A 57671-nucleotide genomic window follows, 5' to 3' on the forward strand; every position below is an offset into this window, starting at 1 on the left:
TCCTTCGGCTGGTGGTGGCAACCGGTCAAGGGACAGACCGGCGTCATCGACTGGTCCTCGGCACCGCGTTCGACAAGGGCCCCGTGCCGTTTGCGCTCGCCGTGGTCGGCGGCATCGTCATCGGCATGCTCCTGAGCCCCACCTTGATGGCCATGGTGGTCACCTTCGGCTTCGCCAGCCAAGTCCTTCGCCGTGCACGCACTACGAATACCACTCGCATCGCGCCTGCCAGAAAGCACCGTCTCGTCGCTGCGGGCTAGGTGTGTTCCCTGCGCCACATCCCGGAAACGAGAAACCCTTGTTCGCTCCCACCGCAGCACAACGCCCTGGTATTCGCGCCGTCGCCCGGCCTGCACTGCCTGCCTCCGCTCCCGCTTCTGCGAAGTGCCTCCCCCGGTCGTTCATCCCCAAGCAGCGTGATTACGCCTCCTTGACGCCTCCGCGGCGGAAGCGGCGCCCGGCCTCGGCAGGACCGCCGGCGCAAGAGCCGCCCGGAGCACCGAATTCGGCCCCGACACCGGCAAGGCACACCGCCCTGCTCGAGCAGGTCTACAAAGACCACTCCCATTACCTCAGGTGTTTGGTGCGCTCACGGGCCGGCGGCGACTGGGAACTGGCGGAAGACATCGTCCAAGAGACGATGCTGCGCGCCTGGCGCTACGCCGAGAAGCTTGACGGCGCTCCTGAATTTACCCGGGCCTGGCTGACGACCGTCGCCAAAAACCTGCTCATCGACTCCCATCGACGCCGCCAGACCCGACCACAGGAGGTTGCCTACAAGCCATTTTTGGAACATGGCACGCGCCTCACTCACGACAAGTACGCCGACATCCTGGCCTCCATGACCGTGGAGAGAGTTCTGCCGAGGCTCAGACCCGAGCACCGCGAAGCGGTTCGCTTGATCTACTTGTCGGAGCGTTCCGTCGAGGAGGCAGCCAACCAACTCGGCATCCCTTCGGGCACGGTCAGGTCACGTCTGTTTTACGCGCTGCGGTTGATGCGGCAGATCCTGGAGCGGGCAGACGCCCGTGCCGACAGAGTGCGCTGACCATCCTGGACTCGCTGGCGGCGGCCGTGTCCGACGCAGGAGAGCGGGCCCAGGCGGAGCGCCTCGGTCGTCGAGCCGTGAATTCCTAGGCGTCGAATCGCCTGGAAGCCATCGAAGCCACGCCGTAACTGCGTTCACGAGCTCCTTCGACAGAGCCGAAACCATCAGTCACCAGGAATGATCAGGAGATTCCATGTCCATGCGACGTCAGCGCAGAGAACGGAGGGTGGGCGAGAGCCTGGGGGTAGGGGCGGCACCCGCGGCGCACCAGCATGACGGGCATCTGCCTGTGCTCCCTGCCCGACCGGGCATCTTCATCAGCGACCGCGTGTCTCTGGGGGAGAATCTGCAAGCGCTCGATCGGTTCCGGGCCGGTTGCGGCCGCACGATCGTGGTGCAGCCATGAGTCGCGGAGACATCCTCGTGGTCGGCGAGGCGCTTGTCGACCTCGTGCCGGTGCTGGGGCAGGCGGTCGGCGAGCCCGCCTTGTTGCACGTGCAGCCCGGCGGCGGGCCGGCCAACGTGGCCGTCGGATTGGGCCGCCTGGGGATGTCGCCGACGCTCGCCGGAGGGCTTGGTGAAGACGCCTTTGCCCGGATGCTCGAGGAACGACTCGACTCGGCTGGTGTCGACCTTTCGTTCTGCGTCCGTTCGGGCCTTCCCACGGCGCTGGCGGTCGTCGACTCGGATGGGGCCGGTGCCAGCTACAACTTCCACTTCAAGGAAACCGCTAGCTTCCAGCTGCCAGACCTGAGGCCGAAGCTAAGCCGTTTCGAAGCGGTATATGTGGGCGGTCTCGCCTCCGTCGTCGACCCAGCCGCGCGTGTCGTCGCGGCTACGGCTCGTGCAGCGGCCCGGACATCGCTGCTCGTGGTGGACCCGAACGTGCGTGAGTTCCGCATGCTGGAACCGGTGGTGTGCCGAGGACTCCTGCGGGGGCTGGTATCCCTGGCCCACGTCGTCAAGGCCAGTGACGAGGACTTGGTCCGCCTTTGGCCCGGAAGGGAGCCGGAGGCCATCGCCCGGACACTTGCCCGGGCCGGGCGCCTGATCGTCATGACTCGCGGGGCTCAGGGCAGTACGGCTTTCACAGCAGGCGCCGAGCCGTTCTCCGTCGGTGCGGCTCCGATGGATGCCGTCAACACCATCGGGGCTGGGAACGCCTTCACGGCAGGGATGCTGTCGTGGCTTGGCTCCACGGGCATCAGGCTAGGCCGGTCGGCGGCGGTACTCACTGCTCGCGAGGCTGAGGCCATGCTGAGCTTCGCCTCCGAGGCGGCCGCCTCCATGTGCGGACAGGTCGGCGCGGAACCTTCAGGGTCGGCCCGCACCTGACGCCGCTCTCACATGCAGAAGGAACGCTCTCGCCAGTTGTCAACGGCGGAAGAACGCCGCGAGACAGTGCTGCGTACCGGCTATTAGGGCATTCGGGTTGGAAGTGGCTCAGTGGGGCCAAGTCACTGGTTAGAGACGGTATCTCGGGTGGTCTGGGGCGACGGTTCGAAAACGTAAGGATGCCAGGTTTCAGACCCAGAAAGGTCCACTGCTGTACGCGCGGCCACCGTGCAGAGTGAATGCGGCAACGTGCGCGGGGCGGTGTGAGCGGACGCTATTCTGCGCAGGAATCATCAACGCAACCCCAAAGGACGGCATGGACTACCCGGAATTCCTGCGCACGGCGATGGTCGCGGGTCGCCGCGAGGCGGGAAAGGGGCATGTCGCCGATTACATCCCAGCATTGGCAGGGGCGGTCCCGGATGCCTTCGGGATGGCGCTGGCCACGGTCGACGGTGAGCTCCACGGCGTGGGGAACTGGAAGGAGCCCTTTTCCATCCAGAGCATCTCAAAGCTGTTCTCCCTGGCACTGGTCCTGGCCGAGGGCGGGGACGCGCTTTGGACCCGTGTCGGGCGAGAACCCTCCGGGACGCCTTTCAACTCACTTGTGCAGCTGGAGGCCGAGCGCGGCATCCCGCGCAATCCGTTCATCAACGCTGGCGCCGTCGTCGTCACCGACCGGCTGCAGACGCTGACCGGGGCCGCGTCCCGGAGCGTCGTCGGCTTCCTCCGAGCGGAGTCCGGAAATCCCGGGATCAGCATCGATCCGACGGTCGCCGCGTCCGAGGCTGCCCATGGCCACCGGAACGCAGCCCTGGCCCACTTCATCGCCAGCCACGGCAATCTGGACAACACTGTCGCCGTCGTGCTCGAGGAGTACTTCGCTCACTGTTCCATCAGCGCCAGCTGTCGCGACCTGGCCCTCGCGGGCCGCTTCCTCGCGAGTCACGGGGTGCGGGCCGACGGAACGCGGATGCTCAGCAGCACCGAGGCCAAGCGTGTCAACGCGGTCCTGCTGACCTGCGGGACCTACGACGCCGCTGGGGAGTTCGCCTACCGGGTCGGTCTGCCTGCCAAGAGCGGCGTCGGGGGTGGGGTGCTCGCGATACTGCCGGGCCGGGCGGCGCTGTGCGCCTGGAGTCCTGCCCTGGACCGGGCTGGTAACTCCGTAGGCGCAGTGGCGGCGATCGAGGCATTCACGACCGCCACCGGGCTCTCTGTATTCTGAGACGCTGGCGGAGCGGCATCCCAAGGCTACGTGCTAACCGCCGAACAGGACCAGCCGGAACCGCTCGCGGCGACCGGGTCGGTGGTCGGCATCGGCCTGGGCATCGCGCATTTCCTCGCCGACTCGGGCGGCGGGTTTGTGCCTGACCTCCAGTACGGGCGCAGGGCCGCCGCAAGGCTTCAGGCTGCGCAGCAGGCGCCTCCCGGTTTCCGCGCTGCAACGCGAAGAGCCGCACGGCCAACCCCACCAATGGGCGGTGGAGGTCGCGGCCTTGTACGGCAGGGTGCGGGGGCAGCGGCTCGATTGCGGCTGGTGCGTCGCAACGCCAACCAGGCGTAGCGAGAAGCCACCTCCATCAGGGCGGGGAGGAGTCACGCGCTGGGAGCGACGACTCGAACTTCACAACGCCTTCCCGGCTCGTTGGCCTGCAGCTTCATCTGCTGGAGGAGGTGCTCAAGAAGGCCCATTCGTGATTGTGTTGCGAGCTATTTTCTTGATGCAGTGGCTTCGTTCACCACTCGCAGCAGCAGTTGTCCACGGCTGCGGGAGGCACTCGCAGAGCGGCGAGGTCGATGTTCACCAGTCCGGGCAGCAGCCCGGAGAGAGGGCTGGGAAGTCGGCGACGGCGTGGCCACCACCGACCTCCCGTTGCCGTAGCCAGCGCATTTGTGCCTGAGTCACTGGGAGCTGCAGACGCTCAGCTGGCGGTCGCATTTTGCCGGGCGCCGGCGCTGCTGTCCGTCGTCGTGAACATCCGCAGCGTGTCGGCAGTGGTAGTGCCTCCCGAACTGCTGTCTAAACGCTGCTCCCTGTCGCGTACAAAGCCAATGCAGGTTGGCTGAACCGAAGTGAGTCCTTTCGCGTGGACATGGAGGAGAGCATTCGTGTCGGGTGGGCTGCGGCTACCCGACACGCGCTTTCCGCATGGGATAGAAGCCTGACGTTCCCTCCGGCGCCACCCCTGACGACGCCGATCCGAAGGCTGCCTCCCCCTCCACGGAGGAGGGGGCGTCCCCGGCCGGGGACGTGAACCAGACCGCCGGTCTGACGGCACAGCTGGACCAGGCACGCAGTGCGCTCACCGAGCGCACCGGCGACCTCCAGCGGCTCCAGGCCGAGTACCAGAACTACCGCCGCCGCGTGGAGCGGGACCGGGTCACGGTCAAGGAGATCGCTGTTGCGGGTCTCCTGAGCGAGCTCCTGCCCGTGCTCGACGACGTCGGCCGCGCCAGGGAACACGGCGAGCTCGTGGGCGGGTTCAAGTCGGTGGCCGAATCGCTGGAGACGGTCGTCGCCAAGCTGGGCCTGCAGCAGTTCGGCAAGGAGGGCGAGCCCTTCGACCCGACGATCCACGAAGCCCTGATGCACTCGTACGCGCCGGACGTCACCGAGACGACCTGCGTGGCGATCCTGCAGCCGGGGTATCGCATCGGCGAGCGCACCATCCGCCCCGCGCGGGTGGCAGTGGCCGAGCCGCAGCCGGGCGCGAGCCCCGCGGCGGCCAAAGAGGAGAAGACAGACGACGAGGAGAGCGGTGGCACCGAGGAGGTCTGACATTTCGTCCGACCACCGCGGGGCCCACCGCCCGGTTCGGCGACCGGCCTGCGGGCCGGTCGCCCGGCCGATCGTCCGGAAGGAGGGACGTCGATGAGCACGAAGGACTTCGTCGAGAAGGACTACTACAAGGTCCTCGGCGTCCCCAAGGACGCCACCGAAGCCGAGATCAAGAAGTCGTACCGGAAGCTCGCCCGCGAGTTCCACCCGGACGCGAACAAGGGCGACAACAAGGCGGAGGAGCGCTTCAAGGAGATCTCCGAGGCCAATGACATCCTCGGTGACGCCAAGAAGCGCAAGGAGTACGACGAGGCACGCGCCCTCTTCGGCAACGGCGGCTTCCGGGCCGGTCCCGGAGGCGCGGGAGGCAACTTCAACTTCGACCTGGGCGACCTCTTCGGAGGCACCCAGGGCGGGGGAGCCGGCTTCGATGACGTCCTGGGGGACCGGTTCAACCGCGGCGCTGCCGCGGGAACCCGTACCCACCCGTGGCGCGGCCAGGACATCGAGTCCGAGGTGACGCTCAGCTTCACCGAGGCGGTCGACGGGGCCACGGTCCCGCTGCGGATGTCCAGCCAGGCGCCCAGCAAGGCGTGTTCGGGCACCGGCGACAAGAACGGCACCCCGAGGGTCTGCCCGACCTGCGTCGGCACCGGTCAAGTGGCTCAGGGGTCGGGTGGCGACTTCTCACTCACCGACCTGTGCCCCGACTGCGAGGGCCGCGGCCTGCTCTCCGAGCATCCTTGCATGGAGTGCAAAGCCAGCAGCCGAGCCATATCGTCCCGCACGATGCGGGTCCGCATCCCAGCAGGTGTTACCGACGGGCAGCGCATCCGGCTACGCGGCAAGGGCGCCCCCGGCGGGCGGGGCGGCCCTACAGGCGACCTGTATGTCGTCGTGCACGTTGGCGAGCACCGGGTGTTCGGCCGCAAGGACGACAACCTCATGGTGACCGTCCCGGTGACGTTCACCGAGGCAGCCCTCGGCAGTGAGATCCGGGTCCCGGCCCTCGGCGGCCCCGCCGTCACCCTGAAGCTGCCGCCCGGCACACCAAACGGCTGCATCATGCGGGCGCGGGGCAAGGGCGCGGTCGGCAAGAACGGCATCCGTGGCGATCTCCTGATCACCGTTGAGGTGAGTGTCCCCAGGGACCTGTCGGGTAAGGCTCGTGACGCACTGGAGGCGTATCGGGAGGCGACCGCCAGCGAGGATCCGCGGGCGGAACTGTTCCAGAGTTTGAAGTGAGCATGAGTCACATGGACGGCCGACGACGCAACCCGTATGAACTGACCGAGGATACCCCGGTCTACGTCATCTCGATGGCGGCCCAGCTCTCGGGCCTTCATCCGCAGACACTGCGCCAGTACGACCGCCTCGGTCTGGTCTCCCCGGACCGCACGGCCGGCCGCGGCCGCCGCTACTCGGCACGCGACATCGAACTGCTCCGCCAGGTGCAGCAACTGTCGCAGGAAGAGGGTAACCTCGCCGGCATCAAGCGCATCATCGAGCTGGAGAACCAGGTCGCCGCTCGCCAGTCCCAGGGCGCCGAACTCCAGGCGGCCCTCGACTGCGCGGCGGCGACGATGCAGCAGCGCGAGGCGCAGGTGCATGCGTCGTACCGACGTGATCTGGTGCCGTATCAGGATGTGCAGCAGACCAGCGCGCTCGTGCTGTGGCGGCCGATGCGGAACGCCTGACCCGCCCGGTATCTAACAGAACCGCGTCAGCCCAAGACCGGCACCCACTGGCGCCGCCTCAACGACCATGACGTTCCCACAACCGTCGGCCGTGACAAAAGGGCGCCGTTAGTTCCCGTAAGCCACCCACCACATCTCTGACCTTACGGCCGGACACCTGCCACCAACGCCGCCCATTCGACCTCAGAACCCTCGTTCCCACCCCGCCAACCCACCGCCAGAACTTACTCCCACACACCACACCTTCAGCTCAGTAAGAAGCTGTGTCTCAACCGATCTTGGAACGTGCAGGTTTAACAAGTTTCCCGCGTGGGTGATTTACGGCCGGTCGGCGCATGAAGACAGGGCCTCTCGGTAGCTCGGGGGTGCGATCCCATCCGAGTGCCGGGAGGCCCTGCCGTTGTACGTGCCCACGCCTGCCCAGTTCAAGTCGCCCGTCGTGTCGTGCGATTGTCTCGCGCACGTGTACGGGAACGCGGCTGATTATCCGGATCGGGTACACCGCTATCCCTCGGATATGACAGACGCGGAGTGGGCGGTGGTGCGCCCCGATGTTGCCGGTGCGCGCCTGGCTGGAGGGGAAGGGCGGGCAGCCCGAGGCCTACTGCCACCGTCAGATGCTTGACGCGATCCGTTACCTGGTCGCGGGCGGGATCTTCTGGCGTGCGATGCGCTCGGACTTCCCCGCCTGGGACCGGGTTATGCCTTTTTCCGTCGGGGGCGTGAGACCGGGCTGGTTGCCGAATTCCACGACCGGTTGCGTGGACGGGTCAGGGAGCGCGAGGGCCGGGAGGCGGAACCTTCGGCGGGGATCACCGACGCGCTGTCGGTGCGGGCCTCCGCGTCCGTGCCGGCTGCCTCAAGCGGGTACGACGGCGAAAGACTGTTGCCGGGCCGCAAGCGGCACATCGTGACCGACATGCTCGGCCTGCTGCTGGTCGTCGCGGTGACGGCCGCGAACGTGGGAGTCCGGGATGCGGCCGGGCCCCTGCTTCAGCGGCTGCGCATGCTTCACCGGGAGATCGCCCTCGTCTGGGCCGGCGGCTTACACCGGCGACCCTGTCCACTGGTGCCTCAGAATCTCTCACCCACCCTGGAGGTCGTCAAACGCACCGACACCATGGAAGGGTTCGTGCTGCCCCGCCGTTGGGTGGTGGAGCGCACGTTGTGCGCCATGAGGAGCTGTTTTTATCCCCGGTTCAGCCGGGATGGCTTACCTGGATCCGAAAGGTGAAGGGGACATCAGCATGTCAGGAAACCAGCGATCGAGCTCAGTTGTCGGAGACGGCGCGCTGGGAGGCTCGCGCCATGGCGACGACTGGATTGTTTGAAGCCCCCAGCAGATGCAAGTTCTCATCCGCCGGAAGGACAGCTGAAACCGGCGCCGCACCCTGCACGGGGTTCGATGGTGCCCCTGTGCACCTCCGGGGTGCGGAGTGATGCCCAGCGAGGGCATTCAAGGAGATGAGTGGGACGCCTAACTCGCGCTAGAACGTACAGCAGAGACGAACGTGGGATCGCCTACGGGACGCGAGTCATTTTGCGACGGAGACCCCCGTAGTGGTCGCCGGAGTCACGACCGGCCAGGGAGGAAGGGAAAGCCGTCCATATCGGGCGAAAGGTGCCAGGTGACTCGGGCACTTCAGACCCGGGAGGGCCCTTGCCGGGCGTCTGATGGTCGTGACCCGGGGGGCTCAGGGCAGTACGGCGTCACGCCGCACGCTGAGGCGGTGTCCGCCCCGGCGGTCCCCGTGAGGTCGTCGACGCCATCGGAGCCGGGATGTCTTCATGGCGGGGCTGCTCGGTTGGCTGGACACCACAGGAACCCGGTTGGGCCGGACTGCGGCAGCGCTCGACCCCTGCGAGGCCGAGGCCGTGCTGAAGTTCGCTTCCGAAGCGGCCGCCTCCGTGTGCGCGCAGTCCGGCACGGCCTGCTCGGCGCCGCACCGAACCTGACTTTCGCGTTTGGCTCCCACCAGGTTGGCTGTCGGTCGTCATTCGGCATCGCCCTTCTTGCGCGCAATCAACGCTTCGGCCTGGGCTAGCGTGCGGACGCCGTCCAGGTCGGAGCCAAATCTGATGCAGTGCGCCTGCTCCAGCATCAGGGCGAACTCCACGCGGTCCAGCGAGTCCATGCCCAGGTCGTCCAGGGTCGCATCCGGCGTGAGCTGCTCCTCGGCGGCATGGAACCGCTGCCTTAAAATCTGTCGCATTCCATCAAAAATGTCGCTCATGGGAGGCTCCATGTAGTAGGTCGGGTCGCATTGATCGCATAGAGCTACACGCATGAGACGGTCACCGAAGTCATTCGAATTGCGACGCTCTGCTGACGCGTGCCGCCGGGCGAGCTGACCGCGCAGAGGCGCGGGCAGCCGCTGCCCCTTCTACGCCTCGGTACGCCCCGGACGCTCTGGAGCCGTGCCGGGGTCGGGGCGGTGATGCGCAGGGAATGCGCCGCCGTGAGGCAGTGAGCCGACGAACGTCCCGGCCGGTTCGGTGTACAGGGCCAAACCGCGTGTCAGCTGCTCGCCAGGGAACAGCGTCACCACGCGGCCGGGAGTCTCCGGCTCGTCCGGGCACAGCCCCTCCAGCCAGCAAGTGCTGTCCAAAACGTGAGCGCGGTCCTGGACCCGGGTGGTCCAGGCCGCCAGCTCACGTTCCGCCATCTGCACGGACCAGCGCAGCCATGGTGCGAGGTGCTCCGTCACGGCGGAGAACTGCTCGGTCCAACGCGACACGGCAGTCCGATCGTCGCGCAGCTGGGCGATGTGGCGCAGCGCCAGAGCCGTCACCGCCCGCCGCACGGGATGACCGTGCGGACCGAGCACCTCGAGGGCGGTCAGGAGAGTCCGCTCCGCGTCGTCCGGCCTCCCCAGCAACAGCTGAGCCATGGCGCGGAGGTTGAGCGCGGCGATCGGCAGGTCATGGCCTGGGAGATTCTGGAACACGGGGTCGTTCAGGGATTCCAAAGCTGCTGTGTACCGGGCGGCTGCGATGTCGGCGTAGGCCAGCCGGAAACGGCCCTGCATCTCCCAGATGTCCTCGCGGGCTTCGCAGGCGATACGGACAACGTCCCGCCAGTGCTGCCGCGCCACTTCTGGCTGCCCGCCGACGTTCCGGATGTCGCCCAGCCGCAGCAGTGCGCCCAGGAGGTGCGTCCTGTCGCCGGATCGGAGGGCGCCGTGGACGGCGGCCTCCGCCTTGCGCGCCGCGGCGTCGACATTCCCCTCGATCACGTGGCAGCTTGCCCACAGGGAGTCGAGCGGCGAGCGGGCCGCCGTCCCCCCGTCGGCATCGGCCGCCTTGTCAGCCTCGATCAGGGCAACGCGGGCCTCGTCGAGCGTCCCGTGGCTCACGGTGGTCCAGAAGGTCAGCCCAAGGGTCTTGATGAGGACATCGGTGTCCGTCAGGAGCCGGGCGACGTCCACCGCTTGCCATGCGTGCAGGATGGGGTCGGCCAGCAGTCCGCTCACGGCGCCGAGCCATGCGTACCAGCTCAGCGCACGGGCCAGTGACAGCTGGTACTGAGCCAGGGTGACCGGGCCGAGCGACCCGTCGGGCTGTGGACTGGGAGGATCTTTCCGGTCGAGCAGGCTCTGCAGCCAGTGGACCGCCTCGGCGCTCATGCCCATGGCGGCCCAGTAGTAGCCGAGTCGCCCCAGAAGGACTACGCGGCATACGTGCTCGTCGCGGCTCTGCAGCCAGTCCAGCGTGTACCGCACGTTGGCGAGTTCGGAGGTGAGTTCCCACATGTACGCCACCGGCAGTCGGTACTGCTCCGAGGCCAGTTGGTCGGTCGCCTCGAGCAGCCAGTGGGCCAGCCGTTGGTGCACATCCTCGCCCCGCCCGTCGGCCATGAGCCTGTCCCGGGCGTACTCGCGCACCGTGTCGAGCATGCGGTAGCGCACCTGGCCGTTGGCCTCCGCGTCCGTACGGAGGAGGAGCGACTTGTCTATCAGCCGACTGAGCACCTCGGTGAGCGGTGACGAGGCGGTCAGATCGGGGCCGCAGACTGTCTCGGCCGCGGCCAGAGTGCAGCCGCCGGCGAACACAGAGAGGGCCTGAAGCACGCGCCGTTCGGACGGGGTCAGCAGGTCGTAGCTCCACTGCAGGGCGGCCGCCATGGTCTGGTGCCGTGGCGGTGCGGACCGGGAGCGAACGGCCAGCAGAGGGAAGCGGTCCACTAGCCGTCGAGCGATCTCGGTCGGCGGCAGCAGGGTCACCCGGGACGCCGCGAGTTCGACCGCGAGCGGCAACCGGTCCAACGTCGCGCAGATCTCGTGAATGGCCGAGTCGCCCGCTTCGAACGGCAAGTCGGGACGTTTGAGTTCGGCCCTCAGCACAAAGAGCTCTACAGCCTCCTGCTGAGTGAGCGGCGGAAGCGGGAGCAGACTCTCCCCGTCGATGGCCAGCGTCTCGCGGCTGGTGGCTACCACCGCGACCCACGGGCATTCCACCAACAGCGACTGGATGAGCTCGGCCGCCTCATCGATCACGTGCTCGCAGTTGTCAAGGACCAGCAGCGCCCGGCGGCCGCGCAGCCCGTCCATCAGCTGGGCTTCGGGCGAGTGCGCCACCGCGTCGTCGGGGTCATTCGGCTGGACCACGCCGAGAACCCGCTCGGCGACGCTGTCGCCGCGGCCCAGCACAGACAGGTCGACGAACCAGATTCCGTCGGCGTAGCGATGGGCGACGGTACGGCACACTTCCAGGACGGTTCGCGTCTTTCCCACGCCTCCTGTGCCCACCACGGTGACCAGCCGGTGCTGGCCGATCTGGGCGCGCAGCGATTCCAGGGTCGAGGTGCGGCCGACGAACCGGTCCAGTGGCGCCCGCAGATTGCCGACGGTTGAGGCGGCCGGTGCGGCGGAGGGGACCGGTGCTTGTGGTACGTCCCTCCCGTCCTCGCGCAGAGCGATGCGGGAGCCGTCATCCTGGTCGGCCGATGCGGGAGCGCTGGGTTCCGTGAGGCTGAGTTCCGCAGCCGCGGGCCGGGCCGCGGAGACATCCCGGTCGTCCGAGGCGGCTGACAGCGAGCGGTCGTGCTGGAGGATCAGCCGGTGCAGCCGTGCCAGCGGAGGAGACGGCTCGGTGCCCAGAGTACTCGACAGCAGGCGGCGGAGTTCGGCGTAGGAGTCCAGAGCTTCGGCTTGCCGACCGGTTCGGTACAACGCGAGCATCAGCTGGGCGCGCCGCCGCTCCCGGTACGGGTGGCGGGCGACGTCGACCTCGAGCTCGGGTATCAGCTCCGCGTTGTCTCCCAAGGCGAGAGCGGCGTCGGTTCGGTCCTCCTCAGCCAACTGCCGGAGCCGGGTCAACTGGGTGCGAGCCGCCTCGACGCTGCTGCTGCCGGGAATGCCGACCAGCATCTCACCGCGCCAGAGCTGGAGGGCCTCGTCCATCAACCTGCGCGCGGCGGTGAAGGAGTGCCGGCGTAGGGCCTCCTTGCCTTCGGCCGCCAGCTGTGCGAACCGGCTGCTGTCCAGCGCTGCCGAGACCGCGAGACGGTAGTTGTCACCAGACCGCTGCACGGACTCAGAGCCCAGCCGAGCGCGCAACTTGGAGACATGGGCCTGCAATGCGTTCAGGGGGTCCCGACCTTCGTGCTCGCCCCACAGCTCGTCGATGAGCTGGTGGGTCGATGCCGGCCCGGGCAGCCTGAGCAGCAGCAGAGCCAGCAGATGCCGCAGCTTATCGCCCGGTAGCTGGATCAACTCGCCATCTTCGTCGGCCACTTCGAGGGGGCCGAGCAGCCGAAACTCCACACGAGGAGTATGGCGCAAAACGCCAGGTAGCTGAGGTCTTCGACCGAATCATAGTGATGTCTCGACTGATGTGGTTCCATGTATCCGCCCCGGATCAGCCGGCGCGCTCGGCACGGGCGTCCGCCCGGTCCAGGATCGCCCGCATCGATCGCAGGGCGTAGAAGAGCCGCGACTTGACGGTTCCCACCGGGATGCCGAGCCGATTGGCTATCTCCTCCATCGAGAGGTCCATCAGATAGGCGAGACGGAGGACTTCCTGCTGCTCGGACTTGAGTTTCGGCAGCGTCCGCTGCACGGTTGTAGCGGCGACGACTTGAGCGTACCCGTCGTGGCTGTGTGGCATGTTCCACGTCAGGGTGGCGTCGCAGGGCACCTCCTTGGGCCTGGCCTGGCGGCGCCGATGGGTGTCGACAAGCACGTTCTTGGCGACGGTGGTCAGCCACGCCTGCGTGGCTTCAGGGCAGGTGTCCAGCCGCTCGGCATTGCGCCAGGCGCGCACCATGGTCTCCTGCACGATGTCTTCCGCCAGGTGTTTGTCCCCATCGACCCGAGACAGCAGCAGACACATCAGATACCGGTAGTGGTCCCGGTATACCTGCTCGAGCACGGCCTCGCGCCGCGACGGTGTCAGAGCGGGGCGTGGCGTGCCCTGGGACACAAGCGACACCTGCCATCCGGCGTGGCGGCGAGGCGTGAGGTTCGGCGCCTTGTTGGGCGCCTTCCATGGAATAGCGGCGGACACAGGCGATTTTGGTCCCTGGGCGGATCCGTCCACCTTTACGTCGGTGGACGGTGCATACGTAGCGGGCGCGAACATGGCTCTCTCGCTTTCTGGGGCGGCGGCAAGCCGAATTCCGTTTGCCCGGACGGGCATGTGACGGATTCCACCCGGTGACGCTGAAGAGTTCCCGACGTGGCGCTGACGTGGCGGCCATTCGCTGACGTACCGCTGAAAGTCGCAGACCGGAGGGGCCCCGATTTCCTTGCGTGAGCATCTCCGGCGTCAGCGGGGAGCGAAACGCACGGCAGCAGTCCGCGTAGCTCAAGGGGATTCGGGCGCTCGACCCGGAGCGTCAGGGACGCTGGTCCTTCTCCGCTGCAAGCGATGCTTGGCCGTCTCGACAAGGCGTTCGCCGTGTTCTTCCGCCGTATCAGGGCCGGGGGCAAGCCGGGTTACCCACGTCTTCGCGGAGTCGTCCGCTTCGACACGGTGGACTTCCCCAAGGACGGCGACGGCTGCCGGTGGGACTTCACCCCGCACGGCCTTGTGACCCGCGTCCGCTTCCAGGGCATCGGGCACGTCCGGGTGTCAATCCCCTGATTTCGTAGAGACCTTGTTATGCAACTTGGCCCTGATGGTGGGTGTGGTTGCGTGCTTCTTGGATGGTGTTCTCGAACGTGACGGGCGGCTGCCCGCCGGCGGCGCTGTGGCGCCTCCTCGTGTTGTAGAAGTCGGTGATCCAGGTCGCGGTCTTGATCCTGGCCTCGGCCCGGGTGTCGAAGCGGTGCCGGTGCACGTACTCGACCTTCAGCACAGAGTGGAACGACTCCGCGGCGGCGTTGTCCAGCGCCGACCCCACGCGCCCCATCGACTGCACGACACCCCACCGGCCGCAGAGCTGCTGGAACGCCGCACTGGTGTATTCCGAGCCGCGGTCCGAATGAAAGATCACGCCGTCCACCTCGCCACCCCGGGTGGCGATCGCCATCTGCAGTGCGGCGCTGACCAGGGCGGTGTCGTGCCGGGAACCCATGGCGTAACCGAGTGCCCGGCGGGAGAACGCGTCGTGGACGGAGGCAAGGTAGAGCTTGCCCTCGCCGGTGTCAATCTCGGTCATGTCGCCCCACCACAGCACGTCCGGAGCGATGGCGTCGAACCCGCGTCGCACCAGGTCAGGAGAGGCTTTCCGTTTGCCCTGCCGCGTCAGCGACTTGCGCCGACGCGGCGGCCTGCGGCCCTGGAGGCCGAGCTCGGCCATGATGGCGGCGACGGTGTTCCGCGACACCTGCCAGCCCTCCTCCCACAGATCCAGCGTGATCCTCGGCGAGCCGTACGTCCTGCCCGACCGGTCGAAGAAATACCGGATCCTCTCCGCCAGCTCGGCCCGTCTCACCTCGCGTTTCGTCGGCCGGTCAGGGCGCCGGTGCCACTTGTAGAACCACGCCTCCGACACCCCCAGAGCACGGCACGAGACGCGATACGGAATGTTGCACTCGGTCTTCTGGTCGCTGATCACCCCGACGACAGCCGTCGGGTCCGCCGCAGCTACTTCACCCAGATGACCATGCAGCGTTTGAGGACATCACGCTCCATGACCAGCTCCTTGTTGTCCTTCCGCAGCTGGGCGTTCTCCCGCCGCAACCGGACCAGTTCCTCGCTCTCCACCGCCTGGCCGGCCCCGGCCCCGCCGACCCTGCGGGCCCGCGAGACCCAGCTCGCCAGCGTCGTCTCGTTGATCCCCAAATCCTTCGCGACCTGCCCGACCGGCTTCCCGGTCTCGGTCACGATCCGCACAGCCCCCTCACGGAACTCCGCGTCGAACTTCCGCCTCTTCTCCGCCATGACTCCCAACTTCCCCTGCAGTCACGGTCTCTACGCTACGAGGGAAGACTCACGGGTGCACCAGCATCGTGCCGTGGCCGGTCAAGAGTGAGAGCAAGCGCTGGTACGTGGTACTGACCGTCGAGCAGTCCGAGCCCGAGCCGCTGTCCGCGACTGGCAGCGTTGTCGGCATCGCGAGGGGCATAGCCTCGTTTCTTCTCACCCCGTTCAACGGTCAGCGCGTCGCCAACCCGCGCAACGGCGGCAAGGCCACAGCGAAACTCGAGCCGCACAGCAGTCGCTCAGCCGGTGCAATCAGGGATCGGAGCGTCGCCGCAAGGCCGCTGTCAAGGTGACCACTCTGCCCCGCAAGGTACGTCGCCAGCCCCTGTGCCACGCATGCACGACTGCGCTTGATCTCGTACGCGGATACGACTTCATCGCGCACGAAGGCCTCAAGGTCCGCAGGATGAGCGCCACCCTGGCGTCGAAGCCCGACCCCGGCCAGCCGGGCGCGTTCCAGCCCAACGGGGCCGCGGCCAAGGCCGGGCTGAACCGTTTGGATCGCTGATGCCGGTTGGGGGTGTTCCTCGCGATCCTGAGCGCCAAGGCGGAGAGTGCCGGGCGGGAAATGAGGGTCGTGGTCCCCGCAACACCTCCCGGCGGTGTCCTGAATGCCGGCACAGCGGAAGGGGAACCGGCCCACAACAGAGCAAGTTCCACTGCGGCTCGTGCGGCCACTCGGTGCACGTAGACACGATGGGAGCCCGGACGCCGTGCGGTTCGTGGGCACACGCCCGTCGCGGTTCCGGACGTGTGCCCGGCCCATCGCCCTCGAGGTGGCCAGCGTGTCGTGGCCGGTTCGATGGGCATGGGTGAGGATTGAACAAGTTCCCACTTTTTCAGTGGATCTCCGTTATTCTCAGTGAATAGCCTGATGTTGTGAAGCTTTCCGAGTGGGCAGCGCGCAACGGCGTGCACTACCAGACCGCGTGGACCTGGGCGAAAGAGGGCCGTATGCCGGTCCCGGTCCGTCCAGACGCCGTCGGGTACGTGGCTCGTGACCGAGCCCGCCCCGCAGGCTGCGGGACGGGTCGTGGCGTACTGCCGTGTCTCGTCCGGTGACCAGAAAGCGGACCTGGAGCGTCAGGTCGCCCGGACCGTGCAGGGCGCAACGGCTCAGGGGCTCACGGTCGCTGACGTGGTGACGGAGGTCGGCTCCGGCTTGAACGGGCGCCGCCGCAGGCTGCACGGACTGCTCGCCGCCCCGGGTGTCGGCACGATCGTGGTCGAGCACCGCGACCGCCTCGCCCGGTTCGGCGTCGAGCACCTCGAAGGAGCCCTCTCGGCCTCGGGGCGACGCCTGGTCGTCCTTGACCCGGCGGAGACCGCCGACGACCTCGTACGGGACATCACCGAGGTCCTGACCTCGATGTGCGCACGCCTGTACGGCCGCCGCTCCGCGAAGAATCGCGCCGCCCAGGCCATCGCCGTCGCCACCGGCCCGGAGGTGGCCGGATGAAGAAGTTCAAGCCGCAGCCCGGCTTCAACGTCCTCGCGCACAAGCTCGCGCTGGATCCGAACGCCACGGCCAACCGCCACCTGCACTCGCATGGAGGTGCCGCGCGGGCCGCGTACAACTGGGCGGTCGCGTACGTCACTGCCGTGTGGTGGCAGCGTAAGGCCGAGCAGTCGTACTGCATCCCCGAGGACGAGCTGACTGAGTGGCGGTCGTGGACGCTGCCCTCGCTGCGGAAGGCGTTCAACGAGGACAAGCGCACCAATCCGCGATTCGCCGGCTGGTGGGAGAAGAACTCCAAGGAGGCATACAACACCGGCCTGGCAGGCGCGTCGGCCGCGTTCGATAACTATGCGAAGTCGAAGAGCGGCAAGCGCAAGGGGCGCAAGATGGGCATCCCGCGCTTCAAGTCGAAACGGAAAGCGCGCCTGACCTGCCGGTTCACTACCGGCACGATCCGTATCGAGCCTGACGGCAGGCATATCACCCTGCCCAGGATCGGCACGGTCCGCCTCCACGAGGACGCCTCCCACCTGCGGGCCCTCGCCGACGCCGGGAACATGCGGATTCTGTCCGCGACCGCACGTCTTAGCCGGGGGCGCTGGTTCGTGTCGTTGCAGGTCGAGGAGAAGCACGAGCTGGTCAAGGTTGCCCGTCCGGACGCGGCGGTCGGCATCGACCTCGGCATCGAGACCCTAGCGGTCCTTGCGGACAGTGACGGTGTCCTTGGCGCAGTACCCAACCCACGCCACCTCGACCGCGCGCAGAAACAGCTGCGCCGCGCCAGCCGTGCCGTCTCCCGCCGCCGCGGCCCCGACCGGCGCACCGGGCAGCAGGCGTCGAGGCGCTGGGAGAAGGCCAGTCAGGTGCGGAATAAGATCCATCACCGGGTCGCGAACCTCCGCGAGGACACCCTCCACAAGATGACGACCCGCCTCGCCTGCGAGTACGGCACGATCGTCGTCGAAGACCTGGGCGTCGCCGGCATGGGCCGCAACCGGCGCCTGTCCCGCCGTGTCGCGGACGCCGCGTTCGGCGAGATCCGACGCCAGCTCACCTACAAGACCCGCCGGCGCGGCACGCGACTCATCGTCGCCGACCGCTGGTACCCCTCCTCGAAGACCTGCTCCCGCTGCGGTGCGGTGAAAACCAAACTGCCCCTCAGCATGCGCACCTTCGAGTGCGACAACTGCGGCCTCGTCCTCGACCGGGACGCCAACGCCGAACACAACCTGGTCGCCCTCGCGGCCCGCACCACAGGTACCGGAGTGGCCGGAGACCTGGACCTCGCCCAGGCGAAGTCGAAGCCCCGTGGAGCCGACCGGAAGACCCGCGCCACCCGCCCGCGCCACCCGCCCGCGCCGCAAGGCCGGGACGGGGCGGGCAGGTGGCGCGATCCCCAGCCCCCGGGCCGGGAAGGAAACGGGAGACCGTCAACAGGAGACCGGCGCGCAACTCGCGCTCCGATGACCCGTTACGGACCATTCCGATGGAAACACCGGGATTGCTGAGATCACTTGATGATCAAAACAACGGCGCTTGCCCAAGGCGAACTGGCGGGCCGCGACTCCCGGGTGGAAGGCGAGCCTACCCGACCCGGACAGCCTCCAGAGGAACTGCGGCGGATGTATCGCGCATGATCGCCCCAGTCGCCGCACGTGTCGGCGGTCGACGGGCGGTGTCGCGCACGGTCGGATCACAGGACGGGGGGACGCTCAGGATCTGGAGCGCCGCTGCCCTGTCCGTGACGATCCCCGTCAGCAGACCGGATGTGAGGACCGCGCCGATCGCCTCCGCCTTCTGAGCGCCTCCGGCGACGCCGATCACCTCAGGGATGCGGACGAGCTGCTCATTGGTGACAGAGATCGTACGCTCGTCGAGATCAGTCCTGATCACGCTGCCGTCCGAACCGAAGAGCAGGGCCGCCATCTCCGCGACGACCCCGAGCCTGCCGTACATTTCGCGTTCCTCTTCGCAGAGGGCGTCGTAGACGGTGGAGAGGGTGGGGCCCCAGCCGCCGATGCCGACGACCGCCTTGGTGACCTGGTTGAACTGGTCGAGGGACTCGGCGATGCCTGGCTGGCAGCGCAGGATGTCGGCCGTGAGTTTGTTGGGCAGGACCAACGGCGCGTAGATGGGATAGCTCTTGCCGCCAGAGATGGCCGCGGTCTTGCGGACGGCCTCGACGGAGTTCGCGTTGATGGCTTCAAGCGGGTGCACGCCGGTCAGCTGGACCACGGTGCACGGGGGCAGTTTGGTGAAGCCCTCGCTCACGGAGCTCACGGCGCGGCCCCATGCCAGCCCGAGGACGTCGTCCGGCTCCACGATCTCCGCGATGAGCTGGGCGGCGACCGGGCCGAGCCAGTCGGTGACCGGCTCGGGACCCGCTGGGTCCTGCGCCGGCGCCCGTACCACGATCGCGTGCTGGAGGCCGAACCGGCGGCGCATCGCCGCCGACAGCCTTGCGTCGATCTCCGCGGGGACCGTGATGCTGATTTCCACGATGCCCTGGGCCACAGCTGCTTCGAGGAGGCGGGCTACCTTGAAGCGGCTGATGTCGAACTCCTCGGCAATCTCCACCTTCGACAGGTTGTCGAGATAGAACCGCCTGGCGACGGAGGCGGCAAGCAACACCTCTGTCGGCGGCACGGGAGACGGCGCACTACCCGTGTCTGATCCAGCCATGTCTGCTCTCTTTCACGGCGCATGGGAGGCTTCAGTACGTGCCACCCCATCCTGGGGCAGGTGGGGCCTGTCCCGCCGGGGAGCACCCGGTCGTGGCATCGACATGCTGTCCGGCGGGATCTGCAAGGAAGCTCTATTAGTTCAACGCAGTGGGCGTGAGCTGGTTCAGTGGACTTCCAGCCGTTGACCGATCGAGCTGCTGGCTGGCAGGTCTGCTGGCAGGAGCAGCTTGAGGTCCTCCACGCTGGGGGCGTCCAGGCCGCCGAGTCGGCCCGCCTGGCGGGTGATCATGTTTTCCAGGAGCTTGCGGGCGAGCCGTGCGTTCCCGAACGAGCGGTCACGCGGCAGGGCGCCGATGTGGCTGTGCAGCGCGGTGAGCGTGTCGGGAGCGCACTCGTACCCGGAGGCGGCAGCATGCCTGGTGACGATGGTGACCAGCTCTTCGGTGGAATAGTCTTCGAACTCCACGAAGCGGGAGAACCGGGATGCGAGGCCCGGGTTGGAGTCGAGGAATCGTTGCATCTCCTCGGTGTAGCCCGCCACGATGACCACGGTGTCGTCGCGGTGGTCCTCCATCAGCTTGAGCAGGGTGTCCACGGCCTCGCGGCCGAAGTCGTTGGGCGATCCGCTGGGGGTGAGGGTGTACGCCTCGTCGATGAACAGCACACCGCCGATGGCGCTGTTGAAGACCTCCTTCGTCAACTGTGCGGTCTGGCCGATGTACTGCCCGACCAGGTCGGCGCGGGCGACCTCCACCAGCTGGGGGCGGCGCAGCACGCCCAGGGAGTACAGCAGTTCGGCGTAGAGCCGCGCCACGGTGGTTTTGCCGGTTCCGGGCGGTCCGGTGAACACCAGGTGGTTGCTGATCTTGGGGGCGGGCAGGCCGGCTGCGACCCGCTGGCGGGCGTTGGAGAGCAGATTGACCAGGTCTGTGACCTCGCGCTTGACCGAGCTGAGGCCAATCATGGCTTCCAGCCTGGCCAGGGGGCTGTCGGCGTCGTCCGTCTGTTCCTCGGCGCCGCGGACGCTCGCGGCTACGGTGTCGCCCACGTCCTCGGGCAGGAGCAGCGACAGGTCGCTCTCGCTGGGGTCTGGCATGGCGGCGAGCCGGAACGACTGCCGGTCGATCATTTCCTCGAACATACTTCGGGCTGCGCGGCCGTTGCCGAACGTCGCGTTCCGTGTCATCCCCTCGAAGTGCAGGGCCAGAGCCTCGCGGGTCAGCTGCTCCAGCTCGTACTCGTGGCTGGTGCACATGGACTCGGTGATCGTCACCAGCTCTTCTACCGAGTAGTTGGCGAATTCGATCGTGCGGGTGAAGCGTGAGGCAAGGCCGGGGTTGGCGGACAGGAAGGAGTCCATCTGCTCTGAGTAGCCGGCCGCGACCACGACCACGTCGTCGCGGTGGTCCTCCATCAGCTTGAGCAGGGTGTCCACCGACTCTCGGCCGAAGTCGTTGGACGAGGCGCCCTCGGGGGTCAGGGTGTAGGCCTCGTCGATGAACAGGACACCGCCGAGGGCGCTGTTGAACGCCTCCGTGGTCTTGATAGCCGTGCCGCCGATGACCTGGGCCACAAGGTCGGCGCGTGCTACCTCGACGAGGTGACCGGTGCGCAGCACGCCGAGTTCCGCCAGGATGCTGCCGTAGAGCCGGGCGACCGTGGTCTTGCCAGTGCCAGGAGGGCCCGCGAAGATCAAATGGCGGCTCATCGACGCGACGGGCATGCCGAGCCTGATCCTGCGCTGAGCGAGCTGGTTGAGGTTGACCAGAGTACGGACCTGATGTTTGACGTTCTCCAGGCCGACCAGTGCCTCCAGCTCGGCAAGCGGCCCGTCAGGCTCGGCCTCGGCGACGCGGACCCCGCCGCTGGAGCCGCCCACGGCGCCCGTGGCGTTCTCACCCCAGGCGTCTTCGGCGCCGTTGTCCACGCTGTTCAGGGACGAGACCGCCAGTTGGTCGCCGGAGCGGCTCTGCTTGAGCCCGGCACCCCTGTTGTCGCGTACGACGCAACCCGTGAGCGACACCTCGTGTTCGCTGTCGACTCGGATACCGTCGCCCGTGCTGCCGGTGATCTCGCAGCCGGTCAGGGCGGCACGGCCGCCACGCATCACATGGACGCCGTGGGCCTTGGCGCCCTGCACCCGCACCCGTTCGAGGGTGATCTCGCCATGTGCCTGGACGGCCACGCCGGAATCGGCGCTGGACTCGATCAGGCAGTCTCTCAACGTTCCCATGCCGTGCTCCGCGACCATGACGCCTGCTTTTGCGGCCGAGCGCAGCACCGTGTCGGAGACGAACGGGTCTGCCTCGTCCGCGATGTGCAGCGCGGCGCCGCCCGCCGACTCGATCTCGCAGTGCTCCAGACGTCCCCGGCCGTCGGCCGAGAAATCCACGCCGTTCCCGCCGGAGCCGCTGACGATCGCGCGGCGCAGCAGCGGGTTCGCGCTGGTTTGGATGGAGATGCCGACTCCCGCAGCGTCTACGACCCGCAGCCGGTCGAACTCCGCCGCGCTGTCGTCCGCGAGCAGCACGGCAGCGGAATCGCAGCGGCAGTCGCGTACCACCGTGTCGATCAGGATGGGGGAGCTGCCCTCGGCGACCCTGATCGCGGGCTCGGCGGAGCCGGTGAACTCGCAGCCCTCCAGTGTGCCGCGGGAGCGGTCCAGGACCAGCAGCCCGCTGTGCTTCGGCTTGCGCGTACGGCAGTTGACCAGCAGTGGATCGGCGCCGCCGGAGATCACGACGGCGCTGCCGGAGATCGAGATGAACTCGCAGTCCTCAATCTCCGGGCGGGCGATGCTGGTGATGAACAGGCCAACGGACGCGTCGCGGACGGTGGTGCGCAGCACCCGGGTGGAGCTGTGTCCCTCGAGGGCGATGGCAGGCTTGTCCGTGCCGGAGATGTCGCACTCCGCCACCGTGCCCCGGGCCTCGCCGTTGGCCAGGATGCCGTTGCCGCGGGCGCCGCGCACCCGGCAGCCGCGCACGGTGGGCCGGGCCTGCTCCCCGATCACCACGGCGGAGGTGCCGAGGTTCTCGAAGTGGCAGTCCTCGATGAAGCTCTCCGCCTGCGAGGTGTCCACGATGCCGGCACCACCGGGATTGCTGATCCGGCAGCCGCGGGCGGCCAGCGAGCCTGAGCCGCGCAGCAGCACGGCCGCCCACCCCGAGCCGGTGACGGTGCATCCGTCCAGCGCCACCTGTCCTCTCGCCACGTCCACAACCGGGATCTCTTTGTCGTGACCACGCAGGACGAGATCGGTGAGCATCACCGCGTCCGCCAGGAGGCTGATCGCGCCCTCACGGCGCGGGCAGATCTCGACGCTTCCCCGATCACCATCGGCGACGATGGTGACTCGTGTCTTGATGACCAGGCTCTCGGGGTAGCGTCCGGGCCTGACCCGGATCACCGCTCCGGTGCGCGCCTGGGCCAGTGCCTCACCAATCGTCTGGAAACCGTCCGACTGGTCTGGGCCGACCGTGAGCAACTGCCGTGACACGCGCCTCGAACCTCCTCGATGTTGTGCTGCGACCCGCCGCCCGGGTACGCGGTCGGTGACGCGGAGCGAGGGCATGACGCTCCGCCGCTTCTTCCCGGACCACGCCTCCACGCTGCGGGAGGTTCGGGAGCGCCTGTTCTTTTCCGGCTGCCAGATGGCGGTTGGCGGCCGGGCTGCGGCGCGCGACCAGGGATGACGCGTCGCTCGGCCGCTCGTAGCGGGATGGAATACGGCCCACGTGCATACAAGACCACCGGAGCGTGCTTATCATGCGCGTCATGCCAAGTCGTCTGATACACCGACTTATAGCCATCGTCGCGGCCGCCTCCGCTGTGCTTCCCGCCGCGTCCGGTCCGGCCGTCGCCGAACAGACCGCGGACACGGTTGACCGGACCTCCGTGGACCAGGGGACGCTCACCCTGCCCCCGCTGCCCGTACGCCTCGGGGACGGCCAGCCCTGTACCAAGGCGTCGCAGAAGACCGCTACGGCGGCTCCGTGGTCGAGGAGCGCATTGGGCCTGAGCCGGGCGCATCAGCTCTCCGAGGGCGAGGGGGTGACCGTCGCCCTGGTGGACAGCGGAGTCGGCACCAGCATCCCCGCGCTGTCCGGCCGGGTGACCGCCCTTGGCGGTGCGGGCACGGACTGCCCTGGCCACGGCAGCTTCGCCGCCGGGCTCATCGCCGCCGCACCCGAGAAGGGCATCGGAGTGCTCGGACTCGCCCCACGGGCCCGCATCCTGGCCGCGAGCGGCACAGACGACCGCGGTGCACCCAGTGTGCAGCGCGTTGCCCAAGGCATACGTGATACCGCGAAGCGCGGAGCCGGGGTGATCTACGTCAGTGCGACTCTGCGCACGGGCCGATCGGAACTGGCCTCGGCTGTCAAGTTCGCTGCCAGCAAGGACGCTCTGGTTATCGCGCCGGCGGCCCCGGACGCCGTGCCGCGAGAAGAGTTGGGCCCTGACGGCGAGGTGCCGCGCGGCCCGTACTGGCCCGCGGCCCTGCCGGGCGTGCTCTCCGTGGTGGACTTCGGGCCGAGCGGAGTACGGCAACAGAACGCCCCGCCTGCCTACCGGCCGGACCTCGCGGCGCCTGGCGACGGCATGGTCAGCGTCGGCCCGCGCGGCTCCGGGCACTTCATCGGCTCCGGTGCCTCGCTGGCCGCCGCGTGCGCGGCCGGCGCCGCCGCCCTCGTGCGCGCACACCACCCCGAGATGACCGCCGAGCAGGTCAGCCGCCAGCTGCTGGAAGCGTCCTACCCAGCCGCCATACCCAGGCTGGATCCATACGCGGCCATGTCCACCGTCCTGCCGGCAAGCAGTTCCCGAAGTGCCCTTAAGGCGGCCAAGCCGCCGGCGGCACGCATGCCGGCGCCCCCCGACACCGGGCCCCGCACTTGGGGACTGGCCATTGCCGGGGTGTGCCTGGCTGTGGTGCTGCTGGTCGGCGCCGCCGGCGTGGTGATCCCACGCGGCCGGGCCAGAGGCTGGCTCCCGCCGGGGCGCTAGCCGCGCGAACCGAGCCGAGAACGGATCCCCGAACGCCCGGACGGCCGACAGGGACGCCGCCGCGAGCGGTTCCCTCTCGGCCGCGGGCACGGGCTTGCCGTACGGTGTCATGTGGCCTCGTCCTCCGCTATCGCCGTCTGTACCTGCACGCTCTTGCGGCGGGCGATACGCATCGCCCGACCCGGGATAAGCGTGCGGCCCTTGACATTGCCGAAGAGGTAGCCCTCTGAGGGCGGGCAGGACATCAGCAGGGCGGGAGTGTTGACCTCCTGGAGCCGCCGCAACAGCGACTCGTTCAGACCTCGCCCGGCCCCTGCCGAGGAGCGCGCCACGACGATGTGGAGGCCGACCTCGTACCCGAGCGCCAGATGGTCCAGGAGCGGCATGAAGGGCTGCGCCAGCGGGCCGGTGCCGACCATGTCGTAGTCGTCAACCAGTATGAACAGCCGAGGCCCGGTCCACCAGTCGCACAGCTTCATCCGCGAGGGGCTGACGTCGGCGTCTGGCACACGCTGCTTGACCGCGCGCGCCACGCCGTTCACCAGATCCTGGAGCACGTCCAGCGACACGGCGTGCCCCAGCCGGTACTCCTCGGGCACTGACTCCACCAGCTGGCGGCGGTAGTCGACGGTCATGATGCGGGCCTCGGCCGGGGTATACCGGTCGGTGATGCCCTTGGCGAGCACCTTCAGCAGGTTGGTCTTGCCGCACTCGGTGTCACCCACCACGATCATGTGCGGGTTCTCGGAGAAGTCGTGCCACACCGGAGCCAACTCGTTCTCCTCGAGCCCGATCGCGATCCGCAGATCGCCCTCCGGGGCGGGTAGTTCACTAATCTCCACCCGGCTGGGCAGCATCCGCACAGGCGGTGCGCTGGTGCCGGTCCAGCTCTCGCTGACCGCCGAGACGAGGCCGGCGACGCCGTCGGCCATGTCGTCGGAGTCCTCCACTCCGTCGATCCTCGGCATCGCCGCGAGGTAGTGCAGCTTCTCACCGGTCAGCCCCCGGCCCGGGCTGCGCGGCACGGCGGCAGCCTTCCGCGAGTCGATGTGCGAGTCCATCGAATCGCCCATGCGCAGCTCGAGGCGGGTGCCCGCCTGGTCGCGGACGGACGCCGACAGCTCCACCCACCGCGCGGTGGTGACAATCAGGTGCACCCCGTAGTTGAGGCCCCGCGCGGCCAGCGCGTTGAACGTCGGGATGTGCGTGTCGAAGTCCTGGCGCACTGTCGACCAGCCGTCGATCACGAGGAACACGTCGCCGTGCAGCTCGTCCGGGAACTCCCCTTCCGCCCGGCGCTTGCGATAGGTGGCCATGGAGTCGATGCCATGCTCCAGGAAGAACCGCTCCCGGCCGCTGAGCACCGCGTTCACCTCGGCGACCGTGCGGCCCACCCGCTCGGAGTCCACACGCGCAGCCACCCCGCCCATGTGCGGCAGGCCACTCAGCCCGGCCAAGGCACCGCCGCCGAAGTCCAGGCAGTAGAACTGCACCTCGCGCGGGGTGTGGGTCAGAGCGAGCGCGGTGATCAGGGTCCGCAGCAGGGTGCTCTTGCCGCTCTGCGGACCGCCCGCGATGGCCACGTGGCCGCCGGAGCTGGAGAGGTCCACCGTCAGCAGGTCCCGAAGCTGGTCGAAGGGCCGGTCCACGATACCGACGGGGACGGTGAGCCTGCCCCGTGACGGCCAGTCGGCCGTGGTCAGCCCGAAGCGAGGGTGGGGTGCGAGCGGAGGCAGCAGCTGGTCGAGCGTGGGCGGCACATCCAGGGGCGGCAGCCAGACCTGGTGCGCGGGCGGGCCGGAGCCGCGCAGCCGTTCAACGGCCACCGACAGCAGCGTCTCGCCGCTCTCTGCTTCCTCGGCCTCCGGCTCCGGGGCATCCTGGCTCTCATCCAGCTCCTGGTCCGCGGCGGGCGCTCGCGGCACGACCCAGCCGGATGTCCACGGCACGATCTGGCTGGCCACCTGGGCCTGCACGACGGCGCTGCGCCGCTTCACGTACGGGCCCGAGACATAGGCGGCGCGGAAGCGGGTGAGTGCGTCCACTCCGCTTTTGAGGAAGCCGCTGCCGGGCTGGGCGGGCAGCTCGTATGCGTCAGTCACCCCGAGCACGCCGCGGCTCTCCATCGCCGAGAAGGTGCGCAGACCGATTCGGTACGAAAGGTGGCTCTCCAGCTGGTGGATCCGGCCTTCGTCCAGACGTTGCGAGGCCAGCAGCAGGTGCACGCCGAGGCTGCGTCCCAGGCGGCCGATCATCACGAACAGGTCCATGAAGTCGCGGTGCATGGAGAGCAGTTCGCTGAACTCGTCCACGACCACGAACAGGCTGGGCAGGGGCTGGAGCGGGGTGCCCGACTGCCGTGCCTTCTCGTACTCCACCGCCGAGACGTAGTTCCCGGCAGAGCGCAACAGCTCCTGGCGGCGCATCAGCTCCCCGTGCAGGGCGTCCTGCATCCGGGAGACCAGCGCCACTTCGTCGGCGAGGTTGGTGATGACCGCCGAGGTGTGCGGAAGCTCGTCCAACCCCAGGAAGGTCGCCCCGCCCTTGAAGTCGACGAGGACGAAGTTGAGCGTCTCCGAGGAGTGGGTGAGGGCCAGCGCCAGGACTAGGGTGCGCAGCAACTCGCTCTTGCCGGAACCGGTGGCTCCGATGAGCATGCCGTGCGGACCCGTGCCGCCCTGGGCCGATTCCTTGATGTCCAGCTCGATCGGGGCGCCATCGCCGCTGACAGCGATGGGGACCCGCAGCCGGCCGCCGCCGGTAAACCGCTTCCACAGCGAGGACGGCTCATGCCGGAACAGGTCAGGGATGCCCAGCAGCGTCGTGAGCTGCACATCGGCGGAGAACGGCTCGCCCACCTCGCCGCCCAGCCCCATCCGGTATGGGGCGATCAGGCGGGCGACGGCCTCAGAACCGACCGGGCCCAGCCGGTCGGGCGCGCCCAGCAGGGTCGTCTCCTCCTTGCGATCGCGGTCGGTGCGCACCAACGACAAGCGGTTGTCCTGGAGTTCGAGGCGCAGCGTGGTACGGCCGGGCTTCCACGACAGGGCCCCGGTCAGGTCGAGGACGACCGCGTTGCGGAAGCCCAGCCCGTCGAAGCGGTGACCGTCGGGGATATTGCAACCGTCCACCACGACGACCATGAAGGGCTCCTCGCGGCCGGGAACGGCCTCCGGGTCGCACGCGGGGCGCTCCTGGAACTCTGCCCCCAAGAGGTTCTCCAACTCACCGAAAGCCGAGGCGATCAGGCGGGCCGACCCGGCCCCATCCTGCTCGTGCCGGTGAAGGCTGTGCGGCAGCCACTTGGCCCACTCCCACTCCGCCCGCCGCTCGTCGGAGACACACAGCGCAATCCACACGTCGTCGGGGGAGTGGAAGACGGCGAGTTGGGCGAGCAGCGCGCGGACCACACCACGGATCCGCTCATCGTCACCCCGGAAGAGAACCTTCGACCACGCCCTGAGGTAGACCGCGATCGGCTGCTCCGGAACGCTGGAGTACGCCCGGATGAAGCTGCGCAATGCATGCGCGGACAGCGGCTCCAGATCCTCCACGGGCTTCGTCGACAGCGGGGTCAGAGTCATGGCGAGCCGCTGGTCGCCGACGCCGACCCGGACCTCGAGGAAGTCCTCATCTGACTGGCGCCGCTCCCACAACCGGGTACTGCGCACCAAGCTGCCCAGCGCCTCGGGTGCCGGATGCCGCCAGGACAGGGCCTTTTGCTGCTCGGCGACGGCGGCCCGCACCTTGCGCCGGGTCTGCGCCAGATATCGCAGGTAGTCACGGCGCTCACCCTTGAGTCGCTGCTTGCGCTCGCCGCCGCGGCGCATGACCTGACCCAGCATCATGCCCGCGGAGGCCAGCACCATCATGCCGATGGCGATGTACATGAACCCGCCGCTCGACTTGGACATCCCGGGTCGCATGAACATCATCATCATGGACACCGACATCAGCGCCATGGGCAGATAGGTCCACACCGCGGAGCTGTCGGGAACGACCTCCGGCAGGGTGGGCGGCTCCTGGAGGCTGACCTCCCCCGACGGCATCTGCGGGCCGTGCCGACGGGCGGGCCGCCGGAACAGGATCACACTCAACGAATTAGCCTCCTCGACGAGGTCCGAATAATTCCCTGTGGAAAACGGCCACATGGCGAGCGTGTGATGAGCTCCGCGGCCGCCGTCCGAAAAGAAGCACAAAAATCACGGCAGGCTGGAATTGCCGAGCCGCAGCACCGGAACCGGGTCCGCAATACCCTGCCTGCGGCTTCCAGGAAAGCATCCTCAAATCTTTTCCGCTCAGGTTGTCAACCGCCACGGAGAAGCGTAAAACTCTTTGCCGCGTACCCATTTGCGATCCAGGCTCGTAAATCGTGGAGCCGATCGGCATACACGCTCCGACATTCCAGCCACCGCGCATGCGGTCCTGTCAGGAAGCAGAACCAAGCTCATGACTGACAAACAGGCGACAAGCCTGTGCCGCCTCACCGTCCGCGCCCCCGCGAAGACGATCGACCTGGCTGTGCCCGCCGACGTGCCCGTCGCCGATCTGCTGCCCACTGTGATCAGCTACGGGGGAGACGACCTAGAAGAAGCCGGGCTGGAGCATGAAGGTTGGATCCTCCAGCGCCTCGGCGGACCGCCGCTCGACCCTGAGAGTACCCTGGACTCCCTCGGGATGCGCGACGGTGACGTGCTCTTTCTCAGGGCGCGCACCGATGCGTTGCCCGAAGTGCACCTGGACGATCTGGTCGACGGCATATCCACCAGCATGCGAGGGCGTCCGTACGGCTGGAGCGCCGAGGCCAGCCGCCGACTGCTGCGCGGTCTGTTCGTCTCCGTGCTCGCCCTCGGCCTCCTCGTCCTCGCCCTGCCCGGCCCATCGCCGTGGCTACGAGCCCTAGCCGCAGGCCTAGCCGGGCTGCTGCTCGTCGCAGGGGCGGGCTCGGCGAGCCGGGCCGTCGGGGACACGGCAGCGGGCGCGGCCATCGGCTTCATGGTCGCCCCCTATTTCGCGCTGGCTGGCTGGCTGCTGCCCGGAGGCGAGTTGAGCGGTCCGGCCGGCGATGCCGTGCTCGGCGCCAGACTTCTGGCCGCGGCGGCAGCCGTCGCGGGCGGAGCAGTGCTCGCACTGGCCGCCGTCGGCCTGTACCCAGCGCTGTTCCTAGGCGTCGCCACGATCGCCGCAGGTGGTGCGCTCGGCGCTGTGGTGATCATCGTCGGGGGACTGGGACCCGAACAGGCCGCGAGCGTGGTGGCGTTGGCGGCGGTGCTCCTAGGCGGTTTCGTGCCGTCGTTGTCGTTCCGGCTCTCCGGGATGCGGATGCCTCCGCTGCCCACCAACGCCCAGCAGCTGCAGGAGGGCATCGACCCCTACCCCACCAGCGAGGTCGAGCGCCGCTCCGTTCTCGCGGACGGCTGGATGACCGCCTTCTACGGAAGCGTCGGACTGATCTGCGTGCCCTGCTTCGCAGCCATGGCCTCCCGCCCTGGACTCGCAGAGACCTGCACCATGATCGCACTTTCCCTCCTGTTGCTCCTGCACAGTCGAGGCCTCGGCAATGCCTTGCAGCGCATCGCGCTCACCGCGGCGGGGGCATGGGGCGCCGCCCTGCTGCTGCTCGTCTCCGCGCTCGGCTTCGACGCCTCCGACCGGCTGATCCTCACCGCAGGTCTGCTCAGCATGACGGCGTCCATCGCCATCGCCTCGTGGACGGTGCCCGGTCGGCGACTCGTGCCGTACTGGGGACGCGCAGCCGAGGTGCTGCACTCCATCGCGGCGTTCAGCATGCTGCCGCTCACGCTCTGGTCGCTCGGCGTCTACGGCGCCCTGCGCGGCCTCAACGGCTGATCGGAGGCCGGAACATGCAAAACAAACGCGACCAGGTACAGGCGCACATGTTCGTCATGGGGCGACTGGCCTCGGCCATGCTGCGCGCCGAGCCCGACGCCCCGGAAAGCCCCTCGGGCCGGACCAACCGAGCCACCGCCCTCAGCGTGATCATCGCTTTGATCCTGTGCGCGGGCGCCTTCGTCTTCGGACTCCTCAAGCCCGGCGGCAACACCTCGTGGCGCACCTCCGACGCCCTGATCGTCAGCAAGGAGACCGGCACCCGCTTCGTGTACCTGAACGGCCGCCTGCGCCCGGTGCGCAATTACGCCTCCGCGCTGCTGCTGGCCAACGGCAACCTGAAGACCACGACGGTGGGCGACAACTCGCTCCGAGGAGAGCCCCATGGCTCACCCGTCGGCATCCCGGGCGCCCCCGACACCCTGCCAGGTGCGGGCGATGTGAACAGCGGTCCCTGGCTTGTGTGCTCCGGCCTCGAGCCCGGCAGCGGCGGAGCCGTCAGCGCCACCACCGTGCTGGCCGTGGGCAGCCCTGATCCAGGCAGCGCCGGCGGCGGACAGGAGCTTGGCGGCAAGGAGTCTGTGCTGGTCCTCGGCCCTGACAAAACCGCGTACCTGGTCTGGCAGGGCTCGCGGCTGCGCCTGGACGACAAGGCGGACGCCGCCAAGGCGTTGGGCTACGGGTCGGTGACACCGCGCCCGGTCTCCGCGTCATTCCTGAACGCGCTCCCCGCCGGGCCCGACTTGGCGTCTCCCGAGGTGTCCGGCAGGGGAGATGCGGGACCGGACCTGGGCGGGCGCAAGACGAGGATCGGGCAGGTCTTCCAGGTGGATGTGCCAGGAGCCGCTCCCCGCTACCACCTGCTCACCAAAGACGGGTTGGTCCCGCTGACGGCCACGGGCGCCGCGCTCGTACTCGGCGACCCGCGGACGCGCGCCACAGCGTACGCAGGCGGTGTGGTCACGGTGGCCCGCCTCGGTGCCGACGCGCTGACTGGTCACCTGGCCTCAGCCTCGACTGTGGAACGGGCGGGCGCGGGAGCGCTGCCGGAGGCCCCGCCGAAGGCGGTTGACGTGGCTGCTGGTTCCGTCGCCTGCACAGGCATCAGCGCAGCTGGTGACAGCCCGCGGACCAGCACCCTCGTGCTGCCGCAAGAGGCCGTCGGCCTGGCTGCCCAGCCGCCCTCCGACGAGGTGGAGCCCGCCTGCCTGGACGTCGACGCCATCACCGTGCGGGCTGGAAAGGGCGCTCTGGTACGGGCGTTGGGAGCCGCCGGGAACGTCCTCGGGGACACCACTTATCTGGTGACCGACTCCGGGGTGAAGTACTGGCTTCCGTCGCAGGAAGCCGTCAAGGCCCTGGGCTACGAGGGGACCCGGCCGCAGGCGCTCCCCGCGCCGTTGCTGGCGATGCTGCCCACTGGGCCAGACCTTGACCCCGAGTCCGCGTCAACGGGCGGACATGTCTTCAGCATGCGGTGCAAAACCGATAAATAGCCCATCTATCTACAAAAGCTTCCAAGCAGGCATCTTCCTGGGCTTTTGGGACCGAAGACTTGATGAAGATTTGAGCTTCACTGTCGGTGTCTTTTCCGTTGTCGACCGTGACATGCAGGGGCTCTATGTCCAAAATGCCCGCCTGCGGTCCACGTCGAAGCTCAGGTGAGCAGCCTCGCAATTGATTTCTGCTCAGCTGAGCATTTCAGCGTCATTTCATGGGTCATTCCCACGTGTCGATGCGTTGCCTGACGTCATGTTCCGTGTCTAGTATCCGGGGTTGCCCCCCCCTGAGGCGCCGCCCCGTGGACAAGCGGTCTGGCGTGCTGCGCGCACAGAATGCGAGCAACGATGGAGTCCTCGGGGGGTTGAATTCCGTAATCCTTCTCTGAGAGGAGAATGCGCGTGGCGACCATGCAGCAATCAGAAGTAGGCGCGACCCGAAATGGAATCTCGGCGCTCGAGCAGGCCCGCGGCGGTGTCCTGAGGTGCCAGCAGGACGTCCAGAACACGAGGACGGGCCTCAGCTCCGGCTACGGAGGCGCGGACGGTGGCGCCTTCGGCAACCTGCTGGACCAGTGGGACCAGAACGCCGACATCATCCTGTCGAACCTCGACCGCATGATCGACGAGCTCAACCAGACGCTGAGCGAGCACGGTATGACCCAGGGCTCTGCGAACGACTCGATCAGTGGCGAGCTCAACAAATCCGGCTCTGTGTTCGACACGCTCAGCCCCTGAGCGGCCTAGTCCGACAGATGTGATCGGCCACTGACCTCCCCTCGTTGGCTCGACGACACCCCCGCATCCACCGGCTGCTGCCCCGCCCACTGGCAGCTGCCCCCAACCGGCATCACATGGTGAATTGAGGAATCAAATCGATGGACCTTAGCGACGGCTACATATACGTCGACTACCGCCACACCGAGAACGCGGCGGACGACATGGTCAGCCAGACACAGGCGATCATGAGCATCTTGGCGAACCTCGAAATGGAGCTCAACGAACTGCGCAACACCTGGGTCGGTGACGACAGGCAGGTCTACAGCGAAGTCCAGGCCAAGTGGGACCAGGCCGTGGAGAACATGAAGACCCTGTTGGCCAGCCACTCGTCCCTGCTCACCGACATCTCCGGCAACTACCGCTTCACCGAGCAGAGCCTTGCGCAGAAGTGGGGCGACATCCGGATAGGCAGTCGCTGACCGCTGCCGAAGTTCGCGCACCGCAGTCGCACAAGAGCACGCTCGCAGACTCAGAGTGCTGTCGGCCTCAGCCGTGCCGGGCGAGGCCGGCAGCGCAGGTTCATCGCGGGCAGCATGCCACGCCCCCCGATTCGTGTAAGCGGCAGAGCCCTGATTCCGATAGCCCACGACCGGCGATCCGCATCTGCCTGAAGAGGAGAAAGGAACCGCCATGGCACCCACGACCACAGTCCTCGACAGCGAATGGCTGAAGGAGTTCATCAAAGAGCACGTCGAAGAGTTCCGGGCGGCCCTGGATAACATTTTCAAGGACGATTACAGCGGGTCGTCTATGGAGAGCATCTGCAGGGGTGACATCTCCAGCAAGACAATCATGTCCAAAAGCCCGCTGATTATCGGCCCCATGGGAGGCGACGGTGATCTGGTCGGTGGCTCCGCCCTGAACGAGAAGGTCAAAAAGGCGGCAACGGACATCAACAAGATCTTCACCGATCACAAAGTCCTCTTCTCGGATCTGGAGGAGGCGCTCTGGGAAACCATCAAAGAGCTGACGGAAAATCAGAAGAAGAGCCTCGACGAGATTTCCGCTGACGATTTCCTGGACATCTTCGACGACGTCGACGGCGACCTCTCGAGTACTGGCTCGAGTACTGGTCAAGACCAGCCCAAGAACTAGCAGGGCCCGGACGGGTCGTCTTCCCCTCTTGATGCAGCGGAGCCCAGTGATGCCAGACCCGAGCATGAACAACGACGATTACTGGAAAAAAGCAGTTGACATGCTCACCGGCTATATACTGCCGGAGCGGAAGACGCTGTTCGACAACATGAAGGGAAACGACGGCATTCCGCTGATGCACGTGCGAATGCCGCACGGGGGGGCCGATTTCGACGCCAATTTCGTGTCTGGCGGTGGTTGGCGGTACGACAATACTGACTACGTCATACCCTTCTTCGTGGCGCCCTACCAAGCCAACGAGCCCGGCGCGGGAAGCAGCCTGGACAAGTGGTGGGCGTACATCACCTTCATTGGCACTGACCCGGACAAAAGCAATGCGCCGGGCGGTCAGATGTCATTTGTCGGTAGCGAGCACACGAGCGGCGCCCTGAAAGACAAAGGCCGCGATAACAAAGACGGTGAGTCCGTCAAGTGGGACGACACGGCCCTGTACCAGTACATCGACGGTTCCGGGGAAGCCCTCTCCCAGATCGCTTACGAGCCCTACAGCACCCACGGCTACAGCAACCGTGGCGTCACCGTGGACGACAGCTCGTACGTCGACCTGCTCTCCTTCACCGAAGTGGGCAAAGCCTTCGATCGAGCTGTCAAGTTCTTCGAGGACGCGGCCAAGCGTATGGAGGAGTGGGACGGCCAGGAGGTCGGGGAGGGGAGCGACTCCTGGAGTGGCACCGGCGCCAGCCTCTTCAAGCACCTCGTCCACAAGCTCCGGAAGAACTACGAGGGCTACGTCGAGCAGCTCAACGGCGGCGACGGTGGTGCCAGCGAGGTGTCCATCGACGGGTACGCGCTTACCTCGAAGCCCGCCCGGGCCCTGATTACCGCCCAGTCCGTGATCCGTCAGGAGGCGGAGAATCTCTACAACACCTGGCTTGCGTGGTGGGATACCAGAAACCCGCATCGCTGGCTCTATGACCTCCTACAGCAGCTGCGCTTGGAGCTGTTCGACACCCAGTACGACCACACCGACATTGATAGTTATCTCGGGTTCGAAGGCCCGCTTGGCGAATATTTCATCTCGACCGCGGGTTTTCGGCAAGGGCTCACCATCGAGGGCAAAGAGTACGGTCTGCCTCACGAACTCAGCACATGGAAGGCGATCGGTGAGGAAGCCGTCCGCCGCTGGGACCACCACGCGCAGGAATGGCTGAGCGCGGCGGGCGCTGAGTCCATCGTGCGCATCGCCGAGGCACTGCGCGACGTCTCTACGGCGTTCGACGACAGCCTGACCGACCGTGACCACCAGTCCCTCAGCGAGATCGCCGACAAGGAGCAGGTGGAGAACGACCGCAAGCAGGCGGAGAAGGATCGCGAGGACGCGCGTAAGCAGGCGGACGAGGATCGCGCGCAGGCGGAGAAGGATCGCGCGGACGCGCGTCAGCAGGTGGACGAGGATCGCGAGCAGGCGAAGAAGGATCGCGAGGACGCGCGTAAGCAGGCGGACGAGGATCGCGAGCAGGCGAAGAAGGACCAGGACGCGGCCCGCGCACAGGCGGAGAAGGACCGCGCGGACGCGCGTCAGCAGGTGGGCCAGGATCGCGCGCAGCAGGAGAAGGATCGCGAGCAGGCGAAGAAGGACCAGGACGCGGCCCGCGCACAGGCGGAGAAGGACCGCGCGGACGCGCGTCAGCAGGTGGGCCAGGATCGCTCGCAGCAGGAGAAGGATCGCGAGCAGGCGAAGAAGGACCAGGACGCGGCCCGCGCACAGGCGGAGAAGGACCGCGCGGACGCGCGTCAGCAGGTGGGCCAGGATCGCTCGCAGCAGGAGAAGGATCGCGAGCAGGCGAAGAAGGACCAGGACGCGGCCCGCGCACAGGCGGAGAAGGACCGCGCGGACGCGCGTCAGCAGGTGGGCCAGGATCGCTCGCAGCAGGAGAAGGATCGCGAGCAGGCGAAGAAGGACCAGGACGCGGCCCGCGCACAGGCGGAGAAGGACCGCGCGGAGGCCAAGAAGCAGGCTACCGAACAGCAGTCGATGGCCCTGTCCCAGACGGGCCGGCAGCAGGCCAAGGACGACGCTGAACGCGAGCGGCTTCGCAAGCAGCAGGAGCAGGACCGTCAGGAGGCCCGGGCTCAGGCGGAGAAAGATCGAACGGATGCCCGCAATCACGAAGCCGAGGCCCGCGCCCAGAGCGACAAGGACCGTGAGGACGCGCGCAAGCAGCAGGAACAGGCTCGTCAGCAGGCCGTTCAGCAGCAGCAGGCAGCGCGCGACCAGGCTGACCACGATCGAGAAGCCGCTCGTCAGCAGGCCACCCAGGACCGGCAACAAGCGGGCATGCAGCAGGGACAGGACCGCGAGCGGCTCCGCACGGAGCAGGATCAGGCTCGTCAGCAGGCCGCCCAGCAGCAGCAGGCAGCGCGCGACCAGGCTAACCAAGATCGAGAAGCCGCTCGTCAGCAGGCGCTCAAACAGGAGTCGCAGGCCAAGCTCGACCTGCAGCGGGACAAGACCGACGCCCGCGCCCAATACCAGCGTGACCTGGCCAATGCCAGAGCCGAGAGTGGCACCGCCGAACAGGCCGCAAACCAGCACGCCGCACAGGCCAAGCAGGACTTCGAGCACGCCCAGGCCGACGCCAAGGATCAGCGGGACCAGGCCCATCAAGAGGCCGATCGTGAACGGGCCCAGGCCAAGAAGGAGTACGAGAAGGCGCTCTCCGACGGGAAGACCAGCGCCGCGGACGCCAAGGCCCAGTACGACCGCAAACTCGATGACATCAACCACCGCGAGCAGGACGCCATCCACAAAGCCGACCAGGCAGAGGCGAAGGCCAAGCAGGAGTACCAGCGGGAGAAAGACGCCGCACAGCACGAGCGGGACGACGCTCGCCAGAACGCGGAACAGGCCCGCAAGCAGGCCAAGGCCGACTATGACCGGCGCATGGCCGACATCCAGTCCGAGTCTGACCGGCTGCGGGCCCCCCAGAAGGACATGAACGACCTCATCCGTCAGCGGATCGACGGCCTTCCTCGGCCCGGCGGCCTTTCCTCGACGTACTCGCCCTACGGCTCGGAATTCGGTGGAAACCTCTACAACCAGGATGATCTGGCGTCCGCGCTGGGCCGCGACGACCAACTGGCGGCCAATGCCTCCGCCGGCCCCGGCGGATTTCCCGGAAGCCCGGGGATGTTCCTCCCACCCGGCAGAGGCGGCGGGATGGGTGGCGAGGGCGGCTCTGCCGCGGAGCGCACCCGCGCCGTGGTTGAGCCCGGCGTCGGCCGTGCCGGCCGACGTGGCACCACTCTTGAGGAGCAGGAGAACAGCGTCAAAACACGAGGCTCCGTGCCGACGGCCAGCGGTATGCCGTTCGCCCCGCCGATGGCCGGAGGCATGGGGCCGCAGCAGAACCAGTCCACCGAGAGTGGAGACCGTGAACGCACCACCTGGCTGGCCGAGGACGAGGACGTCTGGGGCACGGACGAGGGCGGCGCGCCGCAAGCGCTTGGGCGGTGACGGGAACGCTCCCGCGCCCGTGTGCGCGATGAGCCCGCACCAGACCGGCAAGGACAGTTGGAAGAAATCGGAGGAGGAGTGCTGTGAAGGAATCCATGGAACAGCGTCTGGCTGACGCCATGGCCCGGATCAAGGCCACAGAGGAAGCGGTGTCGAAGGCCGACTCGGAACTCAGGCAGGCGACGGTCACCACACGGTCCACGGACAGGTCCGTGCAGGTCACGGTGGGCTCGCAGGGTGCGCTGATCGGCCTGGAATTCCTTGACGGCAAATACAAGAACATGGCAGCCGCCCAACTGTCCTCCGCCGTCCTGCAAACCGTCGAGAAGGCTCGCGCGGAGATGGCCCGGCGTGTGGTGGACACCTTCGAACCGCTCACCAAGGCCATTGGCGACGGGTCCTTCTCCGACCACGTGGGCGTGGACTGGGAGAACGTCTTCGGCTCGCTCCTCGACGGAGCGGAGCAGGGGGAAAAGCCGTCCAGCGCGACGGACCGGCTGCGCGACGAGATCCACGAGGACGAAGCGGAAGCGTTGCCCGCGCCCGCTGGGAAGAGAAACGCCGCCAGGAAGGCGAAGGGAACGAGACAGCATGGGCAGTGAATACTCGGCGGACATCGACGGCATCCTGCAGGGCTGCTCGAAATTGCGAGAAGCCGTCGCATATTCGGACCGGCTAGAACCCGAGTTCGATCGAGGATATGGAAATTACGTCGGCTGGTGGGGCGAGGAGGGTTGCGACGATGACTTCGCCAACCAGGTTGGCCCGGGGTGCCGCAGGGAGTATGAACAGGCCCGTTCAGCGGTCGGCTCCATCAGCACGGGATTTGCGAACCTGATCCACGCGGTCCGCGAGCAGGCGGGTCAAGTTCAGAAACCGCAGGACCTGGCTCTCGACGACATCCACCGCGAGGGATCACAGACAGAGAGACGCTAGACGGGTTGTTGCGTCGCCCCGGAGACGGGGCGGTGCATCGTATGGACATCCGCTGCGGCAGCACTTTCAGCATAGAGAAAGACGGATATGGCGATTGAGTTCTCTCCGAGCCTCAGGCAGTTTCTCGAGGTTTGGGTTGGCGCGAGTGTGGCGTCGGGGAATGAGGACCTGGGCTATGACAGCCGGTTGCCGTATCAGAAGCTGGCGGAAGATCTGCGGGGGTTGTCGGGTGCGATGCAGGGTGCGATCGCGCAGGTGGGGTATTCGATGCCCCCAGCGGTGGGGGACCAGTTCGTCGGGGCGATGAGGCTGTTCGTCGACGACAACGGCGTGAACCATTTGTACCGGATGGCGGATGAGCTGGAGAAGACGGGCGATCGGCAGGTCGGCCGCTCGAGGCAGTTGGCCGAGGGCAAGTTCGAGATTCTGATCGAGTTCTCTCTCATGAATCTCGAGTTGGCGTTGATTGCGCTGATGTCGGTGTTCACGGGTGGGTTGTCGCTGTCCGAGGCGGTAGCGGTGCGGGCGCGCACCGCTTTGTCGATCATTTTGATCATGCAGCGGATGGGGCGTGCTGCTCCGACGCCGTTCACGGCGGTGCTGGAGGCGCTTGAGGAGGCGTTCACGTCGTTCTTCGCGCAGTTCCTGTCGATGACGGTGCCGGAGAATCCGGATCGGCGGCGGAAGGGCTTCGACTGGGGTGACGTCGGCAAGTCGGCGCTTGTCGGCTTCTTCGCCGGGTTGTTCGGCGGTGCGCTGGGCGAGGTTTACGGGAAGTACGTCGCGAAGCATTTCAAGGACAAGCACTGGCTGAAAGAGGGCTCGGAAGTTCCGTTCGCTTTTGTGAACGAGGGTCAGGCTGAGACGTTCGCCATGGGGCTACAAAAGCTAATATTTGAGGGGAAGTTCGGGCTCAGCTGGCAAGATTTTTGGATGTCGGGTGTCAGCGGTGGGTTGACAGCCGGTGCGGAGATCGCGGTGAGCACGGCCGGCCTGGCGCTGCACCACCAGTTTTTCCAGAAGACTTCGCTGAACGACAACTTTTTCGGCGACAAGCCGGGTGTGTTCGACTCGCCGGACGCGGTGCGGGACAACAGCGGCCACCCGTTGGCGGTTGGCGACTGGGAGGGCGCGCAGTTCACGGCGTCGCCCGATGGGTTCGGCGTCGAGGGAAGCGCCGGTCTGGGCGTCCCGGATTCAGGGCGGCCCGCCGTTACGCTCTCCTCTCAGCCCCCGCTTCTGCTTCCGCCTGGACCGAACGGCCCCGAAGTTCCGGGTCCGGTGGGGGCGGAGGTCGGGCTCGAGGCGGTTGCTACTCCGGGATCCCTGCCGGGTGCGGACGTCCCTGACTTGGGAGATGCTCCACAGTTCCCCAGCGACCTGAGCGGTGTCAGCGACCTCAGTGGTGTCAGCGACCTGAGCGGTGTCAGCGACCTGAGTGGTGTCAGCAGTTTCAGCGACCTGAGTGACGTCAGCAGTGTCAGCGACCTGAGTGGTGTCAGCAGTGTCAGCGACCTGAGTGACGTCAGCGATTTCAGTGACGGGTCGTCGGTTTTCAGCGATGTCAGCGATGCGTCGTCGTTCACCGATGTCGGGGACGACTCCGTGTCCGCCTCGGACGTCGGTATGGACACCGGTATGGACACCGGTGTGGGGCTTGTGAAGGGTGTGGGAGCGCCTGCGGCGGTGGCCGATGGGGCTGTCGGCGCGACGGGAATGTTCAGCAGGTCTGGCTTGCACGAGGCTGCGGACGTGAACGGTGAGCTGCAGGCGGCGCGTGGCGGGGCGGGCTTGGAGGGTTCTGTCGGGGTCGGCGGGGAGGTGCGCGGTCCGGCGTCGTCGAGCGGGGCTCGGGCCGAGGACGGCACGGTCGAGCGGGTGCAGCCGCAGGACGAGACCGGGCTCGTGTTGGAGGGAACGCACGGAGTTGGCCAGGACGACGGGCTGGGCGCCGGGGGTTCGCGCATGCCGACGCTGTCCGGGGCCCCCGAAACGCCTGGCACCTCGACAGGCGCTGGTTCTGCTCAGCTGTCTCGCACCGGCAGCCCGATCTCCGCGACGGGTCTTGAGACCGGCGAGCAGCCGGTCGGCCCGCAACGGACCGGCGAACCGCGGACGAGCCCGCAGGACAGCCAGGGCTTCGACGCGGTCGCGGACACGGAGGTGTCCCAGGGGCGGGAGGACGGTCGCACGGGCGAGCTCGAATCCATGCCGGCGCTCAGCGGTCCGGCCGTCCCGGTCGGCCCCGCCGTCTCCGCGGTTCCCGCTGCGGGCGTGCCGACCGTTCCGGGTCAAAGCCCTGCGGGTCAGAGCCCTGCGGGTCAGAGTCCTGCGGGTCAGAGTCCTGCGGGTCAGAGTCCTGCGGGTCAGAGCCCTGCGGGTGACAGCGAGGCTATCGCTTCGGCTCCGTCGCAGGCTGTGCCGACCGCTCCTGTGCAGGGTGCCCCCTTCGTCCCAGCTCCGGCCGCAGCCGCAGCCGGGACCGGGTCCGGGTCCGGGTCCGGGTCCGGAAGGGGGGACGGGTCAGGGGTCTGGTCGGCCGACACGTCCGGCGCCGAGACCACGAGCTCTGCCTCGACGCCGACGCCGACGCCGACGCCGACGCCGACGTCGTCCGCTACGCCGCCTCCTTCCTCGGGCTCGGTCTCCGGAGCCCAGGTGCCGGACAGCCGGCCTAGCGTCCGGACGCCCACGACCAGCGGGGACCCCAGGCCCGTCGGGGGCCAGGTCCGTTCCGCGGCCGTCACTGGCGCAGCTGGCGTCGGCGTGGTCGGCGGTCGACCGGCCCGGCAGACCGCGCCGGGTGCGGCCAGGCCGTCTGTGGAGAGCACGGCCCCGCGCATCGTGGTGGAACCGGTCGCAAGTGCCACGCAGGGCGGTGTGCTGCCCGCTCAAGCGCAGCGCGGCGCGGGGCGCGACGGCGTACCCGGTCGGCGTTCCGGGCAGTCCCAGGCCGCGGCTGCGGCTGCGGCTGTGTCGGCGGGCCAGCCCCTCTCCGGTGACTTCACCTCCGCTCGCGACCGCAAGCCGTCCGGTGGTGGGCGGGCGGAGTCCCGGTGGCAGGCTCCTGATGCGGTGGCACGGGAGATCACCGACTCCAGCGGCAGGCGCATCGGGGTGATGTCGTTCAACGCCAAGGATGTCAAGGCGCGTAAGGACGTCTACGGCAAGCTTGGCGGGCAGAGCCGTTATGTGCAGTGGCGGATGGACGCCGTCAAGGGGAAGGTCGGTGAGTGGCGGGACCTTCCCGAAGGGTTCGGGGAGTCCTTCTTCCTGGCGCTCCACCATGACGAGAAGGGATTCCACGTCGTCGGGCCGGACGGGCGCAGCGTGGTTTGGAGCGCTGAGGAGGTCGGCCAGGAACTGCGCGCGCGTAAGAAGGAGCTGTCCGGCTTCAAGCAGATCACTTTGCTGTCCTGCACGGCTGGGGCGGAGTCCACAGCCCCGGACCGCGCGCAGATCGACGCGCAGATCGTCGCGGACGTCTCCGGGTGGACGGTCAACGCACCCGTCGGCCAGGTGGCATTCACCGAGTCCGGCGGCCAGGATGCGCGCGTCAACCTGAAATACGACGCCGACGGCAACGCCACCACCTGGCGAACCTTCCACCCCAAGACCACCTCAGCAACCCCCGACACCACCCCCGGCACCCCCCACAACGACAACACCACACACACGACCACCCCCAACACAACCACCCAACTCCCCCCCCACGGCTGGAACACGCCAAGAAACCAAGCCAAGAAGCTCAAGCCGCTCTACCTCCTGGCCGACGGCAATGCAGTCACCTCCCTGAGCTCGTTGAGCGATGCTCGCGCGCGGGGCGTCCTGCCCTGGCATGTATGGCGGACCCTGGCCTCCTTCACGAAGGAAACGACGAAGGCGCTGATCGACACCAGCGTTCTGTCCCAGCGGGAGCTGCACGAGTTGGTGGACCAGTTCTCCGGGCTGGCCGAGTCGAGGTGGGCTCGCGAGGTTCGGGACTTCGCTTCCCGTCTGGACCGTGCGGCTCGTGCCGCCGGCGGCGGGGACGGCAGCCAGGTCCTGTGGACCGGTGAGGAGGTCCAAGCTCGTTTCCAGGAGCTCCAGGCGTCGCTGGGCGGCCTGGAACGGCTGCTGAGCGACGGGGACTTCTACGACGCTCTCACTGAGATTGACCGGTTGAGCGACCGTTGGAATCGGTTGCTCCGTCGAAAAGGCGGCGTTTCAAGGGCCGCTGTCCGCCGCAGCGTACTCAAGCGTGCGGCCGAGGTGCGGCGTTCCGCCGATGTGGTGGCGAAGGCGTTGAACGGCTTCATGGTGGACGCTGCCCGTTTCGGCGGTCAGTACCACTTGAGGGACAGTTATGTGCCGATGGTGGCGGCGGCCCGGAATCTGGCGGACGTGGTGGAGCGCGCGGCGGCGGCCAGGGATGCCAGCGAGCTGGTCCGGGATGGCCTGCGGCCTGTGGCCCCACGCACGTTGGGGGCGCTCGCCGAACATGTGCGGGCCTACCGCGGGCGCAGGGCGTATGCCAGCGTCCCGAGAGGGACCCTGTGGCACGACGTCGTGCCGGGTCTCGATGAGATGACGCGTGCGGATAGGGCTGAGTTCGTGCGGGAGTTGTCGCGCGGCAACGTCGCGTCGTTGCGGTCGGACGTGGGTGACCTGCTGGGCGACAGGCAGTGGCGGGACCTGTATGAGCGGCTGCGGAACCTTCCGCTGAGGCTCAAGCACGCCACGCCGGCCTTCCACGCCATCGCCAACAGCGGTGTGCTGGTCTCGCAGTGGGCGCTGGAACGTCAGGGCGATGCCTTCCTCGCCTCGGGCTGGACCACGGCAGACGCGTGGATGTTGGGCAACGAGGCCTTCGTCTTCTTCCGGGTGGAGTTGGGAGAAGCCCCAATGCAGACCCGGTACGGTCCTACCACGCTGGTCTTCGGCCTCGAGGAGCTGGAGCGGCTGGGCGGCTGGGTGAGCCTCCACGACCAGCTCGACCCGCTGATCCGGTCGAGCATGCGCGAGCTGCGGGTGCCGGGCCGCGAGAGGCCTCTGCGCTCCTCCAGGGTCCTGGATGGCATCGACCGTGACGGGCGTACCCAGTGGGTGAACACCTACCCGGATGCGCCGGCCGGCCAGCGGTCGGTTCTGGTCTCCTTCGAGGAGGAGGTCTTCCACGGTGCGGACGTGCGCGAGGGTCTCGCGTTGTCCGTGCTGCGCGAGGTGGCGCGGATCGGCGGGGACTTCCCCCGGCATGCGTTCGGCCTCGACGAGGAGGGGCTCGGCAAGCTGGTCTCACGCTTGTACCGGCCGGAGGCGAAGTTCGCCCCCGGGCTGCCGATCGACCTCGGACTCACGGAGCAGCCGACCGGATGGCCGCGGCCCATCGTCGTGCACAACCCGGACGGCGACGGCCGCTATCTGTCTGACGGTGCCATCGACCCGCTGGCCATGGCGGCGACCAAGGCCGCCCGCGAAGCGGACGAACTGGCGCTCGAACAGGAGAGGCATTGGACCGATTTCCAGACGGAAGTCGCGGAACTCCAGACATCGTCAAGAGCGGACAAGGACAAAGTACTGCTCGAGGAAGCGGAGAATTTTCGGCGTTTTCTAAACAACCTAGTTCGTGATTACGGGAGCGCCGAGCACAAAGTGTTCGACAGGCTCGAGGAATTCAAGTCTTACGCTGAGGGCAGTCGCCGGGAGCTTGCCGAGCGACTGCTCAAGGAGCGAGCGGACAAGCGGGCCGAGGTCACCGCACGCGCCAAGAAGATGCTTGAGGAAGTCGAGCGGATAATCGCTGACCCTTCGGGGTTCGCCACGGGAGAGAGGCTGTCGCCCTTCGACGCGGCGTACGCCGATCCCGCCTGGAACTCGCAGAGTCTGCTGTATGAAGGCATGGTCGGCCGGGCGCTCGCCGCCAGCCCCGCGGTGATCAACGAGGCCAGGCGGGCGGTCTCCGAGCTGCATGCGCTGTTGTCGAGCCATTACGGCGCGGAGGCGGCATCCCGGGTGTTCCTGGACGCCGAGCCGCGCAACGCCGCCGAGACGGTGCAGGCCTTCGACCATCTGCTCGGCGAGAGCGGCGAGGCGACCCTGACCGACCTGATGGACGCGTTCCGGCGCGCCGCCTACGCCAATACCGAAGAACAGCGGAACACCCTCGCCGACCTCTGGGAGAGCAAGCCCGAGCTGAGGCCGGAAGGCCTGCTTGCACGCCCGCAGTCCGACTCGCCATACTCCGCCGACGAGCGGCAGAGCCTGACCAAGCGGGGATTCCCGCTGTCGGCCGGTCCGCCCGACAGCGAGCAGTGGCTGCTGGACGCGTATGACCAGTTGGGCGTGGCCGACAACCCGTCTGTCTTCCTTCTGGCGGTGATGAGCCACTCGCTGGAATCCGGCACGGCCTCGATGGTCGAGGTGTTCCAAGCCATGCAGGCGGTGCACCCCACGGAGGATCTTGCCGAGATCCTCTCAGGCGACGCGGTTGGCATGTACCGGAAGTTCGAGGCCGTGGTCGCCGCCGCACTGCCCGAGTCCGTACCTGAATGGCTCCGTGAGGCGTTGACTCTGCCTCACCTGCGCTTCTACAGCTCGATAAGTCAGGCGGCCAGCCGGGAGGCCTGGTCGTTGGGGCCCGATGACCTACAGCAGGTGTTCGCGTCGCCCGACAACCAGTGGCCGGGCGCGCCGACGGACCAGACCCTCAGCGTGGCTGCCGCCGTCGAGCAGTGGAAAGCCGATCATCAGCAGCAGGGCTCCGTCCACCTGCAGCAGGCGCACATAGCCGCCCTGCAGCTGCACGCCATCACCGAACACCCCGCAGACTTCTTTGAGAAGTTCACCTCCCGTTTTAACGTCGACACCAACCGGCTGCTCACCAACTGGCTCGACCGCTGGGAGGATCTCGCGGCTGCGCGGGTGAAAGCGCGCACCCTGGGCCCGTACAGCGGTGACGACGACCTGCTTCTGCGGCTCCTCGTCCAGAGTCCGCAATTCAGGAAGACGGCGGCGGAGCTGGACCAGGTCGTAACCCGAAACACGCCTGATTGGCCCGTACATCTCATCCGTGCCGTCACGCGGCGTCTGGACCAGATAGCCGAAACCACCTTGCGCTTCCTGCCCGTCCACGCGTACACGGTGAAAGAGGCGTTGGCAGCGCTGCCGCTTGTGGGCAAGGAAGTCTTCCTTCCGGTTTGGATGCGGGGAACCGCCGTCGAGAGCCCTCTCGAGCCTGGCAGCGAGATTCGTCTCGAGTTGGGCCACAGAGCAACGACTCACCTAGAGGAGGCGATCCAGCTCCTGCCCACACCGAAGCGCGACGAGCCGCAGTATCTGGCCGTCTTGCGTGTGGGCGACTCCACGGGCCGCGATGTCACCCCCTTCTCCGACCGGCCGGACAGGAAACTGGTCCTCTTCCCGCCGGACATGAAATTCACCGTGGTCGGCAAGCGCAACGTCCAGGGCCCAGCGGGTTCGGCTTACGTAGAAGTGACCGTCTCCGAGGCGACCCCGCTCCCCTCCGCCACGCCGCGGCCCCAGACCGAGGCCGCGACCCAGGACACACCCGACCAGACGCCTCCGACGGAAGCACAATTCCCCAAGGGAGGCTGGAACTCGGCACCGGGCCAGGCCGAGGAACTCAACCCGCTCTATCTCGTGTTCGACGGCAAGGCGGTCACGTCGCTGCGCTCGTTGAGCGACGCTCCCGCGCAGGGCGTCCTGCCTTGGCGTGAATGGCGAGTCGGCGGTCCCTACACGCAGCTGAATATGAAGGCGCTGATTGACACCGGCGTTCTGTCTCAGCGGGAGCTGCACGAGCTGGTGGACCGGTTCGCCCGGCTGGATGGGTCCAGGTGGGCTCGCGAGGTTCGGGACTTCGCTTCCCGTCTGGACCGTGCGGCTCGTGTCGCCGGCGGCGGGGACGGCAGTCAGGTTCTGTGGACCGGTGAGGAGGTCCAAGCTCGCTTCCAGGAGCTCAAGGAGTCGCTCGGTGGCCTGGAACGGTTGCTGAGCGGCGGGGACTTCGACGAGGCGGTGGCGCTCGAGCGTGCGGTCGAGGTGCGGCGTTCCGCCGATGTGGTGGCGAAGGCGTTGAACGGCTTCATGGTGGACGCTGCCCGTTTCGGCGGTCAGTACCACTTGAGGGACAGTTATGTGCCGATGGTGGCGGCGGCCCGGAATCTGGCGGACGTGGTGGAGCGCGCGGCGGCGGCCAGGGATGCCAGCGAGCTGGTCCGGGATGGCCTGCGGCCTGTGGCCCCACGCACGTTGGGGGCGCTCGCCGAACATGTGCGGGCCTACCGCGGGCGCAGGGCGTATGCCAGCGTCCCGGAAGGCACCCTGTGGCACGACGTCGTGCCGGGTCTCGACGATTTGACGCGTGCGGATAGGGCTGAGTTCGTGCGGGAGTTGTCGCGCGGCAACGTCGCGTCGTTGCGGTCGGACGTGGGTGACCTGCTGGGCGACAGGCAGTGGCGGGACCTGTATGAGCGGCTGCGGAACCTTCCGCTGAGGCTCAAGCACGCCACGCCGGCCTTCCACGCCATCGCCAACAGCGGTGTGCTGGTCTCGCAGTGGGCGCTGGAACGTCAGGGCGATGCCTTCCTCGCCTCGGGCTGGAACAAAGCTGACGCGGGGTCGTTGGGCAACAGGGACTTCGTCTCCTTCCGGGTGGAGTCTGGGGACGCCCCCATGCAGACCCGGTACGGTCCTACCACGCTGGTCTTCGGCCTCGAGGAGCTGGAGCGGCTGGGCGGCTGGGTGAGCCTCCACGACCAGCTCGACCCGCTGGGCCGGTCGAGCATGCGCGAGCTGCGGGTGCCGGGCCGCGAGAGGCCTCTGCGCTCCTCCAGGGTCCTGGATGGCATCGACCGTCGCGGGCGGCGTACCCAGTGGGTGAACACCTACCCGGATGCGCCGGCCGGCCAGCGGTCGGTTCTGGTCTCCTTCGAGGAGGAGGTCTTCCACGGTGCGGACGTGCGCGAGGGTCTCGCGTTGTCCGTGCTGCGCGAGGTGGCGCGGATCGGCGGGGACTTCCCCCGGCATGCGTTCGGCCTCGACGAGGAGGGGCTCGGCAAGCTGGTCTCACGCTTGTACCGCCCGGAGGCGAAGTTCGCCCCCGGGCTGCCGATCGACCTCGGACTCACGGAGCAGCCGACCGGATGGCCGCATCCCATCGTCGTGCACAACCCGGACGGCGACGGCCGCTACCTGCCCGACGGCACCATCGACCCACTGGCCATAGCGGCGAGCAAGGCCGCCCGCGAAGCGGACGGCCGGGCGACCCAACCGGAGCATGGTTGGACCGGCTTCCAGACGATAGTCGCGGAACTCCAGGCGTCATCGAGGGCGGACAAGGACGACGTACTGCGGAAGAAAGCCGAGGGGTTCCAGAACCATCTACAGACAAGGTTTTGGGAGTACTGGAGAGCCGAGGGCAACGTGTTCCGCAGGCTCGTCGAATTCCGGTCTTACGCAGAAGACAGTCGCCGGGAGTTTGCCGAGCGACTGCTCAAGGAGCGAGCGGACAAGCGGGCCGAGGTCACCGCACGCGTCGAGGAGATGCTTGATGAACTTGAGCGGATAATCGCTGACCCTTCGGGGTTCGCCACGGGAGAGAGGCTGTCGCCCTTCGACGCGGCGTACGCCGATCCCGCCTGGAACTCGCAGAGTCTGCTGTATGAAGGCATGGTCGGCCGGGCGCTCGCCGCCAGCCCCGCGGTGATCAACGAGGCCAGGCGGGCGGTCTCCGAGCTGCATGCGCTGTTGTCGAGCCATTACGGCGCGGAGGCGGCATCCCGGGTGTTCCTGGACGCCGAGCCGCGCAACGCCGCCGAGACGGTGCAGGCCTTCGACCATCTGCTCGGCGAGAGCGGCGAGGCGACCCTGACCGACCTGATGGACGCGTTCCGGCGCGCCGCCTACGCCAATACCGAAGAACAGCGGAACACCCTCGCCGACCTCTGGGAGAGCAAGCCCGAGCTGAGGCCGGAAGGCCTGCTTGCACGCCCGCAGTCCGACTCGCCATACTCCGCCGACGAGCGGCAGAGCCTGACCAAGCGGGGATTCTCGCTGTCGGCCGGTCCGGCCGACAGCGAGCAGTGGCTGCTGGACGCGTATGACCAGTTGGGCGTGGCCGACAACCCGTCTGTCTTCCTTCTGGCGGTGATGAGCCACTCGCTGGAATCCGGCACGGCCTCGATGGTCGAGGTGTTCCAAGCCATGCAGGCGGTGCACCCCACGGAGGATCTTGCCGAGATCCTCTCAGGCGACGCGGTTGGCATGTACCGGAAGTTCGAGGCCGTGGTCGCCGCCGCGCTGCCCGAGTCCGTACTTGAAGGGCTGAGTGAGGCGTTGACTCTGCCTCACCTGCGTTTCTACAGCTCGATAAGTCAGGCGGCCAGCCGGGAGGCCTGGTCGTTGGGGCCCGATGACCTACAGCAGGTGTTCGCGTCGCCCGACAACCAGTGGCCGGGCGCGCCGACGAGCCAGACCCTCAGCGTGGCTGCCGCCGTCGAGCAGTGGAAAGCCGATCATCAGCAGCAGGGCTCCGTCCACCTGCAGCAGGCGCACATAGCCGCCCTGCAGCTGCACGCCACGACGGAACAACCCGCAGACGCCTTCGATGGGTTCACCTCTCGTTTCGACACCGAAACCGACCAACTGCTCACCAACTGGCTCGACCGGTGGAAGCGCCTCGCGGCTGCGCGGGTGAAAGCGCGCGCCCTGGGCCCGTACAGCGGTGACGACGACCTGCTTCTGCGGCTCCTCGTCCAGAGTCCGCAATTCAGGAAGACGGCGGCGGAGCTGGACCAGGTCGTAACCCGAAACACGGCTGATTGGCCCGTACATCTCATCCGTGCCGTCACGCGGCGTCTGGACCAGATAGCCGAAACCACCTTGCGCTTCCTGCCCGTCCACGCGTACACGGCGAAAGAGGCGTTGGCAGCGCTGCCGCTTGTGGGCAAGGAAGTCTTCCTTCCGGTTTGGATGCGGGGAACCGCCGTCGAGAGCCCTCTCGAGCCTGGCAGCGAGATTCGTTTCGAGCTGGGCCACAGAGCAACGACTCACCTAGAGGAGGCGATCCAGCTCCTGCCCACACCGAAGCGCGACGAGCCGCAGTATCTGGCCGTCTTGCGTGTGGGCGACTCCACGGGCCGCGATGTCACGCCCTTCTCCGACCGGCCGGACAGGAACCTGGTCCTCTTCCCGCCGGACGTGGCATTCACCGTGGTCGGAAAACGCATCGTCCGGGGCCCAGCGGGTTCGGCTTTCCTAGAAGTGACTGTCGACGAGGCGACCCCGCTCCCCTCCCCCACGCCGCGACCCCCGACCGAGGACGGCCAAGCCGAGGAACGCGATTCGCTCTATCTCGTGTTCGACGGCAAGGCGGTCACGTCGCTGCGCTCGTTGAGCGACGCTCCCGCGCAGGGCGTCCTACCCTGGCGTGAATGGCGGGCCCTGAGTCCCTACATGAAGGGAAAGACGAAGGCGCTCATCGACACCGGCGTTCTGTCTCAGCGGGAGCTGCACGAGCTGGTGGATCGGTTCGCCGGGTTGGACGAGTCCAGGTGGGCTCGCGAGGTTCGGGACATTGCTTCCCGTCTGGACCGTGCGGCTCGTGTCGCCGGCGGCGGGGACGGCAGTCAGGTTCTGTGGACCGGTGAGGAGGTCCAAGCTCGCTTCCAGGAGCTCAAGGAGTCGCTCGGTGGCCTGGAACGGTTGCTGAGCGGCGGGGACTTCGACGAGGCGGTGGCGCTCGAGCGTGCGGTCGAGGTGCGGCGTTCCGCCGATGTGGTGGCGCAGGCGTTGAACGGCTTCATGGTGGACGCTGCCCGTTTCGGCGGTCAGTACCACTTGAGGGACAGCTTTGTGCCGACGGTGGGGGCTGCCCGGAATCTGGTGGACGCGGTGGAGCGCGCGGTCAGGGCCGGTGACGCTCGCAACCTGAGCGTCGACGCTCTGCTACCGGTCTCCCCGGAGTCGATGCGAGAACTCACGCGGCATGTGCGGGACTTCCGTACCCGCAGGGGCTACGCCCAGATTCCCCAGGGCACACAGTGGCGAATGCGCTTCCCCGAACTGGCCGACATGGACCCGAGCGAGCGCCACACCTTCATCCAACGGCTTTCCGCCAAAAACATCGAGGCGCTGAGAAGTAGCGTCGCCCACGTGTTTGAACGTCAGGAATGGAAGGATTTTCACCAGCGGTTGATGAGTCTGCCGTTGCGGCTCAAGCATGCCACGCGGGCTTATCATGCCATCGCCAACAGCGGAGTGTTGATCTCCTCCGCGCAAATGCAGCGGGATGGAAATTCCCACCTCGCTTCCGGCTTTACTTTCGACGTGGACAAAACCGCCCTGGGGAATACGGACTTCTTGTTCTCCCGGGTCCAAGTCGGCGACGCTGCCATGCAGGCCGTTTACGGTCCCACGACCCTCGTTTTCGACCTGAACGAGCTGGAGCGGCTCGGCGGCTGGGTCTCCCTGCGCGACCAGCTCATACCGCAAGAGGGGGGGACCATGAGCGAGCTGCGGATGCCGGGACGGGAGACGCCGGCGCGCACCACCGCGCTGGCACCCTCCGTGCCCAACGAGGATGGGATGCGGACCGCTTGGGTTCACACATATCCCGACAGGCCCGGTACGCAGGCTACTGTCTCGTTCGATGAGGAGGTTTTCTACGGCTCGGATGTCCGTGAGGGCATCGTCCTGTCAGTGATGCGTGAAGTCGACCGCATCGGCGGCGAGTTCATGGAGCGGGCGCTCAACCTGGACAGTGACGAAGAGCTGGGCGGGTTGGTGACGAGCCTGTACTGGCCGGAAGCGAAGTTCGCTCCGGGGCTCCCTGTCGATCTCGTCGGGAGCGAGTTGGCGGAGGGCTGGCCGCGTCCCATCGCCGTACACAATCCGGACGGCGACGGACGCTACCTGCCGGACGGCACCATGGACCCGTACGGCAGGGCAGCGGTCGACAAGGCGTTGAAAGCCGACGACTTGCTGTACCGGATCGAGAAGGGGGCGAAGTCCCTCGGCAGACTGGTGGCCGACATCGACCGGGCCTCCACCGATAGTGTGAAATCCCGCGCGGAGCGCGAGGCGCACACCAAGTGGCAGCAAGTCTGGGAGGACCTAAGCCATATCTTCATCGCGATGGACAAGGCCATCGCGGCCTACGAGCAGTTCCGGAGGGCCTCGGTCGGGGAGCGCGTCGAGCTCGCGGACCGCCTGATCCGGGAGCGCCGGGATGCCCTGGCCCGGGCGAAGGAACGCGTGTCCGAGATCGAACGCGAACTTGCGAGTGCGATCATCGCCATGAGGCAGAGGACTCAGAATCCCAGCGTCGGGGCGGAGCAGTTCCCAACCCAGGGCTGGAATTCGCCCCCCGGGCAATCCGACGTCATGGATGACGAGCTGACGGGCTCGGATCCTGACATGCCGACGCTTTACCTCTACAGTCACCAGGGCGGGATCCAGGAGTATTCCTCAGCCGATGGAATTCCCGTCGAGGCTGTGGACTGGCGGGAATGGCGCAACCTGACCGAAGAGGAGCAGGACGAGTCGGATTACTGGGTGGATGGAGAGGCGTACTCTCAGCTGGACTTGGATGCGTTGGTCGATCACTTCGCCCGCACCGGCGCGGACGGGGCTGAGCGGGTTGCCCGCTTCGCGTCCGATGTGGACCGTGCGGCGCGTGCGGCCGGTGACTGGACCGGCGACCGTATCCAGTGGACCGGTGATGAGGTCCGGGAACGCGGTGCAAAGCTGGAAGTGGCGGTTACCGGGCTGGAGTTGCTGGTCGGGGGAGTCGCTCCGGTCGAGGACGCGGTTTTGCTGGAGCGAGCCGCCGAAGTGCGCGATATCGCCGATGTGGTGGAGACCGCGCTCCGTGGCCCCATTCGCGGTGCGGCTGCTCTGGGCGGTGTCTACCATCTGCGCAACGCCCTGGTGCCGTTGGTGGGGGTGGCCCGGAATCTGGTGGACGCGGTGGAGCGTGCGGTGAGGGCCGGTGACGCGCGCGATCTGAGCGTCGGCGGTCTGCTGCCGGTCTACCCGGAGTCGATGCGAGAACTCACGCGGCACGTGCGGAACTACCGCACGCGGAAGGGCTATGCACAGATTCCGCAGGGCACGCAGTGGAGCCAGATCGTGTCTCTGGACACATTGTCCCCGCAGGATCGGGTCGAATTCATTCGGAAGCTTTCGGAGCGAAACATTGATGGGCTCCGTACCCAGACGCAGCTCCTGTTGGGGCAGCAGGAGTGGAGGGATCTCTACCGGCGGTTGATGGACCTGCCGCTGCGGCTCAAGCATGCCACGCGGGCTTATCATGCCATCGCCAACAGCGGAGTGCTGATCTCCTCCGCGCGAATGCAGCGGGATGGAAATTCCCACCTCGCGTCCGGCCTTACCTTCGACGTGGACAAAACCGCCCTGGGGAGTACGGACTTCTTGTTCTCCCGGGTCCAAGTCGGCGACGCCCCCATGCAGACCGTTTACGGTCCCACGACCCTCGTTTTCGACCTGAACGAGCTGGAGCGGCTCGGCGGCTGGGTCTCCCTGCACGACCAGCTCATACCGCAAGAGGGGGGGACCATGAGCGAGCTGCGGATGCCGGGACGGGAGACGCCGGCGCGCACCACCGCGCTGGCACCCTCCGTGCCCAACGAGCCTGGGATGCGGACCACTTGGGTTCACACATATCCCGACAGGCCCGGTACGCAGGCTACTGTCTCGTTCGATGAGGAGGTTTTCTACGGCTCGGATGTCCGTGAGGGCATCGTCCTGTCAGTGATGCGTGAAGTCGACCGCATCGGCGGCGAGTTCATGGAGCGGGCGCTCAACCTGGACAGTGACGAAGAGCTGGGCGGGTTGGTGACGAGCCTGTACTGGCCGGAAGCGAAGTTCGCTCCGGGGCTCCCTGTCGATCTCGTCGGGAGCGAGTTGGCGGAGGGCTGGCCGCGTCCCATCGCCGTACACAATCCGGACGGCGACGGACGCTACCTGCCGGACGGCACCGCCGACCCGGCCGGTATGACGGCAAGCTATCTTGCGCGGCAGACCGCCGGATGGCTGGAACTCCTGGAAACCCTGGAGGGGGGCGCTCAGCAGACGGCGGCCCGCATCGACAATGCCGCCGCCAACCCATCCGAGTTGGAGACCGCCAGGGACTTGGTGGACAATGAGGAAGAGATCCTCGAGATTCTCCACAGTGAGTTCGGCCAGAAGATGCAGGCGGCCATCGTGGCCTACCAGCGATTCCGGAGCGTCTCGACCGGGGAGCGCGTCGAGCTCGCGGACCGCCTTATCCAAAACCTCCGGGATGTCGAGGCCCGGGCGCAGGAACGCGCGGACGAGATAAGGCGTGTGCTCCGCGAGGCGATCGCGACGCTCGACCAGCGAATCGGGGATGCCAGCGTCGGGGCGGATCAGTTCCCCACCCAGGGCTGGAACGCGCCGGAGCCGGGCGAGCGCCCCGGCCCGGACGTTCAGGAAGGCGTGGACTCGGCGAGCGGCGCGATCACCGCCGTCGATTCCTGGCCGGCCGCAGATGTCCGTGACGCCGCCGATTCCGATGAGGCGGACGACGCCGAGGGCCTCGGGCCCAACCGCTCCGCGGTCACGAGCGGCTCGGCCTACGCGGAGCGCGGGGATCTCGTCGAACGCCTCGTCCAGCAGACCCGCGATGACCTGGCGCGTGCCGAGTACCCCGTCGAGCACGGCCGCCGCTTCCCGGCGTTCTACCGCTCGGACGAGTGGCACCGACTCACCGAGCAGTACGAGACCGCCCTCGGCGCGGCCATCGCAGCGGAGCCGCACGTCATCGACACGGCGCGAAACTCAGCTCGCGGCCTCGTCCGGCTCCTGGCCAGGCCAGACCACTACGGTCCGGACAGCGGCGTGCTCGACCTTCTCGAGCGGATCGACTCCGGCTCCGACCTGGCGACGCTGATGGACGTGTTCGCCGACGCCGCCTACCGCGGCCCCTCCGGCGTGACCCTCAGCTCGCTGTGGAGCAGTCGGCCCGAGCTCAACACCCGCAGCCTGCCCCTTCTGCCGCGCACCAGCGCCGGCCGGCAGCCGGACGCCGACGGTACCCAGTCCGTCATCGACAGGCGCGGTCTCCGGCTGACCGGGAGGCCCGCCGACACGGCGGCGTGGCTGCTCCGGCTGTACCAGGCACTGAACATTCCCGGCAAGAGCGAACTGCTCTTCCGTCAAGCCCTCTTGGGCTGGCTGCTGCCGGGAGGCGACCACTCCCTCACGGAGATACTCGCGGCGGCCCAGCAGCGGGGCGTCCGCGACGACGCCGAACCCGATCTCGCCCGTAGCGACGCCCACGCCGCGCGGCTATACACCTGGGCCGACCAGGCCCTCGCGCCCGACATGCCCCGGCACCCCCTGCCCCACCACGGGATGTACGCGGCAGCCGCACAGTGGCTTACCCCGCAGATCACCGGCTCTGGCCAGACCCTCGACGAGATCGCCCAGCTGATCGCATTCGACGGGACGCCCGCGGGACCGCACCCGCTGCCGCACCGGGAGGCGGAGGAAGCGCGGGCACGCCGCGAGGCATTGGCCGACTGGTCGCTGCGCCATGACGGGACCGCCTCGCTCGCGGGCGGTCTGGAGCCGGGGTATCTCGCCGCGCTGTACCTGGTCAGCGGCCCGGACTCGGAACTCCTGTCGCGAGTGTCGAATCAAGAGCGTGCCCTCGACGCCACTTGGCTGCACAACACGGCGCTGTCGCTGGTCCGCCGGGAGGCGGATGTCGAACATCCCCGGTTCCCGCTGCTGTTCCTGCGGAATGACGCCTTCCGCGAGTTCGCCCTCGGGCCCGTGGGCCTGGAAACACAGGACGCCACGCCCGAAGAGCGCAGGGCGGCCGAGGACTGGCGAGACATCCGACGCGCCGAACTGACCGACCGCGTCTGGCGACTGCTGCACGAACTCCGCGATGAGCTGACGGGACACGCCTCGATGGCCCAGGAGGCGCTGGAGTCGCTCCCCGCCGTGGACGCCGCAGTGCACTGGGCGACCTGGGAGCCGGGTAGGGCTGGCGAGCGGGGTGCCGACTCCGCCCCGAGCGCCTACCGGCTGCCACGCTTCCACCGCGCCGCTGCGAGCCCCACCGCCGCGCTTGACGCGCTCGACGTCCTGCGCTCCGCGGGCGCCCGCGAAGCCGAGGTGGACGAGGGCCACCCAGTGGTGTGGACCGTGTGGCGCTCCTCCGCCCGTGATGTCTCACCTCTGTCCCAACACCCTGGCGAGCGCGCGTACCTCTACCCCCGCAGCACGGTGTTCCAGGTCGAGTCGTCGACCGTCCACCATGACGCGGCCACGGGCGCGTCGTACGAGCACATCGTCCTCACCGAGGTCGCTCCGCCGCCGAACCGCGAGTCGTGGGAGCGGGAGACCACCGTCCGGACGGTGGCCGCCGACCGCCGGGTGATCGGCTTCGCCGCCTTCTCCGAGGACCGCGCCACTCCCGCCAGGCTGTCCGGATGGGAGAGGCAGGACCTCCCGGCCCCGCGCCCGTCCGGGACACCGGCCGGGACGACCGACCCGGTTGCCGCCCGCCGTTCCCCGGCCCCCGACGCGGGTGGCTTCCGCTCCTACTACTCCCACCCGCGCTGGGCCGAGCTGAGCCGCCGGTACGAGTCCGAACTCGGCCAGAGCCTGGCGACCCGCCCCGCCGTAATCGACGCCGCCCGCGACATCTTCCGGGTGCTGCGCGGACGACCGGACGCGGTGGCCGCCCCGCTCCCGGAGGGTTTCCCGCAGGACGCGGATCTGGCACGGCTCATGCGCGCGAGCGCCGTCGAGGCCACCCGTGACGAGACCCTGCCTCCGCAGCTCGCGGACACCGGCAGCAACCGCTACCGCGACCTGCGCGATGACCGCGGCTTCCACCTGGCCGACAGCCGAACCGCCGTCGCCGGGCGGATCCTCGCCCGGTACGCGCAGCACGCTCCCACCGACCGGCTGGCGGCGGCCCGCACGGCCGTCTTCGCCTGGCGATTGGCGGCGGGGGACGACTCCCTCTACGAACTCCTGGAGGAGACACGGAACACGGCGGCCTCCTCCGCCGTCGAGCGTGCGGTACTTCTTGGGGACGCCGCCCACCTGTACGCCTGGGCCGACGCCGAGATGGCCGCCGGGCACGGCCCGCGCACCCCGTACCAGACGCTGTACGCCGAGCGGCACGGCTGGATCGCCCCGGACGACACCAATCCGGAATTTTCGCTCACCGCTCCGCTGACACCGGGGCACATCGCTGCGCTGCGTCTGATGAGCGGCCCGGCGGACCGGCCATTGCTGACCGCAGCGGTCGCCAGCGGACCAGGGGAGCGCGCTCGGGACGCGCTGCGGCGCGAGGCCCGTGCCATCGTCAGCGAGGCGGTGGACCGCGTACGGGCGGGCCGTCCGGCCGACTTCCCGCGCACGCTGCTGCGCGATGGCCGCTTCCACGCTCTCGTCCAGGAGGCCCGGGCCGTGCCGCCGCACACGCCGGACCACGATGCCCACCTCGGCCAGATCCGCCATGAGCTCCTGGCGCGGTTGGACGAGGGCCTGCTCGACGAGTTGTTCGCCGAGGCCCCGGAGCATGCGGCCATGGCGGCGGAGGCGTTGGCTCTCCTGCGGCCGGTGAGGGCTGCGCTGTGGTGGTCCGGTTGGGTCCCCGGGGATGCGGCCGCGTCCGGCGCGGTGGGCGTCCCGCGGTTCCATGCCGGGTCGCTGAACGAGGCGGCGGCGTTGAGCGAGATGCCGGTCTCGGACGAGCCCGATGGGCATCCGGCGGTGTTCGAAGTCATCGACACCTCGGCACGTGACGTCTCGTTCCTTTCGGCTCATCCGGGCGGTGCCGGGGCGCTGTACCCCGAGCTGGCGGACTTCCGCGTAGTGGAGCGAGCCTGGCGGCAGGACGCGACCGGACGGGCATACGAGCACGTTCAGCTTGCCGAAACCGACCCCGTTCCCCAGCTGGTCCGCGCAGTTGAAGCCCCCGCACCCGGCGCCGTATCCCCGTCGCAGTTCCCCTCCGAGGGGTGGAATGCCCCCGCCGAGGACTCGACAGCGCTCGCTCCCCGCTTCCCGGAGCTCTACCGCACAGGCGAGTGGCGCCGGCTCAACCAGGAGTACGAGAAGGCCGTGGGGACGGTGCTGGCCGCCGACCCCATGGTGATCGCGGAGGCCCGCAAGGCGGTCCGCGCGCTGTATGCCCACCTGACCGCGCCCGAGCATTACGGCTTGGGCGGCGCGGCCGATGCCTTCCTCCCGCCGGGGATGGCCAGCGGCTTCGGCTCCCCCGAGGCCGCGGTGGATTGGCTGCTCGACGCCTCGAACAGCGGTGTGCGGCTGGCCATGCTCATGACCATGTTCGCGGACGCCGCCTATGCGAGCCCGTCGGGAAGCACGCTCAGTGCCCTGTGGCGGGATCGCCCGGAGCTGAACACTCAAGCCCTGCCCCTGGCACCGGCCACTCCCGAACCGCACAGTGCGTCCTTCCTGCAGGAGGCACGTGACAAGCGTGGCCTGCGGATGAGACAAAAACCTGCGGCGTCCGTTGAGTGGCTGCTCAGAGTCCATGACATGCTCCGGGTCCCCGACGGCGACGCGCTGCTGTTTC

Annotated in this window: 30 protein-coding genes and 4 pseudogenes (1 of these 34 only partly in view); 26 read left to right on the forward strand and 8 right to left on the reverse strand. The window is 67.9% G+C overall.

Going from position 1 to position 57671, the window contains the following annotated elements; all coding sequences use genetic code 11:
* Positions 1–11 precede the first annotated feature (11 nt).
* The 9 genes and pseudogenes from OG395_RS56520 (at position 12) to OG395_RS56560 (ending at position 8096) form a co-directional block, all read left to right on the forward strand.
* Complete coding sequence (locus OG395_RS56520; RefSeq protein ID WP_327249968.1) at positions 12–260, forward strand: hypothetical protein; 249 nt, start codon at positions 12–14, stop codon at positions 258–260.
* Between the two features lie 2 nt (positions 261–262).
* Positions 263–1048 carry a sigma-70 family RNA polymerase sigma factor gene (locus OG395_RS56525; RefSeq protein WP_327249969.1) on the forward strand — a complete coding sequence of 262 codons (786 nt, stop codon included), beginning with the start codon at positions 263–265 and terminating at the stop codon, positions 1046–1048.
* 402 nt (positions 1049–1450) lie between these two features.
* Positions 1451–2383 (forward strand): PfkB family carbohydrate kinase, encoded by a 933-nt coding sequence (locus OG395_RS56530; protein WP_327249970.1) that lies wholly within the window; start codon positions 1451–1453, stop codon positions 2381–2383.
* A gap of 316 nt (positions 2384–2699) precedes the next feature.
* Positions 2700–3611 (forward strand): glutaminase, encoded by a 912-nt coding sequence (locus OG395_RS56535; RefSeq protein WP_327249971.1) that lies wholly within the window; start codon positions 2700–2702, stop codon positions 3609–3611.
* Between the two features lie 933 nt (positions 3612–4544).
* Positions 4545–5165 (forward strand): annotated as a pseudogene (gene grpE, locus OG395_RS56540) (nucleotide exchange factor GrpE); the annotation flags it as partial.
* A 93-nt stretch (positions 5166–5258) separates the two neighbouring features.
* Positions 5259–6410, forward strand: a complete 1152-nt coding sequence (gene dnaJ / locus OG395_RS56545) for a molecular chaperone DnaJ (protein ID WP_327249972.1) — start codon at positions 5259–5261, stop codon at positions 6408–6410.
* Between the two features lie 11 nt (positions 6411–6421).
* Complete coding sequence (locus OG395_RS56550) at positions 6422–6862, forward strand: heat shock protein transcriptional repressor HspR (protein ID WP_327250157.1); 441 nt, start codon at positions 6422–6424, stop codon at positions 6860–6862.
* A gap of 551 nt (positions 6863–7413) precedes the next feature.
* Positions 7414–7503: pseudogene (locus OG395_RS59005) on the forward strand (IS5 family transposase); the annotation flags it as partial.
* A gap of 116 nt (positions 7504–7619) precedes the next feature.
* A complete protein-coding gene (locus OG395_RS56560) occupies positions 7620–8096 on the forward strand; it encodes a transposase (protein WP_442818822.1) in 477 nt (158 codons plus the stop codon).
* A 760-nt stretch (positions 8097–8856) separates the two neighbouring features.
* On the opposite strand, the gene OG395_RS56565 is transcribed toward OG395_RS56560, so the two are convergent.
* The 3 genes from OG395_RS56565 to OG395_RS56575 all read right to left on the reverse strand — a co-directional run bounded on the left by OG395_RS56565 (position 8857) and on the right by OG395_RS56575 (position 13234).
* The gene (locus tag OG395_RS56565) at positions 8857–9096 is read right to left on the reverse strand and encodes an acyl carrier protein (protein ID WP_327249974.1); all 240 of its coding nucleotides are present in this window, start codon (positions 9094–9096) and stop codon (positions 8857–8859) included.
* Between the two features lie 150 nt (positions 9097–9246).
* Positions 9247–12627: an AfsR/SARP family transcriptional regulator gene (locus tag OG395_RS56570; RefSeq protein ID WP_327249975.1), complete on the reverse strand. Its 3381-nt coding sequence runs from the start codon at positions 12625–12627 to the stop codon at positions 9247–9249.
* 94 nt (positions 12628–12721) lie between these two features.
* On the reverse strand, positions 12722–13234 hold the full coding sequence (locus OG395_RS56575) for a sigma-70 family RNA polymerase sigma factor (RefSeq protein WP_327249976.1): 513 nt from the start codon (positions 13232–13234) through the stop codon (positions 12722–12724).
* Positions 13235–13677: 443 nt separating this feature from the next.
* On the opposite strand from OG395_RS56575, the pseudogene OG395_RS56580 reads away from it, so the two are divergent.
* Positions 13678–13936 (forward strand): annotated as a pseudogene (locus OG395_RS56580) (RNA-guided endonuclease TnpB family protein); the annotation flags it as partial.
* A gap of 28 nt (positions 13937–13964) precedes the next feature.
* Here the strand turns inward: OG395_RS56580 and OG395_RS56585 are convergent.
* Together OG395_RS56585 and OG395_RS56590 are read right to left on the reverse strand one after the other, a co-directional pair.
* The gene (locus OG395_RS56585; RefSeq protein ID WP_327249977.1) at positions 13965–14864 is read right to left on the reverse strand and encodes an IS3 family transposase; all 900 of its coding nucleotides are present in this window, start codon (positions 14862–14864) and stop codon (positions 13965–13967) included.
* Between the two features lie 29 nt (positions 14865–14893).
* Complete coding sequence (locus tag OG395_RS56590; protein WP_327249963.1) at positions 14894–15190, reverse strand: transposase; 297 nt, start codon at positions 15188–15190, stop codon at positions 14894–14896.
* Positions 15191–15258: 68 nt separating this feature from the next.
* Between OG395_RS56590 and OG395_RS56595 the strand changes: the two genes are divergently transcribed.
* The 5 genes and pseudogenes from OG395_RS56595 to tnpB all read left to right on the forward strand — a co-directional run bounded on the left by OG395_RS56595 (position 15259) and on the right by tnpB (position 18199).
* Positions 15259–15525: a hypothetical protein gene (locus tag OG395_RS56595; RefSeq protein ID WP_327249978.1), complete on the forward strand. Its 267-nt coding sequence runs from the start codon at positions 15259–15261 to the stop codon at positions 15523–15525.
* A complete protein-coding gene (locus OG395_RS56600) occupies positions 15522–15740 on the forward strand; it encodes a hypothetical protein (protein ID WP_327249979.1) in 219 nt (72 codons plus the stop codon). The genes OG395_RS56595 and OG395_RS56600 overlap by 4 nt, the downstream gene beginning before the upstream one ends.
* Positions 15740–16048, forward strand: a complete 309-nt coding sequence (locus tag OG395_RS59010; protein WP_442818823.1) for a zinc ribbon domain-containing protein — start codon at positions 15740–15742, stop codon at positions 16046–16048. The genes OG395_RS56600 and OG395_RS59010 overlap by 1 nt, the downstream gene beginning before the upstream one ends.
* Positions 16049–16111: 63 nt before the next feature.
* A pseudogene (locus tag OG395_RS56605) lies at positions 16112–16691 on the forward strand (IS607 family transposase).
* Positions 16688–18199, forward strand: coding sequence for an IS607 family element RNA-guided endonuclease TnpB (tnpB, locus tag OG395_RS56610; RefSeq protein WP_327249980.1), 1512 nt, complete (start codon positions 16688–16690; stop codon positions 18197–18199). The pseudogene OG395_RS56605 and the gene tnpB overlap by 4 nt, the downstream one beginning before the upstream one ends.
* 76 nt (positions 18200–18275) lie before the next feature.
* Here the strand turns inward: tnpB and OG395_RS56615 are convergent, their stop codons facing one another.
* Entirely contained in the window at positions 18276–19373 is a 1098-nt protein-coding gene (locus OG395_RS56615; protein ID WP_327249981.1) for a sugar-binding transcriptional regulator, read from the reverse strand.
* 165 nt (positions 19374–19538) lie between these two features.
* A complete protein-coding gene (locus OG395_RS56620; RefSeq protein WP_327249982.1) occupies positions 19539–22874 on the reverse strand; it encodes a right-handed parallel beta-helix repeat-containing protein in 3336 nt (1111 codons plus the stop codon).
* A 73-nt stretch (positions 22875–22947) separates the two neighbouring features.
* Here OG395_RS56620 and OG395_RS56625 point away from each other — a divergent pair, with 73 nt between their 5' ends.
* Together OG395_RS56625 and OG395_RS56630 are read left to right on the forward strand one after the other, a co-directional pair.
* Positions 22948–23070: a hypothetical protein gene (locus tag OG395_RS56625; RefSeq protein ID WP_327249983.1), complete on the forward strand. Its 123-nt coding sequence runs from the start codon at positions 22948–22950 to the stop codon at positions 23068–23070.
* Between the two features lie 82 nt (positions 23071–23152).
* Positions 23153–24382, forward strand: coding sequence for a S8 family serine peptidase (locus tag OG395_RS56630; protein ID WP_327249984.1), 1230 nt, complete (start codon positions 23153–23155; stop codon positions 24380–24382).
* Positions 24383–24489: 107 nt separating this feature from the next.
* Here the strand turns inward: OG395_RS56630 and eccCa are convergent, their stop codons facing one another.
* Positions 24490–28473 carry a type VII secretion protein EccCa gene (eccCa, locus tag OG395_RS56635; protein ID WP_327250159.1) on the reverse strand — a complete coding sequence of 1328 codons (3984 nt, stop codon included), beginning with the start codon at positions 28471–28473 and terminating at the stop codon, positions 24490–24492.
* Between the two features lie 358 nt (positions 28474–28831).
* On the opposite strand from eccCa, the gene eccD reads away from it, so the two are divergent.
* From eccD to OG395_RS56680, 9 genes are all read left to right on the forward strand, one after another.
* Positions 28832–30232: a type VII secretion integral membrane protein EccD gene (eccD, locus tag OG395_RS56640; protein ID WP_327249985.1), complete on the forward strand. Its 1401-nt coding sequence runs from the start codon at positions 28832–28834 to the stop codon at positions 30230–30232.
* Between the two features lie 14 nt (positions 30233–30246).
* Positions 30247–31728 carry a type VII secretion protein EccB gene (gene eccB / locus OG395_RS56645; protein ID WP_327249986.1) on the forward strand — a complete coding sequence of 494 codons (1482 nt, stop codon included), beginning with the start codon at positions 30247–30249 and terminating at the stop codon, positions 31726–31728.
* 399 nt (positions 31729–32127) lie between these two features.
* Positions 32128–32469 carry a WXG100 family type VII secretion target gene (locus tag OG395_RS56650; RefSeq protein ID WP_327249987.1) on the forward strand — a complete coding sequence of 114 codons (342 nt, stop codon included), beginning with the start codon at positions 32128–32130 and terminating at the stop codon, positions 32467–32469.
* Between the two features lie 140 nt (positions 32470–32609).
* On the forward strand, positions 32610–32930 hold the full coding sequence (locus OG395_RS56655; protein WP_327249988.1) for a WXG100 family type VII secretion target: 321 nt from the start codon (positions 32610–32612) through the stop codon (positions 32928–32930).
* Positions 32931–33141: 211 nt separating this feature from the next.
* Complete coding sequence (locus tag OG395_RS56660; protein WP_327249989.1) at positions 33142–33606, forward strand: type VII secretion system-associated protein; 465 nt, start codon at positions 33142–33144, stop codon at positions 33604–33606.
* 64 nt (positions 33607–33670) lie between these two features.
* The gene (locus OG395_RS56665) at positions 33671–37123 is read left to right on the forward strand and encodes an AAWKG family protein (protein WP_327249990.1); all 3453 of its coding nucleotides are present in this window, start codon (positions 33671–33673) and stop codon (positions 37121–37123) included.
* A 95-nt stretch (positions 37124–37218) separates the two neighbouring features.
* A complete protein-coding gene (locus tag OG395_RS56670; protein WP_327249991.1) occupies positions 37219–37725 on the forward strand; it encodes a YbaB/EbfC family nucleoid-associated protein in 507 nt (168 codons plus the stop codon).
* Complete coding sequence (locus tag OG395_RS56675) at positions 37715–38059, forward strand: hypothetical protein (protein WP_327249992.1); 345 nt, start codon at positions 37715–37717, stop codon at positions 38057–38059. Before OG395_RS56670 ends, OG395_RS56675 begins: the two co-directional genes overlap by 11 nt.
* 186 nt (positions 38060–38245) lie before the next feature.
* A protein-coding gene (locus OG395_RS56680; protein ID WP_327249993.1) for a hypothetical protein crosses the window boundary here: on the forward strand, positions 38246–57671 show its beginning. 59558 nt of this gene lie beyond the right edge of the window; 19426 of the gene's 78984 nt are visible here — the first part of the coding sequence; the start codon lies at positions 38246–38248; its stop codon lies beyond the right edge, outside the window.

The sequence above is a fragment of the Streptomyces sp. NBC_01320 genome (assembly GCF_035974375.1).
Lineage (GTDB): Bacteria > Actinomycetota > Actinomycetes > Streptomycetales > Streptomycetaceae > Streptomyces > Streptomyces yanii.

Coding starts and splice junctions, on each gene's coding strand:
- eccD (WP_327249985.1), top strand. CDS start 28,832: ATGACTGACAAACAGGCGACAAGCCTGTGCCGCCTCACCGTCCGCGCC.
- OG395_RS56530 (WP_327249970.1), top strand. CDS start 1,451: ATGAGTCGCGGAGACATCCTCGTGGTCGGCGAGGCGCTTGTCGACCTC.
- OG395_RS56630 (WP_327249984.1), top strand. CDS start 23,153: ATGCCAAGTCGTCTGATACACCGACTTATAGCCATCGTCGCGGCCGCC.
- tnpB (WP_327249980.1), top strand. CDS start 16,688: ATGAAGAAGTTCAAGCCGCAGCCCGGCTTCAACGTCCTCGCGCACAAG.
- OG395_RS56660 (WP_327249989.1), top strand. CDS start 33,142: ATGGCACCCACGACCACAGTCCTCGACAGCGAATGGCTGAAGGAGTTC.
- OG395_RS56535 (WP_327249971.1), top strand. CDS start 2,700: ATGGACTACCCGGAATTCCTGCGCACGGCGATGGTCGCGGGTCGCCGC.
- dnaJ (WP_327249972.1), top strand. CDS start 5,259: ATGAGCACGAAGGACTTCGTCGAGAAGGACTACTACAAGGTCCTCGGC.
- OG395_RS56590 (WP_327249963.1), bottom strand. CDS start 15,190: ATGGCGGAGAAGAGGCGGAAGTTCGACGCGGAGTTCCGTGAGGGGGCT.
- OG395_RS56665 (WP_327249990.1), top strand. CDS start 33,671: ATGAACAACGACGATTACTGGAAAAAAGCAGTTGACATGCTCACCGGC.
- OG395_RS56650 (WP_327249987.1), top strand. CDS start 32,128: ATGCGCGTGGCGACCATGCAGCAATCAGAAGTAGGCGCGACCCGAAAT.
- OG395_RS56675 (WP_327249992.1), top strand. CDS start 37,715: ATGGGCAGTGAATACTCGGCGGACATCGACGGCATCCTGCAGGGCTGC.
- OG395_RS59010 (WP_442818823.1), top strand. CDS start 15,740: ATGCCGGTTGGGGGTGTTCCTCGCGATCCTGAGCGCCAAGGCGGAGAG.
- OG395_RS56625 (WP_327249983.1), top strand. CDS start 22,948: ATGACGCTCCGCCGCTTCTTCCCGGACCACGCCTCCACGCTGCGGGAG.
- OG395_RS56615 (WP_327249981.1), bottom strand. CDS start 19,373: ATGGCTGGATCAGACACGGGTAGTGCGCCGTCTCCCGTGCCGCCGACA.
- OG395_RS56550 (WP_327250157.1), top strand. CDS start 6,422: ATGGACGGCCGACGACGCAACCCGTATGAACTGACCGAGGATACCCCG.
- OG395_RS56565 (WP_327249974.1), bottom strand. CDS start 9,096: ATGAGCGACATTTTTGATGGAATGCGACAGATTTTAAGGCAGCGGTTC.
- eccB (WP_327249986.1), top strand. CDS start 30,247: ATGCAAAACAAACGCGACCAGGTACAGGCGCACATGTTCGTCATGGGG.
- OG395_RS56670 (WP_327249991.1), top strand. CDS start 37,219: ATGGAACAGCGTCTGGCTGACGCCATGGCCCGGATCAAGGCCACAGAG.
- OG395_RS56655 (WP_327249988.1), top strand. CDS start 32,610: ATGGACCTTAGCGACGGCTACATATACGTCGACTACCGCCACACCGAG.